This window comes from Chromobacterium subtsugae, assembly GCF_001676875.1.
Lineage (GTDB): Bacteria > Pseudomonadota > Gammaproteobacteria > Burkholderiales > Chromobacteriaceae > Chromobacterium > Chromobacterium subtsugae.
Genome location: NZ_JYKA01000004.1, coordinates 330,752 through 382,933 on the forward strand (window position 1 = coordinate 330,752; position 52,182 = coordinate 382,933).

Sequence of the window (52,182 nt, forward strand, 5' to 3'; positions counted from 1 at the left end):
CGGCCGCGCCGAAATCGTCGACTACATCGCCATCGCCCAGGCGGCGATGGAGGTGAAATTCGACGCCGCCGACCTCAACGGCTGGCAAACCGGCTACGCCTTCGACATCATCCGCCATGTCGACGGCGCCAGCCGCAACGATGCCGTGTCCCGCGCCGAATTCCTGCGCTCGGCCGGCAATTTCCGCCGCGACATCCAGGCGCTGCGCGCGATGCCGCTGGCCGCCGACCAGCGCAACCTGCTGGACGAGGTGCAGCAGGATTTCGACAGCTTCATGGCGCTGGATGCCCGCATCATCGCCATGTACCGCGGCGGCGCGCCCGCCACCCGCGACAAGGCGTCCAACCTGGTGATGGGCGAGGAAATCCAGATCTTCAACCACATCTCGCAGAACACCAACGCGCTGGCGGTATCCATCACGCTGGACCTGATGAAGAAAGTGGCGCAATCCAACTCCTACGGCATCGTCGCCCGCTGGATGATGCTGGTGATGTGGATCATCGCCAGCGCGATGGGCATTCTGCTGGTGCGGCTGCTGCACAAGTGGCTGGGCCAAATGCGCAGCCTGATGCAAAAGCTGGAATCGCTGGCCGGCACCGACGAACTGACCCAGCTGCCCAACCGCCGCACCTGGGACATCCAGATCGAAATGATGCTGGCCGCCGCCAAGCGCTACCGCCAGCCCATCGCGGTGGCGCTGTTCGATCTGGACCACTTCAAGCAGTTCAACGACAGCCACGGCCACCCGGAAGGCGACCGCCTGCTGCGGGAAGTGTCCATCCTGATCAAGTCGCGGATGCGGCAATCGGACCTGTTCGCCCGCTTCGGCGGCGAGGAGTTCGTGCTGGCGCTGATGGACTGCGACCTGCCGCAGGCGGTGACCCGCATCGACTCGCTGCGCCGCAACCTGCCGGACAACCAGACCTTCTCGGTGGGCGTCACGCTGTGGGCGGAGGGCGAGCGCATCCACAATACCCTGGCGCGGGCGGACAAGGCGCTGTACCAGGCCAAGGACGGCGGCCGCGACCGGGTGGTGGGGGTGGAGCCGCCCGGGGGCAGAATCGAAGGGCGCTAGGCGGCCAGCTAAACCAGCCCTTCGGCCAATTGCCCCAGCGCAAAGATGCCGCGCGCCGGCCGCGGCCTCTCCGCCGGCCAAGCGTGAAAGCCGCTCAGCCACACCGGCGCCATCCCCGCCCCTGCGGCGCCGATCACGTCATTGAGCGGATGGTCGCCGACATACCAGCACTCCGCCGGCGCCACCCCCAGCGCCTCGGCCGCCAGCCGGAAAATCGCCGCGTCCGGCTTGCCTACCCCTGCCGATTCGGAGCTGACCGTCAGCTCGATGGCCGATGCGAACGGCAGCCGCGCCACTTTCTCCAGCCGGGTGCGATGGCTGCCATTGGAAATCACCCCGATGCGGACGCCCCGCGCCAGAAGAGCGGCAACCGCCTCCGCCGCGCCCGGCATCGCCGCGGTGCAAACCGCGTTGTAGCGCTCCCAATGATCCAGCAGCGCCTCCTGCTCCACCGCTTGCCGCCAGACGATCTGCGTTTTCAAGCCATGGGAAACCGCCTGCTTGATCGAACCATGCGGCGAGCCGGCGGGCAAATAGCCGCCGTTGTCGCAACGCTTGATCACCTCTGCCACCCGCTCTGCCCCGCCGGAACCGATGGCGTGGCCGAAATCGCGCCAGAACTGAAGGGCGTAAAGATCGATGCTGTCGTTCCGGTGCACCAGGGTGTTGTCCAGATCGAAGAAAACGGCTTGGGGCAGCGTCATGCCACATCCTCCGCGCTCGCCAGGCCGCCGTACTCCGCCGAATACACATAGCGGCCATCCCGCGCGCCGGACACAAAATCGGCGAAGTACGCCTCGAATTGCCCCCACAACTCATCCATGTTCAACCTTTCCTTTCGCTATGCGGAAATTGTTCCGCGCCAAAGAAGACGGGGCAGCCATCAGCCTGCCCCGCGTCATCCAACCCGCTTTGCGCTCAGCCGGCAATCCGCCCCATCCGCTCCGCCAGCCGCAAATGGCAGGCGGAAGCCAGTTTGACCAAGTCGGTATTGTTCACCGGCATCCTGCCCGGTTCGGCGATCAACTCCGCCAAGCCTTCCAGCGTGGCGACGGAGCTGGTCAAGCCGATCAGCTTGCCATGCGGCCAGCGCTGCTTGTTGTGGCGCTCGTAATCCAGGGCCACCACCCAGCGCGAATGCTGCCACGGCCTGGGGCCGCGCAGCACCGCCTCCATCACCGCCCGCCCCACTTGCTGCGCCGCCTCGGCGGCCAAGGCCAGCGCCAGATGCAGACTCTCCGCCGTGGTGGCCGGCCCGCCCTCATGCAGCAAGGCCGGCCGGGTTTCCTCCTGCCACCAGCGTCGCAACCGCCGCGCGCCCGGTTTCTTGATCCTCCTGACCACCTCGTCCAGCTCGCCTTCGGACAAGCACAGCACCGGCTCGTCCTCGCCTGCCAGCAACAGCAAGCGGCCGGCGGGTTGTTCCAGCGTGTGTAGCAGGTCTTCCACCTCCTGTTTCATCGAGGCGGCGATTTCGGCGGCGACGAACCAGAAACCCTCCTCGCGGCGGAGGACGCGCAGCGGGAAATTTTTGGCGTAGTCGAGGCGGAGGGGGAGGTTTACGGAGAGGTCGAGGTGGTGGTTCATGGCTGGGCCTCCACAAGCTGATTGGCTACTCGGGAGCTAGCGGGAAGAGACAAGGAGTAACTGAGGACAAGCAGCGCCTCAGCAATACGATTGATCATGGCCATGATGGCCTCCTTATGCTTTGAGATGAGAAGTCCACCGTATCGGGGTGGGGGCGCTCTCAACGGCATAAGTCGTCCGGGTCCTTGCGGATACCCGACACCCCCCTTGATCTCTTGCGACGTGCGAACGCACGCCTAGAAAGAAGGCGTAATGATACCGCCAGAACTGGGCGGGTGCAGCTTATGCTTTGAGAGAACCTCCAAGCTAATCCGCCTTCAGCTTTATGTCAATGCGCTAAGTATTGCTGCGTAATCAATAGCTTTTTGCTGTGTTGTACTGCTCTTTGTGCGTGATTTGGTATGTAATTTTATTAGGTTGGTACTCTGTCAACGGGGTAGATAAAGGGCCATGCGAAACTTTATCGTTGTAAGAGTTCATGCTTTTTATGCATAGGCTAATGACGGTTGTTTGCTATAGTTGCAAGTACTATTTTGAACGGATTATATTGTAAATATTTTTAAATGGTTAGATATGGGAAATGTTCATAAATGCTTTTATTTCGATCATTTTTTGCTCTTTGAGCCCATCAGAGATGGGCTCACCTTCAACTTATTGCCGAGCAAATCTTTTGTATATATTCGGAAGCTCATTTTGGGCTAACTTCCGAACACTAGCACCTTCTCTAATATACAGTTCATCATTATATAGAGAAGGGTCTTCTTGAGCAGTTACTTCAAAGATAATGAGGGACTTTTCTTTGTAATTTATACATTTTATATTTCTGCAAATATGATCTTTTAATGTCTTATCAAGAGGTGACTGTCTGATTTTTTCAACTATATTTTGGTAATATTGATCAATTGTTTTATTGGTCTTTGTAGCTTCATGATCAATACCACTTATATAAAATCCATTTTGCTCATATGATTCAATTCCATGAATTGATCTTATTCTTTTAGTTGTTTCTTCAGAATCAGATATTCCTACTATTACATATCCTTTTGCATTGATATCAAGGTTAGCAATCCCAGCACAAGTTTTTAATATTTTTTCTAAAGATTTGACATCAAATTTGTAAGGAGATTCTAGTTCTAGGAATCCTTGTTTGAAATCGTAAGATGCTTGTTCTGTTTTGCTTTGTGTAAGTAAGTTATTTAGCTTACTTTCCCAGTGTGATTCTATAGGATCGCTTTCTTCATTGTGAATAAATTCTTTTATGATTAACTTTTTTAATCTTTCTACTTGATCTTTTCTGTGTTCTGCCCCCCATCTCCCACCTTCTTGTGGCTGTATTTTAGGGCCATGTTTTTTTAATTTCTCTATGAGCCCATCTATTGATTTAACTCGCATGTTGTTATTTATTATTATTTCGTATAGTGCAAGAAATACGATTTGAAAAACTCTGGGTGCTTTAGGTTGTGCATCTTGTCCGAAAAGTATAGTTGTCAATGCAAGTCCAGATTTTTTTGATGCCTCAATTATTGTGTCAATTATTTTTAAAAAATTATCATTTAAATTTTCGATCCCTATCTTTCTGGTTAAAAGGTTAACTTCATTGAATCTTTTTATAGATGCTTCTGTGTCACGTAAACCAAAGTAGTCGTCAAGATACTCACTTCTTGATCCCGGTTTTTCGTGGCTAATGACGTATGCTAATATATCAGCAATAATTTGCTCATCAAGGCTTTGTCGAACTTCCTCTTTGGAAAGAACTCCTTGTGATACCCAAAAAACAGAATCCACATCAATGCCATACCCTAAGTCTCTACTTGCGACACTAATTAACTTCATCTTATTTAAAGGTAAGATGTCGGAGTGAGAAGAATCTCCTCTAATACTTGCAGATATCTTTCTGGTTGCTGTTGAGAAATCATCAAGTGAGCCGGCGGCTCTTAATTCTTGTCTTGAGAGCTTCCTACCACCAGAGTTAATTCTCCTAAATACTTCATCTACATCAGTATCTGAACTGTATTCAAAAATTGACATCGGAACTTCATAAGCAGTTATTTTGACGCATTCTGCCCTGTCTAATTTAGGAAGGTTTTGTTTCAAAACCCCAGCGTCTAACAATTGCTTTGTTGATGCTATTGATTCAAGGTCGAAATATCTATTATCAAGTGTAATTTCACCTTCAATAAATGAAAAAATAGCATTTAGTCGCTGCATTCCATCGATTATTTCTATCGATTGGGATTTTATATTCTCGGCTAGAAGTATGATTGGAACTGGAAATTTTTTAGAAATTGAATCAATGAAAGCTTTTTTTCTTCTATTCCCCATACTAATTTTCTTTGATATCTACGATTGACTGTGTATTTGTCTTCTACATAATTAATATATAGTCTTTCAATTGTTTCACCTTTGACCGTAAGGTCTTGCTTTACTTTGTTTATAGATTTCATGATATAGGCTCACATCCGCTTGACAAAGAGTCAATATAACACACCAGTTGACACTGGCATGCCTGAGTGATTGAAAATCAGTCGCATGGTATGTGAATTGTCAAATGAAAAATATTTAAACAATAATTAATATCACTACATTTTATATTATTATGTATAATTTAAATACAGATTATTAGTGTAAAATTGGTTAATACACATATAGGATGATGTAAAGCCAATTAGATTTATTTGGTATGGCCTATGATGTACCGTTGGAGTACGAACTACTGGGCCCAATGTCCCCATCAGCGCAAGCCGGCTTCGAAGCCATTCCCAAGGTGGCTGTTCGACGCGGGGCGACGTTAACCCGGTAAGTTGGGCTCCATCGTAGGTTGGCGCTGAGCGCAGCGAAGCCCAACGTTCACCGAGGCCTACTCCTGCAACTGCACCACAACACCTTCCCCTGCCCAATCCGCAGGCAACCACCCCAACCTGACATAGCGATGGAAGCTGGAATACGGCCAATCCGCCACCCGCTCCGCATCGCCATGCTTGACCGGGTTGTAATGGATGTAATCCACATGCGCCTGCAAATCCGCCTCATCCCGGATCTGATGCTCCCAATACCGCCGCTGCCAGATGCCGCGCTCCCGCTTGCGCTCTCGACTCTCCCGGATGCGTTCGACTTTGGGCAGACTGCGCGAAAACGCCGCCTTGATCAGCGCCATTCTTGTCGCGTAATCCGCGTCGCCCTGCGGCAAGGCCCATACCGCATGGAAATGATCCGGCAACACCACCATGGCGACGATCTCAAATGGATGGCGGTCTCGCACTTGGCGAACAACCTGCCGCAAAACGTCGATATGGCGCGTCAGATAATCTTGTCGCCGATCCGCCAAATTGACGGTGAAAAACCATGTGCCGCCACCTGCTATTGAACGCCGGTATTGCATGGACTGCCTCCAGACTGTGCGCGGTAAACGTTGGGCTTCGCTACGCTCAGCACCAACCTACACGCCAACGAATCCCAGGCCATCTTGAACACAAAACCAAAGCGATGCGCCCCATCCCCCATCAGCGCAAGCCGTCTCCGAAGCCATTCCCAAGGTTTTAAGCCGCCGGTTGTTCGACGCGGGGCGACGTTAGCGCCCCGCTAGTTCCGGCGGCTCCTTGGGAATGGTTTTGGAGACGGGGTTTCGCCGCGCTGTTGGGGTCGCCTAGGGGTGTCGGGGAGCTGGCGAGACAGCTCCCTGACCTGTCCGGCGGGCAGCCCCGCCATGAAAATCATCGTCCGCGAAGCGGACACCAAACCACACACCGTGCGCGGTAAACGTTGGGCTTCGCTGCGCTCAGCACCAACCTACACTCCAACGAATCCTAGGCCATCTGAAACATAGAACCGCACCAGCTCGCCGACATCCCCCATCAGCGCAAGCCGGCTTCGAAACCATTCCCAAGGTTTTAAGCCGCCGGCTGTTCGACGCGGGGCGACGTTAGCGCCCCGCTAGTTCCGGCGGCTCCTTGGGAATGGGTTTGGAGACGGGGTTTCGCCGCGCTGTTGGGGCGGCCTGGGATTGCCAAGGGGCTGGCCGCACAGCCCCTGGCCCGTTCGCCGGGCGGAACCGGCACTAAAATCATCCGTCCGCGAAGCGGACACCAAACCACACTGTGCGCGGTAAACGTTGGGCTTCGCTGCGCTCAGCACCAACCTACACGCCAGCGAAATCCCAGGCCATCTTGAGCACAAAACCGAACCGACTCGCCACCATTCCCCATCAACCCGGTAAGTTGGGCTCCATCGTAGGTTGGCGCTGAGCGCAGCGAAGCCCAACGTTCACCGCGCCCTACTCCTGCAACTGCACCACAACACCTTCCCCTGCCCAATCCGCAGGCAACCACCCCAACCTGACATAGCGATGGAAGCTGGAATACGGCCAATCCGCCACCCGCTCCGCATGGCCATGCTTGACCGGGTTGTAATGGATGTAATCCACATGCGCCTGCAAATCCGCCTCATCCCGAATCTGATGCTCCCAATACCGCCGCTGCCAGATGCCGCGCTCCCGCTTGCGCTCTCGACTCTCCCGGATGCGTTCGACTTTGGGCAGACTGCGCGAAAACGCCGCCTTGATCAGCGCCATTCTTGTCGCGTAATCCGCGTCGCCCTGCGGCAAGGCCCATACCGCATGGAAATGATCCGGCAACACCACCATGGCGACGATCTCAAATGGATGGCGGTTCCGCACTTGGCGAACAACCTGCCGCAAAACGTCGATATGGCGAGTCAGATAATCTTGTCGCCGATCCGCCAAGTTGACGGTGAAGAACCATGTGCCGCCTTCTGCCATTGAACGACGATAACGCATGGATTGCCTCCAGCACACCCGCGGTAAACGTTGGGCTTCGCTGCGCTCAGCGCCAACCTACACGCCAACGAATCCCAGGTCATCTGAAACATAGAACCGCACCAACTCGCCGACATCCCCATCAGCGCAAGCCGGCTCCGAAGCCATTCCCATGGTTTTAAGCCGCCGGCTGTTCGACGCGGGGCGACGGTAGCGCCCTCGCGAAGCGGACACAAAACCTTCGACTGCACGCAAGCCATCTAGCGTCGCCCCTTCTCCCGCGAGGTAAAAGGGGCTTCGCAACCCGGAAGCGCTCTGCACTCAGCTACACGGCCAACCAGATACGACAGTATCCATCCGCTGCCGCATCGCCTCGTTATCCCCTCTTGCGCAAACGGCGGCGAATCACCAGCAAGCTAGAGGCCGCGACAACGGCTGTCGAGAAAATCACCATATGAAGCGGCTTGACCTGGAAAAGATAAGGCTGCAGGTAAGCCAGCCCGACGATGACTAGATACAAAATGGCAAGCGCGATGGCAATCGCCAGCCCCGCTGCCACTACATGATTACGCATGCCCACTCCTTTGAGATTCCACCCAGCGCTCGCCAGCGAAGCGGGGCTTGGCAAAGGCGGAATGCCCGCAATGCGGTCTTCCACCCTGAAAAATTCAATCATCATATCACTCAACCACAAAACAAAAAGGGCAAGCCCCAAGGCTTGCCCTTTCTCCATCTGATGGCGGTCAAACCGCCGATCCAACCTTACTTCTTGCGTTGCGGCGGCAGGTCCGTGCAGGTGCCGTGCGCCACTTCCGCGGCCATGCCGATGGACTCGCCCATGGTCGGGTGCGGGTGGATGGTCTTGCCGATGTCGGTCGCGTCGCAACCCATCTCGATCGCCAGGCACACCTCGCCGATCATGTCGCCGGCATGCGGGCCGACGATGCCGCCGCCGATGATCTGGTGGCTTTCGGCGTCGAAGATCAGCTTGGTGAAGCCTTCGTCGCGGCCGTTGGCGATGGCGCGGCCGGAGGCGGCCCACGGGAACACGCCCTTCTCGATCTTCAGGCCTTGCTTCTTGGCCTCGTCTTCGGTCACGCCCACCCAGGCCACTTCCGGATCGGTGTAGGCCACGCCCGGAATCACGCGGGCGTCGAAGTAGGCCTTCTGGCCGGCGCAGTTTTCCGCCGCCACGTGGCCTTCATGCACGCCCTTGTGCGCCAGCATCGGCTGGCCGACGATGTCGCCGATGGCGAAGATGTGCGGCACGTTGGTGCGCTGCTGCTTGTCCACCTGGATGAAGCCGCGGTCGGTCACCGCGATGCCGGCGTTTTCCGCGCCGATCAGCTTGCCGTTCGGCGCGCGGCCGGTGGCGTACAGCACCAGGTCGTAGCGTTGCGCTTCCTTCGGGGCTTGCTCGCCCTCGAAAGTCACCCATACGCCGTCTTCCTTCGGCTCCACGGCCACGGTCTTGGTATTCAGCATGATGTTGTCGAAGCGGTGCGCGTTCCACTTCTGCCATACCTTGACCAGGTCGCGGTCTGCGCCCTGCATCAGGCCGTCCAGCATTTCCACCACGTCCAGGCGCGCGCCCAGCGTGGAGTAGACAGTGCCCATTTCCAGGCCGATGATGCCGCCGCCGATGATCAGCATGCGTTTGGCGACGCCCTTCAGCTCCAGCGCGCCGGTGGAGTCCACCACGCGCGGGTCGTTCGGGATGAACGGCAGCTTCACCACGCGGGAGCCGGCGGCGATGATGGCGTTCTTGAACTTGACGATCTTCTTCTCGCCCGACTCTTCGCGGCCTTGGCCGGTGGTCAGCGAGACTTCGATGTGGTGCGGGTCGATGAAGTGGCCGTTGCCGCGCACGATTTCCACCTTGCGCGCCTTGGCCATGCCGCCCAGGCCGCCGGTCAGCTTGGCGATGACCTTTTCCTTGTAGCCGCGCAGCATGTCGATGTCCACTTCCGGCTTGCCGAACTTGATGCCGTTGGCGGCCAGGTGGCTCACTTCGTCGATCACCGCGGCGTTGTGCAGCAGCGCCTTGGACGGGATGCAGCCCACGTTCAGGCACACGCCGCCCAGGGTGGCGTAACGCTCGACGATGACCACTTTCAGGCCCAGGTCGGCCGCGCGGAAGGCGGCGGAGTAACCGCCGGGGCCGCCGCCCAACACCATCACGTCGCATTCCACGTCGGCGCCGCCGCTATGGGAGGCGGCGACCGGCGCGGCTTGCGGCGCGAAGCCGGCCTGGGTGGTGGCGGAGGCGACGCCGGTGGTTTCCACCGGTTTCACTTCGGCCGGAGCCGCGGCGGCTGCGCCGGCGGCTTCCAGGATGACGACCACGTCGCCCTCGGACACTTTGCCGCCCACGGCGACGCGCACTTCCTTGACGGTGCCGGCGGCTTCGGCCGGCACTTCCATGGTGGCTTTGTCGGTTTCCAGCGTGATCAGGCTGGCTTCTTTTTCAATCACGTCGCCCGGTTTGACGAACACTTCGATCACGTCCACGTTGTTGTGGCCGCCGATGTCCGGGACTTTCAATTCGATCAGATTGCTCATGGTTTTCCATCCGCAATGTTGGGAGGCCGGCGCAAAGCCGGCCGCCTCGAGTCTGGCTGATTCTGCAGGGTGGAACCTCCCCCCGCATCCTGCGACAAGAAGGCGGAACGCCCCGGCCAAGCCGAGGCTTCCGCCCCGCCGTTACAGGATCAGACGGCGCACGTCGGTCAGCAGCTTGCCCAGGTGCACGGTGAAGCGCGCGGCGGCCGCGCCGTCGATCACGCGGTGATCGAAGGACAGGCTCAGCGGGCACATCAGGCGCGGCGCGAATTCCTTGCCGTTCCACACCGGCTTGATCTGCGATTTGCAGACGCCGAGGATGGCCACTTCCGGCGCGTTCACGATAGGCGTGAAGCTGGTGCCGCCGATGCCGCCCAGCGACGAGATGGTGAAGGTCGCGCCTTGCATGTCGGTCGGCTTCAGCTTGCCTTCGCGGGCCAGCTTGGACAGGTCGGTCAGTTCCTGGGCGATCTGGCGCAGGCCCTTCTTGTCCGCGTCCTTGATCACCGGCACCACCAGGCCGTTAGGCGTGTCGGCGGCGAAGCCGATGTGGTAGTACTGCTTCAGCACCAGGTTGTCGCCGTCCAGCGAGGCGTTGAAGTTCGGGAAAGCCTTCAGCGCTTCGGCGGCGGCCTTGATGATGAAGGCCAGCGGGCTGATCTTCAGGCCGGACTTTTCCCATTCCTTGCCCACGGTCTTGCGGAAGTCTTCCAGCTCGGTGATGTCGCACTCGTCGTTGAACGTGACGTGCGGGATCATCACCCAGTTGCGCGACAGATTGGCGCCGGAAATCTTCTGGATGCGGGACAGCGGCTTGGTTTCGATCGGGCCGAACTTGGCGAAGTCCACCTTCGGCCACGGCAGCAGGTCCAGACCCACGCCGGAGCCCGCCGGCGCGGCGGCCGGGGCCAGAATAGCCGGGTTCTGCATCACGCCCTTGACGAAGGCCTTGACGTCGTCTTCGGTGACGCGGCCCTTGCGGCCGTTGCCCTTCACTTTGCCCAGGTCCACGCCCAGTTCGCGCGCCAGACGGCGCACGGACGGACCGGCGTGAGCCTTGGAGAAGGCGATTTCGTCGATGGCGGCGGCCACGGCGGCGGCTACCGGCGCCACGGCCGGCGCGGCGGCAGGCGCAGCTGCAAGCGGGGTCGGAGCGGCCGGGGCTGCTGCCGGAGCCGGCGCAGCGGCTGCCGGGGCGGACGCGGCGACAGCGCCTTCCACCACGACGATCAGGTCGCCTTCGCTGACCTTGTCGCCCACCTTGATTTTCACTTCCACCACACGGCCGGCGGCGGTGGCCGGCACTTCCATGGTGGCCTTGTCGGTTTCTAGCGTGATCAGGCTGTCGTCGACGGCGATTTCGTCGCCCACTTTGACCGTCACTTCGATCACGTCGACGCCGTTATGGCCGCCGATGTCCGGCACGCGGATTTCGCTGCGGCCGGATGCGGTGGGCGCTGCCGGCGCGTCGGCCGGAGCGGCGGCAACCGGAGCCGGGGCAGCGACCGGAGCGGCTGCAGGCGCCGGCGCGGCGGCTGCAGGCGCCGGAGCGGACGCGGTAGCGCCCACTTCGATGATGGCGATCACGTCGCCTTCGGAAATCTTGCCGCCCACGACGGCTTTCACTTCCTTGACCACGCCGGCGGCTTCCGCCGGCACTTCCATGGTGGCCTTGTCGGTTTCCAGGGTGATCAGGGAATCGTCCACGGACACGGTCTGGCCCGGGGCGATGAATACTTCGATGATGTCTACGTTGCTGTGACCGCCGATGTCGGGCACTTTCAGTTCGATCAGATTGCTCATGAGCTTTCCATTCGTAGGGCGGAAGCCCCTCTCGGGGCGTTCCGCCGGATATCCGCTACAGATTCGCTTGCCTTGCCAAAACGGAAGCTCCCGGCCTGGGCCGGGGCTTCCGTTCAGGAATCACACCTTCCAGCTCGGCAGCTTGTCAGTCTTGATGCCGTACTTGGCGATGGCTTCCGCCACCTTGGCGCCGTCGATCTTGCCGTCGCGGGCCAGGGCGGACAGGGCCGCCAGCGCCACGTGGTAGCGATCCACCTCGAAGAAGGAGCGCAGGTTGGCGCGGCTGTCCGAGCGGCCGAAGCCGTCGGTGCCCAGCACGACGTAGCGGCCCGGCACGTAGGCGCGGATCTGGTCGGCGTAGTTGCGGATGTAGTCGGTCGCGGCGATCACCGGGCCGTTGCGGCCGGCCAGCTGCTGTTCGACGTAGGAGGACTGGGCCTCGGCGGTCGGGTTCAGCAGGTTGTGGCGCTCGGCTTCCATGCCGTCGCGGCGCAGCTGGTTGAAGGAGGTCACGCTCCAGATGTCGGCGCCGATGCCGAAGTCGGCCTTCAGCAGGTCGGCCGCGGCCATCACTTCGCGCAGGATGGTGCCGGAGCCCATCAGCTGCACCTTGACCTTGGCGTCGCCGCCGTCCTGCAGCAGGTACATGCCCTTCAGGATGCCCTCTTCCGCGCCTGCCGGCATCGCCGGGTGAACGTAGTTTTCGTTCATCAGGGTCAGGTAGTAGAAGACGTCCTCTTGTTCCGCGTACATGCGGCGCATGCCGTCCTGCACGATCACGGCCAGCTCGTAGGCGAAGGTCGGGTCGTAGCTGATGCAGTTCGGGATCAGGCCGGCCTGGATGTGGCTGTGGCCGTCTTCGTGCTGCAGGCCTTCGCCGTTCAGCGTGGTGCGGCCGGCGGTGCCGCCCAGCAGGAAGCCGCGGGCGCGCATGTCGCCGGCAGCCCAGGCCAGGTCGCCGATGCGCTGGAAGCCGAACATCGAGTAGTAGATGTAGAACGGGATCATCGGCTGGCTGCTGTTGGCGTAGCTGGTCGCCGCGGCGATCCAGTCGGCCATCGCGCCCGGCTCGTTGATGCCTTCCTGCAGGATCTGGCCGTCCTTGGATTCCTTGTAGAACATCAGCTGGTCATGGTCCTGCGGCACGTAGTTCTGACCCTGGGTGGACCAGATGCCGTACTGGCGGAACATGCCTTCCATGCCGAAGGTGCGGGACTCGTCCGGCACGATCGGCACCACGCGCTTGCCGATGTTCTTGTCCTTCATGATGGTGCCCAGCATGCGGACGAAGGCCATCGTGGTGGAGAACTCGCGGTCGCCCGACGCTTGCAGCTGCGCGTCGAAGGCGGACAGTTCCGGCACCGCCAGCGGGTGGTTGACCGGATTGCGGGCCGGCAGGTAGCCGCCCAGCGCCGCGCGGCGTTCGCGCATGTACTTCATTTCCGGGCTGTCTTCGGCCGGCAGGTAATACGGCACATTCGGCAGGTCCTCGTCGGACACCGGGATGCCGAAGCGGTCGCGGAAGTTGCGCAGGCTTTCCAGGTCCATCTTCTTGGCCTGGTGGGCGATGTTCTTGGCTTCGCCGGACGCGCCCATGCCGTAACCCTTGATGGTCTTGGCCAGGATCACGGTCGGACGGCCGTTGGCGTTGTGGGTGGCTTCGTGGTAGGCCGCGTACACCTTGTGCGGATCATGGCCGCCGCGGTTGAGGTTCCACACCTCTTCGTCGGACATGTTGGCCACCATCTCGCGCAGCTCCGGGTACTTGCCGAAGAAGTGCTCGCGCACGTAGCCGCCGTCCTTGGACTTGAAGGTCTGGTAGTCGCCGTCCACGCACTCGTCCATGCGCTTCTTCAACAGGCCCTTGGTGTCCATGGCCAGCAGCGGGTCCCAACGGGAGCCCCAGATCACTTTCAGCACGTTCCAGCCGGAACCGCGGAAGTCGCCTTCCAGTTCCTGGATGATCTTGCCGTTGCCGCGCACCGGGCCGTCCAGGCGCTGCAGGTTGCAGTTGATCACGAACACCAGGTTGTCCAGGCCTTCGCGCGCGGCCATGGCGATGGCGCCCAGCGATTCCGGCTCGTCCATCTCGCCGTCGCCGCAGAAGCACCACACCTTGCGGCCCATGGTCTTGGCCAGGCCGCGGCTTTCCAGGTACTTCAGGAAGCGGGCTTGGTAGATGGCCATCAGCGGGCCCAGGCCCATCGATACGGTCGGGAACTGCCAGAAGTCCTTCATCAGCCACGGGTGCGGATAGGAGGACAGGCCCTTGCCGTCCACTTCCTGGCGGAAGTTGTCCATCTGCTCGGCGGAGAGGCGGCCTTCCATGAAGGCGCGGGCGTACACGCCTGGGGCGATGTGGCCCTGGAAGTAGATCAGGTCGCCGTCCTGGTTTTCATTCTGGGCGCGCCAGAAATGGTTGAAGCCGACGTCGTACAACGTGGCGGAGGATTGGTAGGAGGCGATGTGGCCGCCCAGCTCCAGATCCTTCTTGCCGGCGCGCAGCACCATGGCGGCGGCGTTCCAGCGATTGATCGAGCGGATGCGGTGTTCCATCTCGTGGTTGCCCGGCGACTTGGCTTCCTTGCCGACCGGGATGGTGTTCAGGTACGCGGTGGTCGCGTCAAACGGCAGGTGGGCACCACGGCGGCGGGTGCGCTCCACCAGCTTTTCCAACAGGTAATGCGCGCGTTCCGGGCCTTCGTTATCCAGCACCGACTCAAGCGCTTCAGTCCATTCCTGGGTTTCCAACGGATCGATATCGTCAGGGAAAGTTGCAGCCATCTCTGGTCCTCACAGCGGGTGACATCGGGGACCGCGTCGTTGCAAGCCGGCCCCGCGTTTATGCTATTGGCTCGGAATCGAGCCAAATATTTGATTTGAGATTATAAACGAACACATTCGCAAATAAAAATGTTCATTTGCGAATGTGTTCGCTACGACCCAGCCAGTGTACGTCCGGATGGATTCGCAAAGGAATAGCCGGAAGCGACTAAGACAGCGGGAAGTCGTGAAAAAAACCGATGCTGCGCCGCGTCATGTTGTTTTTTTGCGATAACACGGCGCGAACTTGAAACAATTGTTTCAATTCCGCGCAGCCTTGCGCTCGTCCTTGGCCAGTTTTTCCACCTCGCGCAGCCGCGCCTCCAGCATCGAGCGCAGGTAGAAGTCGTCGCCCTTGGCCTTGCTGGCCAGCTGGTACTGCTCCAGCGCCGACGAATAGCGCTGCTCGTAATAGAAAGCGTTGCCCAGCGCCTCGTGGTAGCGCAGCGGGTCGCGGTCGGCGTAGAGCTTGGCCTCGCGCCGGTACAGCGCCGGGTCGCCGCTGCGGTCGTTCAATTGCTGGCGCAGCAGCTTCTGCGCGCCGGCGCGGTCGCCGCTGTCCAGCGCCACGTCGATCTGCGCCAATTGCAGCGCCACGTTGCGCGGGAAGGCGGCCAGGCCGTCGCGGGCCGCCGCCGCCGCCGCGCTCCAGTCGCGGCCGTCGCGGGCGATCTCCACTTCCAGCCCGTGCAGCATCGGGTTGTCCAGCAGCTTGGCGCGCGCCTTGGCCAGCGCCTCCTCGGCGCCCTTGCGGTCGTGCTGCAGCAGCTTGGCGCGCGCCAGGCCGTACCAGCTGGCGCCTTCGTTCAGGTACAGGCCGCGCTGCAGCGTGCTGTTGTAGTAGAACAGCGCCTCTTCCGGCGTCATGGTCAGCGTGCGCAGCTTTTCGCGCACCAGCAGGTAGTCGATGCTGTCGGCGCGCATCCGCACCGGGTAGTCGAGCGCGCGGTTCTGCGCCTCGCTGATCCGCTCCACCGTCACCGGGTGGGTGCGCAGGAAGGCGTAGGCCATGGTGTCGCTGTAGCGGCCCGCCTGCTCCAGCCGCTGGAAGAAGGTGGCCATGTAGCGCACGTCGTAGCCGGCGTTGCTCATGAACTGCATGCCGACGCGGTCGGCCTCGCGCTCGAAATCGCGCGAGAACGCCAGCTGGCGCGAAATCGACAAGCCCATGCCGGCCGACACCGCGCCCATCGCGCCGTCGCCGCTGCCGGCTTTGGCCGCCAGCGCGGCGGCGATGATGGTGCCCAGCAGCAGCAGCGGGCTGGTGGCGCTGTTGGCCGCCTGCATCCGCGCGATGTGGCGCTGGGCGACGTGGGCGGTTTCGTGGCCCATCACCGCCGCCAGCTCGCCCTCGCTCTGGGTGGCCAGGATCAGGCCGATGTTGACGCCGATGTAGCCGCCGGGCATCGCGAAGGCGTTGATGCCGGTGTCGGCGACGCAAAAATAGGTGAAATGGATGCCGGGCAGCGTCACCGACGACGACAGCCTGCCGCCGATGTCGTTCAGGTAGGCGCTGATCTCGGCGTCGTCCAGCACGTCGCCGGCCTCGCGCATCGCGCGCAGCGCGTCGCGGCCGATGCGGGACTCGTCGGACAGGGACAGGGAGGCGTCGGAAATCTCGCCCAGGTCGGGCAGGTCGGCGCGGACGGTCAGCGGCTGCGCCAGCACCGAGGCCAGCAGCGCGCACAGCAGGCGGCGTTTCATCATGGGGCTTATGATAGCCGCGAAGCGATGAAAGTTGCATGCCCGCCAGCTTGATCAAAGCTAAACAATTGTTGCCCGTCCGCCGCGCTGTCATGACGGGCGGATTCCAGCTAGACTCGATCGCTGTCGAGGACTCCCGCACCCAAGCCATGCCCATCCTTCCCGCCGCCCCGCCCCGGCTGACCGCCGGCGGCCGCGCCGACTTCGGCGTCTATCAGGGCACCGTGTCCGACCTCAGCTGGGACGGCCTGGCCATGAGCCGCTGGCAGCGGCTGGGCCGCCGGCTGCGCCACAAACGCTGGCAGTACGCCGCCATCGCCGGCGAGCGCTTCTTCATCGCGATGGCGGTAGTGGACGTGGGCTGGAGCGGCACCGCCTTCGCCTACCTGTTCGACCGCCGCAGCGGCCGGGTGGTGGCCGCTGCCAGCGCCGACGCGCTGCCCGGCGCCGGCCCCCGCGTCGCCGATCGGGCCTTTGGTGACGCCCGCTTCCGCGCGCCCGGCAAGCGCTTCGAATTCACCCGCGACGGTGACGCGCTGCGGCTGCGGCTGGACAGCCGGGCGCTGCAGCTGGACGCGACGATCGCGCTGGCCGGCATGCCGCCGGTGCTGGCGGTGATCGCGCCAGCCAACTACATGGCCCACAGCACCCACAAAAGCGGCGGCCTGGCGGTGAGCGGCGAGGCGCGCTGCGCGGCCGGCCGCTATTCGCTGGACGGCGCAACCGCCTCGCTCGACTACTCCAACGGCCTCTTGGCGCGCGAAACCGGCTGGCGCTGGGCCAGCGCCCACTCGCGGCGCTTCGGCTTCAACCTGCAGCAAGGCTATATGGGCGACGCGGAAAACGCGGTGTGGCTGGACGGCCGGCTGTTCCGCGTCGGCGCCGCCGCCTTCGACTACCAGCCCGGCGATCCGCTGGCGCCGTGGCGCGTCGCCACCGCCGACGGCCTGCTCGACCTGGTCTTCACGCCGGAAGGCGCGCGGCGCGAGGACAAGAACCTGATCATCGCCGCCAGCCGCTACGTGCAGCCGATAGGCCGCTTCGACGGCGCGCTGACCGACCCGGACAGCGGCGAGCGCCACGCGGTGCGCGATCTCGTCGGCGTCACCGAGGACCATCTGTCGCGCTGGTAGACTCTTTTAAAGAAAGCAAAGCTTGCGATGCTGTTGTTGTTGAAACTGCTGCTGGTGCCGGCGCTGATCGGCTTGATCAGCCTGGCTGCGAAAAGATGGGGGCCGGGCGTGGCCGGCGCGCTGGCCGGCTTTCCGGTGATCACCGGCTCCATCCTGTTCATCCTGAGCCTGGAACAAGACGCCGCCTTCGTGCGCGAGGCGTCGCTGGCCGCCGCGCTGGGCACCAGCGCCAACCTGGTGTTCGGCATCGCCTACAGCTGGACCGCGCGCCAGGCGCGCTGGCCGGCGTGCCTGGCGGCGGGCCTGCTGGCCTACGCGCTGGCGGTGGCGCTGGGACACTGGGCACAGCCGTCCGGCTGGCAAAGCGCCGTTTTCGGCGTTCTTTTCCTGCCGGTGGCGGGCAAGCTGTTTCCCATGCCGCCGCAGACGCCGGATTCGCCGCCGCGCAGCGCCGGCATGGCGCCGCGGATGCTGGCCGGCGCCGCGCTGGTGCTGGCCATCACCAGCCTGTCGGCACGGTTGGGCCCCAGCCTCAGCGGCCTGCTAGCGGTATTCCCGGTGCTGGGCTCGGTGCTGGCGGTGTTCAGCCACCTCAGCGCCGGCCCGGCGACGACGATACGGCTGCTACGCGGCATGGTGCGCGGCTTCTACGCCTTCGTCGCCTTTTGCGTCGCGCTGGCCGCTGCGCTGAGCGCCTGGCCCGCGTCCGCCGCCTTCGGCGCCGCGCTGGGCTTGGCCATCGCGGTGCAAATCCTGATGATGTGGCTGGGACGCCGGCATCATTGAGATGGCAAAACGCCCCGCGGCCAAAGCCTGCGGGGCGTTGCGAAAGCCGCGGGCGGGACTCAGCGCGCGCCGATGGGCAGCACGGTTCGGCCGTACTGCTCGTTCAGCACCGTGGCCATCGCCAGGTAGATGGCGCTGGCGCCGCAGATAATGCCTTCGAAACCGGCGATCATGCCGATGACGGCGCTGCCGGTGAAATCGCGCGCCGCCAGCAGGAAGAACAGCACGGTCAGCGAGGCGAACACGAACTGCTTCGCGCGCGGATAGTTGACAGTGCCCAGCAGCATGAACAGCGTGAACACGCCCCACATCAGCAGATACCAGCCCATGTAGCCGACCGGCGTGGCGTCGGCCAGGCCGGTCTTGGGCAAGACGATCAGCAGCACCAGGCTCAGCCAGAACAGGCCGTAGGACAAAAAGGCGGTGACGCCGAAGGTGTTGCCGCGGCGGAATTCCATGATGCCGGCGACGATCTGCGCCAGGCCGCCGTAGCACAGGCCCATCGCCAGGATCATCGAGCTGATCGGGAAGAAGCCGGCGTTGTGGATATTGAGAAGTACAGTGGTCATGCCGAAGCCCATCAGGCCCAGCGGGGCCGGGTTGGCCAATTTTTCGTTCACGGAGCGCTCCAAAATAAGCAAGCAGTAATATTCAAGGAGGCGCGATTCTAGGCAAGCCGACGCGGCGCGGCAAGGAGATTCGTCAAACTCTGTATAATTAGAATAAGGACTTACCCCGCTTGCAATCGCCGGCATCGCCTCCATCTCCAGCGATTCGTCGGCCGCGAATTTTTGTCCGATTCCGCCGACTGGTGGTAGCATGCCGCCCGGAATAGAGTAAAACTTCCAGAGCGAATTCACCTGTGCGCCCGCTGGACGCACAGGTGAATCCGTCCCGATATCCGCACAGGAAACCGCACCCATGGACCGACTGCATACCCTGCTCGAACACAATCGCGCCTTCGTGGAAAACCGCGAATACGAGCAATACAAAACCGACAAGTTTCCCGGCAAGGGCCTGGCCATCCTGGCCTGCATGGACGCCCGCCTGGTGGAGCTGCTGCCCAAGGCGATGGGCCTGAAGAACGGCGACGCCAAGCTGATCAAGAACGCCGGCGCGCTGATCACCCACCAGTGGGGTTCGGTGATGCGCAGCCTGATCGTCGCCGTCTACGAGCTGCGCGCCGAGGAAATCTGCGTGGTGGCCCACCACGACTGCGGCATGCGCGCGATCGACCCGCACAAGATCCTCACCCATGCCCAGGAGCGCGGCGTCAGCGAAGACACCATCGCCACGCTGCGCGGCGCCGGCATCGACCTGGACAACTGGCTGAAAGGCTTCGACAACGTCGCCGACAGCGTGCGCCACTCGGTGAACACCATCCGCAACCACCCGCTGATGCCGAAAGACATCCCGGTGCACGGCATGGTGATCCACCCGTCCACCGGCCGCCTGGAAGTCGTGGTCAGCGGCTACGGCGAAGAGGGCGCGCCGGCCGCATGAGCCCGCGCATCGGGGTGTTCGGCGGCACCTTCGACCCCATCCACCAGGCCCACCTCCGGATGGCTGCCGCCTTCGCCGACGAACTGGCGCTGGAGCGGGTGCTGCTGATTCCCGCCGGCCAACCCTACCACCGCGCGCGCGGCGCGCGCGCCAGCCCCGAGCAAAGGCTGGAAATGGTGCGCCTGGCCATCGCCGGCGACCCCAGGCTGCAGGCGGACGACCGCGAAATCCGCCGCGGCCGCCCGGCCTATACCGTGGAGACGCTGCGCGAATTGCGCGGCGAGCTGGGCCAGGACGCCGAGCTGTGGTTCCTGATGGGCGGCGACTCGCTGGCCACGCTCGACAGCTGGAAGGACTGGACCCAGTTGTTCCAGCTGGCCAACCTGGCCGTCGCCATGCGCCCCGGCTTCGACTGGCAGACGCTGCCGGCCGAGGTGCGGCGCGAGTGGCAGGCCCGCCAAGTCCATGATTTTTCAAATCGAACGGCTTCCGGTACAATCCGCTCCCTGGCTCTGCCGCCGCTCGATCTGTCCGCCACCCGCCTGAGGGCCCGGCTGGCCTCCGGGCAAACGGCCGAGGGCCTGATCGACCCGGCCGTGCTGGCCTACATCCGCCAGCAGCGGCTATACCAATGAACGGGCGGCGGACAAGCCGCCCTCGCTCTTTTGTGGTACCTCTTGCCGGCTCCTGCGCCTGCTACGTACCGGCACAGGAAAAGGAATCATGGAAATTCAAGCAATCAGCAAACTGGCCGTCGAGGCCCTGGAAGACATCAAGGGCAAGGACATCATCGAGCTGGACACCAGCAAGCTCACCTCGCTGTTCCAGCGCATGATCGTCGCCACCGGCGACTCCAACCGCCAGGTGAAGGCTCTGGCCAACAATGTTCAGGTCACCCTGAAGGAAGCCGGCGTGGACATCGTCGGCAGCGAAGGCCACGAGAGCGGCGAGTGGGTGCTGGTGGACGCCGGCGACGTGGTGATCCACGTGATGCTGCCGGCCGTGCGCGACTACTACGACATCGAGGCGCTGTGGGGCGGCCAGAAGCCCAGCTTCGCCGCCGGCGCCGCCAAGCCGTGGTCGGCGGTCTGACACGCTGACCCGACAAGGGCGGGCATCAGGCCCGCCCTTTGTTTTTCCATCCGCACAAGCCCCTTCCCGATGAAAATCACCATACTCGCCGTCGGCACCAAGATGCCGCGCTGGGTGGACGAAGCCTATTCCGACTACGCCAAGCGCTTCGGCCGCGACATCACGCTGGAACTGAAAGAGATCAAGCCGGAAAAACGCGGCGGCGGCGTCACCGCCGAAAAGGGCATCGCCGCCGAGCACGAACGGCTGATCGCCGCCATCCCGCCGCGCGCGCGGCTGGTGGTGATGGACGAGCGCGGCAAGAACTGGACCTCGGTCAAGCTGGCCGAAGGCCTGAAAGAATGGATGGCCGGCGGCGACGACGTGGTCTTCATCATCGGCGGCGCCGACGGCCTGTCGGCTGAGCTGAAGCAGCGCGCCGACGTGCTGCTGCAGTTGTCGGCGATGACGCTGCCGCACGGCATGGTGCGGGTGATGCTGGCCGAGCAGATCTACCGCGCCTACTCGATACTCAACAACCACCCCTACCACCGCGAATGACAAAGCCGCGCCCAAGCGCGGCTGGATTGCGCGCCGCTTCGCCGCGCGCTACTGCGGATGCTTGCGCAGCCCGGCGCTCAAGCGGCGCCTGCTGTACGGCCACAGCAAGCTGACGCCCGCCAGCACCGCCAGACCGTTGGCGGCGACGCCGGCCACGTGCAGATAGCTCCAATGGCTGAGCAAACCGCCCTGCAGATGGTTGATCCCCAGCAGCAGCGACAACCCGCACAGCAGCGCCATCAAGCGGTGCGCGGACTGCGGCTCCTCATGCAGCCTGCACAGCAGATAAGTCGCCAGCACCAGATCGAAGATAGCGATCTCGCACTGCCAGCCGCTGGATAGGCCCCAGGCCGTGCCGGCCGCCATGAACTGCGGCGCCAGCAAGTGGCCGATCGCGCTGGCGATGGCGGCAAACGCCCAAATCCTGACATACCAAGTGCTCATCATGCCCCCTTTTTTCGCTATTGAACGTGTATCGATACGCTGCGCCGGCACGCCGGCGCCCATTTTTAGCACGCGAACCGCATCGTCTTTCCGCCTGGGCTCCGCCGCTGGGCGGAGCTGACAGGCGCGCGCATCTTTTATCCACAACAAACCACGAAATCCGGTTTTATCCACAAGCTCCCGGTTCAAGCCGCCCGCCAGACGCGCGAGGGTCGGTTGATCAACAGGACCAGTCCCGCGGCCAACAGGCATAGCCCCCCCGAAATCATCGTCGCCGCCGTATAGCTGCCCAGGCTGTTGCGCAGCATGCCGGCGCCCAGCGCCGCGAACGCCGCGCCCAGCTGGTGGCCGGCGACGATCCAGCCGAACACCACCGGCGCCTCCTGGCTGCCGAAACTGCCGGCGGTCAGCTTCACCGTCGGCGGCACCGTGGCCACCCAATCCAGGCCGTAGAACATCGCGAACAGCGGCAGGCCGAGGAAATACTCCAGCCCGAAAGCGTAAGGCAGGTATATCAGCGCCAAACCGCGCAGGCCGTAATAGCAAAATAGCAGGATTTGCGGCGCAAAGCGGTCGGATAGCCAGCCCGACAGCGTGGTGCCCAAGAGATCGAACATGCCCATCGCCGCCAGCAGGCTGGCGCCGCGCACCGGCGTCAACCCGTAATCGCCGCACATCGCGATGAAATGGGTGCCGATATAGCCGTTGGTGCTGGCGCCGCAGACGAAGAAAGTGGCGAACAACAGCCAGAAATCGCGCGAACGGGCGGCGCGGGCCAGCGCGTCGAAGGCGATGCGGATCGGGTTGTGGCCAAGGACCGGCGGCGGCGGCGCGTCGTCCGCTTCGCCCAGCGCGCGCAAGCCTATGCTGGACGGCCGCTCCGGCAACAGCAGCGCCACCAGCGGCATCGCGCAGGCGGCGGCGATGGCCAGCAGCCAGACCGTGCTGCGCCAGCCATGCCATTCGGTGAGGTAGGCCATCAACGGCAGGAAGGCCAGCTGGCCGGTGGCGGAGCTGGCGGTGAGGATGCCCATCGCCAGCCCGCGGTGGCGCACGAACCAGCGGCTGACCACCGACGCGCCCAGCGTCATCGCGGTGGCGCCGGTGGCGCAGCCCACCATCAGCCCCCACAGCAACTGCAGCTGCCAGTTGCTGCGCATCAGGCTGGACAAGCCCACGCAAACCGCCAGCAAGGCCAGCGCCGCCAGCACCGTGCGCCGCAGGCCGAAGCGCAGCATCGCCGCCGCGGCGAACGGCCCCATCAGGCCGAACAGCGCCAGGTTGATCGCCAGCGCGGTGGAAATCGCGGAGCGGCTCCAGCCGAACTCATGCTCCAGCGGCACCATCATCACGCCCGGAGCGGAACGGATGGCGGCGGTGACCAGCATCACCAGGAAGGTGACGGCGACGGCGATCCAGGCATAGTGGAAACGCCCCCGGCTCCAGCCGCTCAGAAGGGTCATGCGCCACCTCGTCGCTTACGAAAACGCTTTTCTCAGACTAGCAACAAATCCCGCCGGCGTCGGCTGCCGCCCCGCTTATCCACAGCGATGGCTGACTTTTCAAGTTACCCACAGCCCGTCGGCGCGCGCCATGCCATCGCGCTGAGCCGCGGCCGCACCTTGAATCCCAGCCGCTCGAAAAACGGCTCGCGGCCGGCCAGCGCCTCGCAATAGACCACCTCCGCGCCGCAGCGGAGCATGAATGCCCGCGCCAATGCCGTGCCCAGCCCCAAGCCGATGCAATCACGATGAACGACAATCTCGGCCAGCCAGCCCGCTTGCCAACCATCGCTGAAACCCCGCGCAAACCCCAGCACTCGCCCGTTGTCCAACGCGCATACGCCGAAACAGGCGCGGAACGCCCGCTCCATCGCCTGCAGATCGAAAGCTTTCTCCTCTCCCCAACCTTGGCTGGCATATAACTCCGCCACCGCTGGCAAGCAATGCGCTGGCAAATCCGCCAGCTTTATCCACTGGCAGGTCTCCTCAATGGACGCTCTGGGCTCGATCTGGTCAGCCATACTCCGCCTCCCCCGCCATCTGACGCATGAAATCCACGAACGCCGCCATCCGGGCCGACAGCCCCCGCGACGATGGCCACAGCAGCCGCAACGGCACCCGCTCGCCGCTGTCGCTGTTCAATAAAGGCCGCAAGCGGCCGTCGTCCAGCTCGCGGCGGATGGAAATGTCCGGCAGACAGGCGATGCCCTGTCCCTGCAACGCGAATTCCAGCCGCGCATGCATGCTATTGCAGACCAACGCGGCCGATAGCGATGTGTCGGCCAGCGGCCAATCCTCCAGCTTGCCGCTATTGGGCGAGCGGTAATGGATCAAGCGGTGGTCCGCCAAGCCCGCCGGACTCCGCGGACTGCCATGCCGGGCCAGGTAGTCCGGCGCGGCGACGATCAGGCGGCGGAATCCCGGCAAGGCCAGGCTGCGCAGCTTGCCGTCATCCCCCTCGCCCACCCGGATGGCGGCGTCGAAACCTTCCTCGATGATGTCGACGTTGCGCTCGCTGTAATCCAGCTCCAGCGACACCTCGGGAAAGCGCTGCTGGAAAGCCGACAGCTCCGCCATCATCACGCCGCCTATCGGGGGCAGGCTCAACCGCAGCAGGCCGCCTGGCAGCTTGCCCGCCTGCTCCAGCTCCGCCGCCATCGCGGAGGCTTCTTCCAACATGCGCCGGCCCCGGCCCAACACCGCGTCGCCCTCCGCCGTCAAGGCCAATGACCGGGTGCTGCGTTGCAGCAGCCGCACGCCCAGTTCCGCCTCCAGCCGGCTGATCCGCTTGCCCACCGCCGACGCCGACACCCCCAGCAGCCGCCCGGCGCCGACAAAGCTGCCCTGCTCTGCCACGGTGATGAACACCGCCAGATCGCTCAATGAAGCCAGCACATGCTCTCCTTTTCCAAGCGGCAAGTGTAGCGTCATTCATGCCAAATGGTTCCGCAAAGTGCGGAGCGCCGCCTGGCTGTTTCCCGCCCCCGCCGGCGCTTAGGCTGACGCTTTGCTTCCACATCGAGATCGCCATGTCCTCTTCCCGTCTGCTGAGCCCCGCGCTATTGACGCTGGCGGTGGCCGCCTTCGCCATCGGCACCGCTGAATTCATCATCATGGGCTTGCTGCCCCTGATCGCCGCCGACCTGCGCGTCGGTTTGCCGCGCGCCGCATATCTGGTGTCAGGCTATGCGCTGGGCGTGGTGGCCGGCGGCCCGCTGCTGGCCGGCCTGATCGCCCGCCTGGACGAAAAGCGCGCGCTAAGCGGGCTGATGCTGATTTTCATCGCAGGCAATCTCGCCTGCCTGCTGGCGCCCGGCCTATGGCCGCTGCTGCTGGCGCGGATGTTCACCGCCTTCTGCCACGCCAGCTTCATTGGCGTGGCGGCGGTGATGGCGGCGCGGATGGCTCCGCCCGGCATGGCCGGCCGGGCGATGGCGCTGATGTTCAGCGGCATGACGCTGGCCAATGTGCTGGGGGTGCCGGCCGGCACGCTGATCGGCCAGTGGGCGGGCTGGCGCGCCAGCTTCGCCGCGGTGGCGGCGCTGGGCTTCCTTACCTTATTGCTGATCCGCTGGCAGCTGCCGACGCACATCGGAAACCATACCAGCGGCGAAACGCAGGCGCGCTTGCCTGGACGCGTCTGGCCGGCGCTGCTCGCCAGCGTCCTGGCCGCAGCCAGCATGTTCGCCTTCTTCACCTACCTAGTGCCGACGCTTAGCCAGGTCAGCGGCTTGGCGGCGAAGCACGCCAGCGCGGCCTTGTTGCTATGCGGCGCGGGATTGGTGATCGGCGGCTGGCTCGGCGGCCGCTTGGCGGACGGAAACCTGGACCAGGCCCTGTCGCGATGCCTGATCCTGCTATGCGCCACGCTGGCGACGTTCTACTTGCTGGCAGCGCGCCTGCCTTTCGCGCTGGCGCTGATGGCGCTATGGGGCGGCCTGGCTTTCGCCCTATGCATGCTGCTGCAAACGCTGGCCATTCGCCAGGCGGGAGAGGCCGCCGCGCAGGCATCCGCCCTCAATGTCGGCGCCTTTAACCTGGGCAATGCCTTGGGAGCGTGGCTGGCTGGAAGACTGCTCGACCATGGCGGAACCTTGGCGCAAACCAGCCTGTTGGCCGCGGCGCTGGCGGGGCTGACCTGGCTGCTGGCGCGGTTCATTTCACGCGTGGAAACCGCCCGGCGCGTCGCACTGGCGCGGGCATGAAAAAACGGGCCGCGCAGCGGCCCGTCCCAAGAGGAGGCGAAAATCAGGCGGCCAGCAGGGTCGCCAGCGCCCGCATGGTCTGCCAGGGCTCGCCCGGCTCCACGCCCTTGATCTGGCGATCGATGCGCGCGCACTCGGACAACGCCTGCATCAGCTTGCGCGGGCCGATGCGGCGCAGCGCCGGCTCGGCCAGCCGCTGCTTGTCGCCCCACAGCCGCAGTTCGCGCGCCATGTCGCGCAGCTGGCGGCCGTCCTTCAGGCCCTGGCGCAGCCTGAGCAGCATGCGCACGTCCTCGGACAGCGACCACAACACCAGCACCGGCGCCTCGCCTTCGGCCATCAGCCCGTCCAGCATCCGCATCAGCCGCGGCGCGTCGCCGGCCAGCCAGGATTCCGACAACTGGAACACGTCGAAACGGGCGACATTGGCCACCGCCGCCTGCAGGTCCGCTAGGCTGAGTTCGCCCTTGGGATACAGCAGCGCCAGCTTGTCGACCTCCTGGCGCGCGGCCAGCAGGTTGCCCTCCACCCGCTCGACGAAGAACGCCAGCGCCTCGCTGCCCAGTTGCTGACCCTGCGCCTTCAGCCGCCGCGAAATCCAGCCCGGCAGTTCGGCGCGGCCCACCGGGCGCGCCTCCACCGCCAGCCCGGCCTTTTCCAGCGCGGCGAACCACTTGCCCTGCTGCTGGGTCTTGTCCAGCTTGGGCAGCGTGATCAGGGTGAGGGTGTCGGCCGGCGGGTTGGCCGCCAGCCGCTGCAGCGCCTCGCTGCCCTCGGTGCCCGGCTTGCCGCCGGGAATGCGGATTTCCAGCAGCTTCAGCGAGGCGAACAGCGACACGCTGCTCATCGCGTCGAACAGCTGCGACCAATCGAAACCCGCCTCCACCGTCAGCACTTCGCGCTCCAGGTAACCGGCCGCGCGCGCCGCCGCGCGCACGGCGTCGGCGGCCTCCAGCGCCAGCAGCGCCTCTTCCCCGTGCACCAGGTACAACGGCGCCAGCCCCTTGGCCAGCGCCGCGGTCAACGCGTCAGGGCTGAGTGACGGCATTGGCCGGCTTCAAGCTTTGCGGACCGGCCGGCGAGACAGCCGGCACTTTCAGGTAGGCCAGACGGCGCACGATCTGCTCGGCGGCGTCGCGGCGGGCATCGGCCCACAGCAGGCCCTCTTCCTGCTCTTTGCCCAGCACCGCGCTATCCGAGTAATTCATGCTGCGGCGCACGCTCACCTCCATGTCCGGCTCGATCGGCACGCCGCCCAGCACCACCCGCACGGTGGCGGTGTAGGTCAGCTGGTACTCGCTGATCTTGCCGCTGGCGTTGATGGTGAGGATGTCCTTGGACTGGTTCTCGTTGAGCACGGTAACCACCGCCTGCGCCTGCTTGGCAGCCGGCAGCAGCGTCAGCTTCGAATTGCGCGCCAGCACCGTGCGCAGGTCCGCTTCGATGCCGGTATTGGCCGCCTCCAGATACATGGTTGAGAACGGCAGCTCCTTGACGCTGCCCCCCAGGCCGCGCAGGTGGAAGCCACAAGCGCTCAGCAGCAGGACCAAGCCGGCCAACAGCAGGCAGTTCAGGCTTTGTTTCATATCACTCCCCAGATGGCGGATGCTCCGCCGGCAAAAACGGCGCGGGACAGCCCCGCCGCCCCGCGCCGCGTCTTCGCTCGAATCAAACGACGATGTTCACCAGGCGGCCCGGCACCACGATGATCTTCTTGGCCGGTTTGCCTTCCATGAACTTGATCACGTTCTCGTGCGCCAGCGCGGCGGCCTCGATCGCGTCCTTGGCGGCGTCGGCAGCCACGGTGACGCTGCCGCGCAGCTTGCCGCACACTTGCACCATCAGTTCGATCTCGCTCTTCACCAGCGCGGCCTCATCCACCTTGGGCCAGGACTGGGCCAGCAGCTCGGTGCCCGGCTTCAGCTGGCTCCAGATGCCGTCGCAGACGTGCGGCACGATCGGCGACAGCAGCAGGGTGGCGGCTTCCAGCACTTCCTGCGCCACCGCGCGGCCGGTGTCGCCACTGGTGTCGGCCTTGTCGTAGGCGTTGAGCAGCTCCATCACCGCGGCGATGGCGGTGTTGAACTGCTGGCGGCGGCCGTAGTCGTCGGCCACTTTCTGGATGGTGCCGTGCAGCTTGAAGCGCAGCTCCTTCTGGCTGGCGTTCAGCTCGCCCGCGCTATACGGAGCGACCACGCCGGCCTCGACGTGCTCGCGCGCGCTCTTCCACAGGCGCTTCAGGAAGCGGAACGCGCCTTCCACGCCGGCGTCGGACCACTCCAGGCTCTGCTCCGGCGGCGCGGCGAACATCATGAACAGGCGCGCGGTGTCGGCGCCGTATTTCTCGATGAACTCCTGCGGGTCCACGCCGTTGTTCTTGGACTTGGACATCTTCTCGATGCCGCCCACCACCACCGGCTGGCCGTCCACGCGGTGCGTGGCCGCCACAATCTTGCCCTTGGCGTCGCGCTCGAGGATCACGTCCTGCGGCGCGATCCAGTCCTTGGAGCCATTGGGCAGGTCGCGGTAGAAGGTTTCGCAGATCACCATGCCCTGGGTCAGCAGGCTCTTGAACGGCTCGTCCGACGATACCAGGCCTTCGTCGCGCATCAGCTTGTGGAAGAAGCGCGCGTACAGCAGGTGCAGAATGGCGTGTTCGATGCCGCCCACGTATTGGTCGACCTGCAGCCAGTAATCGGCGGCCTGCTTGTCCACCATCGCGGTGTCGCACTTGGGCGAGGCGTAGCGGGCGTAGTACCAGCTGGACTCGACGAAAGTATCCATGGTGTCGGTTTCGCGCTTGGCCGCGCCGCCGCACTTCGGGCAGGCGGTTTCGTAGAATTCCGGCATCTTGGCCAGCGGGCTGCCGGCGCCGTCCGGAATGACATTTTCCGGCAGCGTCACCGGCAGGTCTTTTTCCGGCACCGGCACGTCGCCGCAGCTGGCGCAGTGGATGATCGGGATCGGGCAGCCCCAGTAGCGCTGACGGCTGATGCCCCAGTCGCGCAGCCGGTATTGGGTCTTCTTCTGGCCTAAACCCTTATCTTGCAACTTAGAGCAAATTTTCTCGAAAGCTTCAGAAGAAGTCAGTCCATTAAATTCGTCTGATTGGATTAATTTGCCATGCTCAGCAAAAGAAGGCTGCCATTCATCCCAAGAAATTCTGTGTTCCACTACTAGGTTATTCGCTCTGCGAATAACTGGGAATCTAAACGGGACACCATTTTCACCATTAGACGCCCCACCAACCTCTGCATAACTGACGTTTACATCATCAACATTTTTCTCATTCAGAACTACCGGCTTAATCGGCAACCTGTATTTCTTAGCAAATTCGAAGTCGCGCTCGTCGTGCGCCGGCACGGCCATCACCGCGCCTTCGCCGTAGCCCCACAGCACATAGTTGGCCACCCATACCGGCAAGCGTTCGCCGGTCAGCGGGTGGGTCACGAACAGGCCGGTCGGCATGCCCTTCTTTTCCATCTTGGCCACGTCGGCCTCGGCCACGGAGCCGGACTTGCATTCCGCGATGAAGGCCTGCAGTTCGGCGTTGCCGGCCGCGGCCTGGGTAGCCAGCGGATGCTCGGCGGCGACGGCGACATAGGTGGCGCCCATCAGCGTGTCCGGACGGGTGGTGTAGACCTTCAGCTCGCCCTTATGGCCGATGCTGGCCTCGTCGTACGGGAACACCACGTCGGAGCCGTAGCTCTTGCCTATCCAGTTGCGCTGCATGGTCTTGACCTGCTCCGGCCAGCCGTCCAGCTGGTCCAGGTCCGCCAGCAGCTGCTCGGCGTAGTCGGTGATGCGGAAGTAGTACATCGGGATTTCGCGCTTTTCCACCAGCGCGCCGGAGCGCCAGCCGCGGCCGTCGACCACTTGCTCGTTGGCCAGCACGGTCTGGTCCACCGGGTCCCAGTTGACCACGCCGTTCTTCTTATAGATCACGCCCTTCTCGAACAGGCGGGTGAACAGCCACTGCTCCCAGCGGTAGTAGTCCGGCTTGCAGGTGGCCAGCTCGCGCTCCCAATCCAGCGCGAAGCCCAAGCTGTCCAGCTGGGTCTTCATGTATTCGATGTTGGAGTAGGTCCACGCCGCCGGCGCGCCGCCGTTCTTCATCGCCGCGTTCTCGGCCGGCAGGCCGAAGGCGTCCCAGCCCATCGGTTGCAGCACGTTGAAGCCCTGCAGGCGCTTGAAGCGGGCCAGCACGTCGGTGATGGTGTAGTTGCGCACGTGGCCCATGTGCAGCTTGCCGGACGGATACGGGAACATCGACAGCGCGTAGTACTTGGGGCGGGAAGCGTCTTCAACCGCCTTGAAGGCGGCGGTTTTCTGCCATTTCTGCTGCGCGGCGCTTTCCAGCTCGCGCGGGGAGTAGTGTTCTTGCATGTCCGGAGTCTTTTTATTCAGTGGAATTCGAGTCGAATGGATCGATTATATCGGCAAAAGCGGCAAAAAGGGGATGCCGCGGAGCGGACAGGCTGTCCGATTTCCGTACAAAAACAAGGCGTTCATAGCAGCCGGAGCAGCATCTCGCTGGCCATCGCCGCCATCAGCAAGGCAAACGCCTTTTTCAGCCTGGCCACCGGCAGCCGGTGCGCGGCCCGCGCGCCCAGCGGCGCGCACAGCACCGTCATCAGCATCAAGGCCAGCATCGCCGGCAAATAAACAAAGCCGACGCTGCCCCAGGGCAGGCCTTGCGCGCGCCAGCCGCTGGCCAGATAGCCCAGCGCGCCGGAAACGGCGATCGGCCAGCCCAGCGCGGCGCTGGTCCCTATCGCCGTATGCACCGGCACATTGCACCAGCTCATCAACGGCACGCTCATCGAGCCGCCGCCGATTCCCACCCAGCTGGAAATCATGCCGATGGCGCCGCCCGCCGCGCCCTGGCCGGCGCGGCCCGGCATCTCGCGCCCGGCCCTGGGCTGCTTGCCTATCAGCATTTGCGCCGCCACCGCGTAGGCGTAGACCACGAAAAACCAGGCCAGCGCGCGGCCGGGAATCCAGCCCGCCAGCAGGCTGCCGGCCAGCGTGCCCAGCACCATCGCCGGCGCCATGCCGCGCACGATGCGCCAGTCCACCGCGCCTTTCTTGTGGTGGGCGCGCACGCTGGAAGCGCTGGTGAACACCATCACCGCCAGCGAAGTGCCCACCGCCAGATGCTGCGCGTGCTCGCCGCCCAGATGCGCGGCCGCCAACACCGCCAGCACCACCGGCACGATGATCAGCCCGCCGCCGACGCCCAGCAGGCCGGCCAGGAAGCCGGCCACCGCGCCGCAGCCCAGCAAGGCAACCAGCAAGGGCGGCGCCAGCATCACAACACCTCGCGCGTGAGATAGTCCCACTCTTCCGCCGTCACCGGCGTGATCGACAAGCGGTTGCCGCGCTTGAGCACCGTCATGCCCTCCAGCGGCGGATGGCCGCGCAGCTCGGCCGGCGACACCAGCCGGGTCTTGCTGACGAAGCGCACGTCCACGCACTGCCAGCGCGGCTGGGCCGGGTCGGACTTAGGATCGTGATAGGGGCTGTCAGGATCGAACTGGCTGGAGTCGGGATGCGCCGGCGCGGCCACTTCGGCGATGCCGGCGATGCCGGGCTCGGGACAAGACGAATGCCAGAACAGCAGCAGGTCGCCGGGACGCATGTCGTCGCGCATGAAATTGCGCGCCTGGTAGTTGCGCACGCCGGTCCACTCGAACAGGCGCGCCGGTTCGGCGGCCAGGTGGTCGATCGAGGTTTCGTCCGGTTCGGACTTCATCAGCCAATAGCGCATGGGCAATATCTGTTAATCGCTGAGGGGAAAGGGAAAGACTTGCTCAATCTTACTGGAAAGATTGCCTCGTATGCTGGTTTCAACAGGACAGGTTTTTTGCCATGCCTGCCGTTCCAGGAGAATACCGATGAAAACGTGGATACTCGCCGTAATCGCGATAGGCAGCCTAAGCGGCTGCGTGGTGGAACCGCCGCGAGTGGGCATCGCACCGGTAGTGGTGCGGCCGGCGGTGGTGGTGGCGCCGGCTTACTACTACGGCCCGCGCTACTACGGCTGGCGTTGAAGCCACCACCATGCCAGCGGCGGCGCCAGATTGGCCAGCGCCGCCAGCCAATAGATCAGCAGGAAAGGCTGCTTGCGGGTCTTGTGGCGGAACCAGCGCTGCGCGAGAAACGCGGCCGGCCAGCCGCCGGCCAGGTGCAGCAGCTGCAGCCTGGCCTCCGGAATGCGCCAGGCGCCGCGCAGGGCGGCGCGCTTGTCCAGCCAATACGCCAGCAGCGTCGGCAAGGCCAGCGCGGCGTAAGGCAGCCACCAGCCCCAGCCCAGCCGCCCCAGCAGGCAGGCAGCCAGCAAGGGCAGCAACAGCAGCAGAATCATGCTTCCGCCTCCCGCAGCGGCAGCCGCCGCAGGCCGGACTCGGTCAGCAGGCAGTCCAGCCGCACATCCCAGGCCTCGCGCGGCACCGCGTCCACCAGCTGGCAATCGAAAGCCACGCCGACCAGCAGCGGCCCGCCGGCGGCGACGCGGCGGCGGAAGGCCAGCGTGCTGTCGTAGAAACCGCCGCCCTGCCCCATCCGGTAACCCTCGCGGTCTACGCCCAGCAAGGGCACGAACACCACGTCCAGCCGCTCGGCGCGCAGCCGGGCGCCGGCGTATTCCAGGATGCGGTAGCGCGGGTGCAGATACCAGCGGTCGGCGGCCGCCAGCCGGGTGAACCACAGCCGGCGGCCGCGGCGCGGAATCTGCGGCAGATAGACGCGCGCGCCGCGCCACAGCGCGGCGTTGAGCAGCATGGCCAGGTCCAGCTCGGAGCCGGCGGCCAGATAGCCTCCCACGCGCTTGCCGCGCTTCAACAGGCGCGAAGCATGGCGGGCGATGGCCTGCGCCGCGGCGGCGCGATAAGCCGGCGGCAAAGCCATGCGGGCGCGGCGCAGCTGGCGGCGCAGCGTCGGTTTGTCTGTAATGGGGAGAATATCGGTCATGGGAGGGGGAGACCCCCGCGAGTGCCGTTCGGGCTAAATTCGCTTGTACCCTGTTTCCAGGATGGGCCGCCTGCCAGACATTTCGGGCGCGTTCTCAAATGGAACGCGGCACGCCCATGTCTCACGCTGGCAGCCAGAAGCGAACGCATTGGTACAAAGGAATTGTGTGCCGTCACGAGCACCGCAGGGGATAAACTGACCTGTAGTGCGAGCCTGGAACCGGCTGTCAGAACAGCGGTTGCTGGCTCTGGCGAAGCGCGTTGTCGGCCGCTTCGCCCATGTCGCGTATCTTACGCTGAAACGCCGCCATCTCCAAGCCCTCGCCCACTTTTGTTTTCAGCAGATCGTGGGCGATGTTGAGCGCGGCCATGATGGCGATCTTGTCGGCGTCCATCACCTTGCCGTGCTGCTGAATGGTGGAAATCTTGCCTTCCAGCAGGCGCACCGCCTCCAGCAGGGTTTCCTGCTCGCCCTGCGGGGTGCCGATGGTGAAATGACGGCCCAACAGTTCGATCTCGACCTGAACCACGTCGCTCATTGCTCATCCTCCGGCGCGCCCGGCAGGCGCGCCACCAGGGCCGCCACCCGGCTGCGGGTTTCGTTCACGCGGAAATTCAGCTCGGCATTCTCCTTCAGCGCTTCGGACAGCGCCTCGGCAAAGCGGCCGTTCTGGGTTTCCAACTCCCGGATGCGGGCGATCAGCGCCGCGACGCGGGATTCCAGATATTCCAGTTCATTGTCCATGCCGGCGAGGATAACGGGCGGCTAGTTGGGCGTCAAACCCAGCCGCTGGCGCGCCATGTCCAGCCGCTCGCACAGCGCCGCCGCGCCCTCGACCAGGCGCGGGCCGGGAATGCTGATGTCGTCACCCGGCAGCGCGAACAGCGCGGCATGCGACACCGCCGGCACGCCGCGCCAGCGCCGCCACATCGCCAGCGTCGCCTCGTCGGACGCCACTATCGCCTGTGGCTGCGCCGCCACGACCGAGGCGGTGGATACCTGCGGCGCCGGCAGCGGCAGGTCGGCGAACACATTGACCCCGCCGCAAGTGCGGATCAGCGAATCGATATAGCTTTTGCCGCTGATGGTGAAGATCGGCGCCTGGCTCAGCTGGTAGAACACCCGCACCGGCGCGCGGCCGCCGTAGCGCTGCTGCAGCGCCGCCATTTGCCGCCGGTATTGCGCGGCGGCGCGGTTGGCCGCCGCCTCGCTGCCGGCCAGCCGGCCCAGCTTGCCGATTTCCAGCGCCACGTCGCCCGGCTGCAGCGGATGGCTGATGAACACCGGCACGCCCAGGCTGCGCAGACGCGCCAGTTCGCGCGGGGTGCCGCCATCCTTCCAGGCCACCACCAGGTCGGGCCGCTGGCGCAGCACCGCCTCCAGGCTGAAGCCGGTGAAGCTGCCGACCCGCGGCAGCTTCTTCGCCGCCGGCGGATGGTCGCTGTATTCGACGGTGGCCACCACCTTGTCGCCGGCGCCGGCGGCGAACAAGAGCTCGGTGGCGTGCGGCACCAGGCTGACGATGCGCTGCGCCGGCTGCCGCAGCGCCACTTCCTGGCCATCGCCGTCCGTCACACGGATATCGGCCTGCGCGGCGCCGGCCAGCAACAGGGCGGCCAAGACCCATGCGCGCCTCATGCCGGACCCCCTTTCAAAACCAGCGGCAAACCGCAGGCCACCAGCGTCACCCGCTGGCAGCGCGCCGCCGCCAGCTGGTTGAGCCGCCCCAGTTCGTCGACGAAGCGCCGGGTTTCGGCATCTCCAGCCACCACGCCCCAGCCCACCTCGTTGCTGACCAGCAGGATTTCGCCACGCGCGCCGTCCAAGGCCGCCAGCAGGGCGTCGCGCTCGACGGCGTAGCCGGCTTCGTCAAAGCCTGGTTCACCGAAAAAGCGCATCAGCCACATGCCCAGGCAGTCCACCAGCACCAGCCCGCCCGGGCAGTCAGCGGCGGCGATGGCGGCGGCCAGGCCGCGGCCGGCTTCCGCCACCCGCCAATGCGCCGGCCGCTGCGCGCGGTGGCGCTCCACCCGGCGCGCGAACTCGGCGTCGCGCACTTCGGCGGTGGCGAGATAACACACCGGGCCGGCATGGCGGCGGGCCAGGTCTTCTGCATGGGCGCTCTTGCCGCTGCGGGCGCCGCCGCTGATCAGATGGGGCATGGTTTAGAACGTGTAAGTCACGGCGGCTTGGTAATTCCGCGCGTTGGCCGGGTACAAATCATAAGCCGTAGGCGAGGTGTAAGCATCCGTCCCGCCATAGGTCGCATAATGCCTGTTGAACAAGTTGTTCACGCTGAAAGTGGCGCTCACATGCTTGCCGAATGCCTGGCTGAACTTGGCGTCGACAACCGTGTAAGCCGGCAACTTGCGGCCAAAGGCGTTGCTCTGGTCATTATCGAAATACTGCTGAGAAACATATTGCGCCGCCACCGACACCTTGCTGGCGTCGCTGATGCTCCAATTCACTGCGGTATTCGCCATCAGCTTCGGCACCATCGGAATAGTGTTGCCGGCCAAGCCGGCGCCTGAGCGGTAGGTCGCCTGAGTCCAGGTCAGATTGGCGTTCACGCCCACCCGCTGCGACAGCTTGGCGCCGCCCTCCAGCTCGACACCCTGATGGCGCGTCTCCGGCAAGTTGGCATTGGCGCCAAACAGCCCGACGAAGGGGTTGTAAGCGATTTCATTGGTCAGATCATTGCGGAACAGCGCCAGCTTGGCATGCGCCGCATCGTTCGCCCATTGCGCCCCCACTTCCCTATCATGCGACTGCTGCGGCTGCAGCGGCAGGCCGTTGGTATAAGTCACCTCATCGGCATTGCCCAGGCGGAAGCTCTGGCCGGATCTGGCATACACGCTCCAACCCGCGCGCAAATCCTGCTTCAGGCCCAAGGACCAGGCATGCAGGCTGGTATGGATGGTCGACAGATTGGCCCCGCCGCTCATGGCGTTGACCTTGTCGTCCACCAGTTGCTGGCGGCCTCCGGCCGACAGCGTCGCGCCCTGCCACAGCTTGAACTGGCCGTCGACGAAATAGCCGACGCGCTTTTGCGAGGTCTGCTTATTGCCCAGCGAGTTGTATACGCTCATCGAACTGTCGAGCCAGTCGCTGCCGAAAGACAGGGTGTGCTTGCCGATAGGCAGCTCGTAACGGGCGCTGGCGGCGTTTTCGCCCAGATTGCGCTGGTCCCGCGAGCATCCGGCGATGCCGGCATACTGGACGCAGGAGTCCGCATCCTTGACGCGGCGCGACCAGTCGGCATACAGCGTCCCGGCCCCCAAGTCCTGGCTCAAAGAAACGCCGCCGCTGCTGGTGCCGGTGGAGGAGTGACTGTTCGGCGTCGCCGTGCCGGTCGGATTGTTGAGCAAGGGGTTCTGGCCGTTGGCCGGATCCATGACGATGGATCCCGGCAGGCGCAAGCCCTGGCTCGCCGTTTTGGCGAACAGCTTGATGTCGCCGCCGTCATGCTTGAAAGTCAAGGTGGCGCCGGCGTTGTCGTCGCGCTCGGCATTGTTCTGGCGGTAATTGTCGGTCTTCAACGACTGGACATAGCCATCCAGCGCCACATACTGGTTCCCCGCGTGCAGATTGGCATCCAGCTGGCGCAGATCGTAACTGCCGCCGGTCAGCATGACGCTGCCGTTCACCCCGTTGGCCGCGCCGGACTTGGTAATGATGTTGATCACCCCGCCGGTCGCGCCGCCGCCGTAGGCGACGCCGCCGATGCCGCGCACCACCTCGATGTGGTCGATGCTCGCCAGCGTGACCGCCCCCAGGTTAGGCGCGCTCAAATCATTGGTGTTTTGCCGTACGCCATCGACCAGGATCAGCGTGTTGCTCATGCCCGTCACGCCGAAACCTCGCAAGTCCACCATCGCCGTGCTGGCGGAGCCGGAACTGTTCGACACATGCACGCCGGCGTAGCTAGACAGCACATCCTGCACCGTCGTCGCCGTGCTGTTGGCAATGTCCTCGGCGGTGATGACGGTGACGTTCGCCGGCAGCGACGAGACTTTCTGCGGCACCCGGCTGGCGGTGACGATCACCGGGTCGCCGGCGAACTCGGGAAGATCGGCGGCCTGAACCACGCCGGCGGCGGTCAGCGCCGCGAACAGCGCGCAGGATTGAAACTTGAACATGAAACACACTCCACGACAGGGTCAACGTTGAGTGCGAAGAGGACAACAGCAGCAAAGGACGGCACGGCAAAACCGGAACGCCTGTCGGATCGCCTCCCCGCGATTCGTCAGCAATCTGCCCGGCTTCCGGCCGAGGCGCGCAGGCCGGTCTCCGGGCTGGGCCATGCCGGCGCCGCGCCTTCCCGTCCAAAGGACAGTGGCTATCTGCGTCGCCTGGGCGCTTGCGCGCCGGGCCTTACCGTTGCGGGGGCAGCGCCGGCTTGTCCACCGGCTTCCCGTTTCACCCGCGCGCCGGAATTCGGCGGCCGCGGGCACCTGCAAGCGGCGGATTATACCTCGCCGGGCTTATGGCGGCATCGTCCAAGCGGTAATATGCTTAGAGTCCGACCGGCCGCGCGCCGGCGGCAGGCTTTTTCTCGATCACCCGGGCATCGCGCCCCGCACTCCGGCAGGCTCAACCATGAACAGCAGCAAACCCCTGGATCTCTCCGCCCGCAACGCCGCCCGCGCCCGCCAGGCCGTGCTCACCAAGCCGCCCGGCAGCCTGGGCCAGCTGGAGGAACTGGCTTGCCGCTTCGCCGCCTGGCAGGGACGGGCCTGCCCCGAGGAATTGAAACCGGCGATCACCGTGTTCGCCGGCGACCACGGCGTCACCGTCGAAGGCGTGTCGGCCTTCCCGGCCGAGGTCACCACCGAAATGGTGCGCAACTTCAGCGCCGGCGGCGCGGCCATCTGCGTGCTGGCGCGCGCGCTGGACGCCCGGCTGGAGGTCGTCGACGTCGGCGTGGCGGGCGATGTGTCGGCGCTGCCCATCATCCACGCCAAGGTGCGCGCCGGCAGCCACAATCTGGCCAAACAGTCGGCGATGAGCGCCGAGGAAACCGCCGCCGCGCTGGAAACCGGCCGCGCCGCCGCGCGCCGCGCGGTGGATGCCGGCGCCAATCTGCTGATCGCCGGCGACATGGGCATAGGCAACACCACCGCCTCCGCCGCGCTGATCTGCCGCCTCACCGGCGCGGCGCCGGAGCTGGTGGTCGGGCGCGGCACCGGCATCGACGACAGCGGCCTCTCCAACAAGCGCCGGGTGGTGAAAACCGCGCTGGCGCGGGTGGCCTGGGAAAACCTCAGCGGCGAGGACACGCTGGCCGAATTGGGCGGGCTGGAAATCGCCGCGATCGCCGGTTTCTTCCTGGAAGGCGCGCGCCTGGGCGTGCCTTCGCTGGTGGACGGCTTCATCGCCAGCGCGGCCGCGCTGTGCGCCAAAGCGATAGACCCGACGCTGCACGACTGGCTGCTGGCCAGCCACCGCTCCGCCGAATCCGGCCACGACCTGGCGTTGGCGGCGCTGCAGCTGCACCCGCTGGTGGACCTGGGGCTGCGCCTCGGCGAAGGCTCCGGCGCGGCGCTGTGCGTGCCGATGCTGCAGATGGCGGTGAAGCTGCACAACGAGATGGCCACTTTCGCCGAAGCCGGCGTCAGCGGCAAATCGGCATGAATCCCTACACGCTCACCCTGCTGCGCCACGGCGAAATCGACCACGACGGCCGGCTGATCGGCCTGACCGACCTGCCGCTGACCGAGCACGGCCACCATCAGCTCGGTCGCAGCTGGCAGCGCATCAGCAGCCTGGCGCCGGTCACCGCCATCGCCAGCTCGCCGCTGCAGCGCTGCCGCGAATTCGCGGTCAAGCAGGCGCTGTCCGGCTCGCTGACGCTGAAAGTGGACCCGCGCTTCGCCGAGATGGACTTCGGCGGCTGGGACGGCCAGCCGGTGGCCGACCTGGAGCGCGTCCACCCCGGCTGGGGCGAAGCGCTGGCCGACGGCAGGCTGAGCCCGCCCGGCGGCGAAAGCTTCGAAGCGTTCCGCACCCGGGTGCTGGCCGGCCTGGCCGACTGGATGACCGAGGCGCGCGGCAGCCACCGGCTGCTGGTGACGCACGGCGGCGTGATCACTGTGCTGATGGCGGAATTGCTCGGCACCGATTTTTCCGTCGCCAAGCTGATGACGGTGCAGCGCGGCGGCTTCGTCCAGCTGTCGATGCTGGAAGGCCACCCGGCCTACCTGCTGCGCCTGGAGTCTGCATGCGCGGACTGATCCTGGCGGTGCAGTTTCTCACCCGGCTGCCGACGCCGCAGTTGGCGGAATTCAAGCCGGAATGGCTGGCCGCCAGCGCGCGCTGGTTTCCCGCCGTCGGCGCGCTGGTCGGCGCGCTGCTGCTGGGCGCGCTGCAAGTGGGCCAGCCGGTCGACCCCTGGCTGGCGGCGCTGCTGGCGCTGCTGGTCTGGACCGGTGTCACCGGCGGCCTGCACCTGGATGGCCTGGCCGACCTCGCCGACGCGCTGGGCGCGTCCCACCGCTCGCGCGAACGCTTCTTCGAGGTATTGAAAGACCCGCATCTGGGCAGCTTCGGCGTGCTCTCGCTGATCCTGGCGGTGGTTTGCAAGCTGGTGCTGCTGATGCTGCTCGCGCGCCAGAGCGGGCCGGTCTGGGGACTGCTGCTGGCGCCGGCCTGGGCGCGCGGCTTCGCCATCGCTTGGTCTGCGACGCTGCCGGCCATCGCGCCGGGCAGCGGCGAACGCTTCGCCTGGCGCCGCGACTGGGCCGGCATGGGGCTGAACCTGGCCGCGCTGCTGGCGCTGTCGGCCTGGCTGGCGCCGGCGCTGCTGCTGGCCCCCTTGGCCGGCCTGGCCTGGTGGGCCTTCCTGAAGCGCCGCCTGGGCGGCATGACCGGCGACTGCCTGGGCGCGGGGGTTGAGCTTTGCGAGATCGCGCTGCTCGCCGCGCTGTTGATTCTGCCGACGTATTTTCCTGTGTTGAAGTGAGGCCGGCTTACGGCAAACGCGGCGTCAAAACGCCTGGGTGCTGGCGCACCAATGCCCACGGCAACAGGCTCCAGGCCGGGTTGTCGCAATCCTTCCGCGCGCGCGCGAAGAAGGCGCCGATCTGCATGCCTTTCGGCGTCAGATACCAATTGAACGCATTCCAGGCCTCGGGACCGCGGTAATCGCAACCCCCGCCTTCGCCACCAGCCATCTCCCGCGGATACAACTTGCCGAAGACGCTAGCGAGCCAAGGCTGCAGCACCTTGCTTTCATACCCGGCATCTCGCAGCAGGCCATCCTCGCCCCGCGCATCCTGTGGTTCGCCCCTCCCCAGCCACAATACATCCTCCAGATGCAAAACGCGCCCGCTGGCCACCTCCATATTCAACGGCGCGTCGCCGGAGTCCGGATGGGCGCCGCCGCAAAACGCGCTGGTTTCAATGCTGATGCTCACCACGCGCGGCGTCAGCAAGCGCGGGGTCACCGCCTGCTGATACCTGCCTAAAGTCGAACCCTGCGCGGCCGCCACGCACTCGAAGGCATCCACCACCGCGCGCCATTGCCGCCTCTCAAAAATCCGGTTCAGACGGGCCATGGCGTCCGCAGAATAGCCGCTTTCCAACCGGAACCAGCGGATCCGGCTGACCGGCTCCTCCCACCAGCTCAGCCGATGGCCGAGGAAAACCTGTTCGCCCACCCGCCGCAACCGCAGGTCAGCCAATCTGGCCCGGTTGTAGTCGTCGATCCAATCCGCTTCGTCCGTACCCTCCTCGCTCGACATGGCCAACGGCGTCAGCGTGACCGGCAACGCGCGCTTCGTCTTCGGTTCGCGCCACTCACCCACCCAACCGGTTCCGGATGGGCGCAACGCGAGATCGGCCCGCGCCTCGCCATGGCCCAGGCTCTCGCTCAAGCGCAACGCGCCCTGCGCATCCCGCTTGCCCGTCAGCGCGATGTCATTATGGAATTTGCGATAGAAATAACGGCCGTCGACCTCGCCCTCGTTATCGACGCTCCACTCCATCACAACCGGCGCGCCGCCCAACTCGCCCTGCCAGACATCGGCGTGAACCGGCGCCGCCAAAGCCCAGCTAACCCACAAACCAACCGCTTTTCGTACGTCCATGCCGCCCCTTTGCATGAAAAAGCCCGCCCAAACTCAGGGACTGGTGCCGCTCTCCAAGCGAGAGTGCGTCACAACCACACAAGCACTTTTCCATAATGACAATTTCATAGCCCGTCACCCATCTTTCACAGCCGACGGCTCAAGGCTGCCGCGCCCCGTGGCGCGGAAACCCGCAGCGCGCCGGGATGAGGGAAGTCGTTCAAGTCCGGCGCAAAGCGCCGGCGCGCGCCCTGGCCGCCGTCAAGCCGATCCGCCACCAGCGCCAGCGCAGCCTGACGTCGTACCAGGCGGGCCTGAGACCCAGCAGGAACAGGAACAAGGCCAGCGGCAGCGTGAAGCCGAAACCCAGGTGCTTGAAGCCCAGCGCGCCGACCACGCCGCCGGCGAAGAAGGACAACAGGATCAGGCTGTAGACGCGGAATTTGTTGCGGTTGGATCGCACCGCCTGGATCCGTGGCCCCTGCTGGCGGTTGTAGTAGCTCATCTTGGCCAGCTCGATGCCGATGTCGGTGGCGATGCCGGTCATGTGGGTGCTGCGCAGCAGGCCGCCGGACAGCTTGGTGACGATGGTGTTGTGCATGCCCATGATGAAGCACAACAACATCACCGTCGGCGGCGTGAACAGGCCCTTGTGCAACGACAAGCCGGCGCCCAGCAAGCCGAACACCAGCAGCAGCAGCGCCTCCTCCATCATCGACACGCCGTAGCCGCCGCGCAGCCGTTGCCGGCGCGCCCACAGGATCAGCCAGGTGCTGTGCATGGCGCCGCCGATGAAGCAGCACAGCATCACCAGCAGCGAAAGCGCCAGCCGCACCTCACCGGTGCCCCAGGCGTCGGCCATGCCGGACACGATGCCGGAGACGTGCGAGGTATAGCGGTGCACCGCCAGGAAGCCGCCGGCGTTGATGGCGCCGGCGATGAAGGCCATCGCCCAGCCCAGCTGGCGCAATACCTTGTCGTTGAAGCGGCCGCGGTCCAGCAGCCTGGTAATGTGGAAGTGTCGGGCCATGGCAATCCGGCAAGCAAAACGGCGACCCATCGTCGCCGTTTTTCATATTGCGCCGCAGCATGCCCGCTTGGCAAGCCGTCGGATCAAATGCCGTCCAATCAGCAGCCTTTCAGCGCGATGCCCGGCGTCAACCGCTTCTGCAGCGCCTTCAGATGCTCGGCCTGCGCCGCGTCCAGGTCTTTGAAGGACAGCGTGGTCACCTTGGCCGCTTCGTTCTTGGACTTGACCACCGCCTTGTCGTAGCCGGCCGCCTTCAGGCGCGCCGCCAGCGTCTTGGCCGCGTCTTCGCGGCCGAACAGGCCCAGCGACAGATTGCCCTTGAACTCGTCGCCGCTGACGAGGTAGTTGTCGAAACCCTTGTCCTTCAGCTCGGCCGACAGCGTCTTGGTCTCGGCCTGGGTGGCCAGCGGCGGGTAGTACACCCAGAAGCGGCTCGAGCCCTTGCTTTCTTCCTTGCTGTCTTCCTGCAATTGGCCAGCCTTCAGCTTCAGCAACGGCACGCCGCCCTTCACCCGGGCCAGCAGGCTGTCGCTGAGGCCGGCCCAGCGGTAGCAGGCCTTGGCGGCCGGCGGCGCGGCTTCCGCGGACTTGGCCGCGGCCGGTTTGGACGCCTCTTGCTTGGCCGCCGGCTTCGCCTGCGCCTTGGCCGATTTGGCCTGTTCCTGCGGCGCGCTCGCCGCGGGCTTGGCATGTTTGTCCGTCTTGGCTGCCGCCAGCGGCGCCGACGCCGCCTTGGCGGCGGACGCGGGAGCGCTCGCCGCCGCATGCGGCGCGCTGGCCTGCCCGGCCGACGCGTCCGGCGTCCAGCCTGTCGGCAACAGTTTCACCTGGCCGGGACTCACTTCCTGCGCATGCACATCCATCGGCGGCCGCTGCTTGAAGGAGCCATACATGGCCACCACCAGATTCAGCACCACCACCAGCGCCACAAGCCACTTGATCACGCGTTCGCCACCTTGAGTAAACCCATCAACACCAGATTATCCACGATCTCCAGCGGAGCGGCGAGCCAAGGCGCGATGCGGCCGGCGTCGCCCCCGGTCAGGATCACCGTGGCAGGCTGGCGGCCGGTGCGTTCGGCCAGCTTGCGCCGTTGCCCTTCGATGGCGCCCACCAGCGCCGCCATCACGCCGCTGGCCAACGCATCCTGCGTACCTTGCGGGAAATCCACCACCGCGCCGGCGGCGCGATCGAGATTGGCCGTGCCCTGGGCCAGGCTTTGCAGCATCAGGCCATAGCCGGGCAAGATCAGCCCACCCAGATAATCGCCGTCGGCGGTCAGCGTTTCCACCGTCAACGCCGTGCCGGCGCAGGCGACGATGACGTCGCCGCCGCACAGTTCGCGCGCGGCCAACACCGCCAGCCAGCGGTCGGCGCCCTGCTCGGCGGTGTTGCGATAATGGTTACACACCGCGCCGAAGCGGCTCTGGGCATGCACCCGGTGCAAGGGGCAGGCCAGCGCCGCCGCCAGCGCGTCGGCCACTTCCTTCCGCGCCACCGACGACATCCAGGCGCCCTGCAGCGGCAGTTGGCTCCAGACCGGCGCCAGGCTGGCCAGCTCGCCATGTTCGGCGGCGCCTTTGGCCACGCATTCCGCGCCGCGGTAGGCGGCCCATTTCACCCGGCTGTTGCCGGCGTCTATCAATAACTTCATTGGCGTTCCCTGAGACTGACCTCTCCGACATGGAAGGTCCGCATCCCCTGCGCGGTCTCCACCCGCAGGGCGCCGTTGTCGGCGACGCCGCAGGCGATGCCGTCCACCGGCTCGCCGTGGGAAAAACTAAGCCGCACCGGCGCCTGCTGATGCGCGGACAACGCGCACCACTCGTCGCGCAGCGGCGCGAAGCCGTCGCGATCGAACGCCGACAGCACCGTTTGCAATTCATTGAGCAGCGCGGCCAACAGGCTGTTGCGGTCGGCCGCCACGCCGGCCTGGCGCAAGGTCGCCACCGGCTGGTCCACTTCGCCCGGATCGGCCACGTTCAAGCCTATGCCTATCACCACCGCCGCCGGCCCCAGCGCGTCGCCGGACAGCTCGATCAGGATGCCGGCCAGCTTGCTGCCGTCCAGCAGCACATCGTTGGGCCACTTCAGCCGCACCGGCGCGCCCAGGCCGCGCAGCGCGCGCGCCAGCGCCACGCCCACCGCCAGCGACAAGCCGGCCAACTCGGACACGCCGCGTTCGAAGCGCCACAGCAGCGAGAACGTCAGCCCCGATCCCAAGCGCGCCTGCCAGCGCCTGCCCAGTCGGCCGCGGCCGGCGGTCTGCAATTCGCAGGCCAGCACCAGGCCATGCAGTCCGCCGTTGCCGGCGCGCGCCATCAGCTGGCTGTTGGTGGAGTCGGTGCGTTCGGCCACCGCCAAGGTATAGACCTCGGCCGCGGCTTCGGACAGGCCGGCGCGCACGCCGGCGACATCCAGCCAGGCGAACGGCTGCGCCAGCTTGTAGCCCTGGCCGCGCACGCTGAACACGGTGAGGCCCAAATCCGCCTCTATCGCATGCACCGCCTGCCACACCAGCGTGCGCGAACAGCCCAGCGCCTGGGCGATGTCCTCGCCGGAATGGAAGCGCCCATCCGACAGGTGGTGCAGCACCGCGAACGCGTGTTCGTTCACGCCTTGCCCTCGCCGGCGCGGATCTTATTCAAGGTCTGGGTGGTGGAGGTATCGAACAGGAAGGGGATGGAATGCACCTGGCCGCCGCGCGCCAGCGTCTCGGCGCTGCCGACGATCTTGTCCACCGTCCAGTCGCCGCCCTTCACCAGCACCTCCGGCCGCACCTGCTCGATCAGCTGGGCCGGGGTGTCGGCGTCGAACCAGGTGACCAGGCTGACGCTCTCCAGCGCCGCCAGCACCGCGGCGCGGTTATGCTCGTTGTTGATCGGCCTGTCCTCGCCCTTGCCCTGGCGCTTCACCGAAGCATCGGTATTCAGGCCCAGCACCAGGCTGGCACCCAGCGCCCGGGCTTGCGCCAGGTAGGTGACATGGCCGCGATGCAGGATGTCGAAGCAGCCGTTGGTGAACACCAACGGGCGCGGCAGCGCGGCCAGACGCTCCGCCAGCTGTTCCGGCGGGCAGATCTTGTCTTCAAACGACGGCATCGGGTAAGTCATGCGGTTCCTTGCGCGAATCATGCGGCGCAGGCGGCAGACAAGGCCGCGGCCGCAAATGGGACGAGTCGCGAAGCATACCACCGTCGCCCGCGCCTGCCCAACTCCCGCGCTCAGGGACAGCTCAGGCTGGCGCCGCTCAGCGTGGCGCCGGCGCTGGCGGCCGACTGGGCATAACCGGTGCTCTGCAGATTGAACGACAGGGCGACGGCGGCGCCGCGGCTGTCGCAGATGCGGAAGTCGCCGGTCTGCGCCACCGCGACATAGGGCGGGCGCGGATTGAAGCTGACGCTGGCGATGGTGCCGCTGGCGGTGCCCGCCGCCAGCGTGCCTATGGTGGGGGAACCGGAAACCAGCGGCTGCGATTTCAGCAACACCGCGCTGCCGGACTGTTGCTCGCTTATCACCCAGCCGGCGCTCCAGCTGCTGCCGCACGCCGTGCTGGAAGCCGCGCTGTACGGACAGATGGTGACGACGCTGTCGTCGTTCACCGCCGACGCCCTGGCCTGGCTCATCGCGCTGAGCAGATTGTCGCGGGTGCTGATCAGCCGCTGGTTCTGCATCAGCGTCTGCCAGGCCGGCATCGCCACCGTCAGCAATATCACCATCACCGCCAGGGTGACCATCATCTCCAGCAAGGTGAAGCCGCGGCTGTTGCCCGACATGCGATTCCCCAGTCAATGCGGCCAGCAGGTGCTGCTGGTATCGCTGCCCTGCGCGTTGGCCGCGCTGCGCAAGCCGCTGTTGCTGACATTGAAGCTGCTGCAGGTGGTGTCGGCCGCCTGCAGTCCGCCGGCGGCCGGCGTGGCGGTCAGCACATAGCCGCTGGCCGTGGTGGCGGAAGACACCTGCACCTGGTAATAGCCGCCAGGCGAGCTGGCCGACACCGTGCAGGCGGCGTTGTTGTAAGCGAAATACTGGGCGTAGCACTGCTCCATCTGCGACTGCGCGGCGGTCAGCGCCTGCCAGGCGTCGCCGCGCCGCGATTGCTGCACATGGCTGGTGTACAGCGGGTAGGCGATCGACGCCAGAATCGCGACCACCGCCAGCGTCACCATCATTTCAACCAAGGTGATGCCGCGCATCCCCGCCGGCCCGCTCCGCCCCCGCTTCACATGATCTGCCACCAGCCGCTCCAGGAATAGTATTGCTGCAACGGGCTGCTGCTGGTGCAGCTCAGCTTGCCGTTGGCGCAATTATTGTTGCTGTTGCCATTGCCCCCGCCCACCAGGATGCTGGCGCTGTAGCCGCCCTGATTCGAGGTGACGAAGGCCGGCGTCGATGCGAAGAAGCTGCCCAGCTGCACCCCGGACACCGGCAATTGGTTATAGACATCCTGGCTATTGACCACCCCGTTGCCATTGGCGTCGAGGAAGGGCTGCGTCGGCGGCCCGCCGGTGGCGTAGCTCGACGCCATCAGGAACGACAGGCCGCCGCTGGTGCAAGGCGTGGAGGGCGGCGCGAAGGTGGTGTACACCACATTGCCGGCGAAGACCTGCGGATTGGTCAGCACCCGGGTGCCGCTGCCGGCGAAGCTCAGCGTGTAGTACCAGCCGTACAGGGTCGGGCAAGTGCGCCCCACCACGCAGCTGAGCGGCGGGTTGGGGCTTTGCCAGTTGTAGGTGGTCGAAGTCACCGTGGTGTTGGTGAAGCCCGACTGCGCCGAGGTGACCAGCGACTCGGTCTGCTGCACCAGGTTGGACGGCGTCAGGCCGCTGATGCTCAGATTGTCGTAAACGGCGTAGAAGGCCTGGGTATTGGTATTGGTCAGATCGGATTGGGCCAGCAGCTGGCCGGTGCCGAAATAGACCATCGTGCCCTTCTGCTTGGGGAAGTTGGCGTTCAGCGTGGCCGCAGGCGCGGCGGTGATCGGCTGGTGGTTGCCGCTGCTGTCGGTGGCGGTGAACAGCAGGCGCACGCTCCAACTGGCCGGATTGCTGCTGCCGATGTTGATCGCCCAGACATTGCCCTGCAGATCGCCGGCGTAAACCATGTCCACCGCCGCGCCGGCATTGCCGCTGCTGTTGATCGCCACTACCTCGGACAAGCCTTGCGGCGCGCTGCTGTTGCAGGCCGCCGGCACCGAGCTGCACAGATCTATCTTGGCCAGCGTGGCGCCGGTCTGCGGATTCACCGCATAGAAGATGGCGTGGTTGCCGCTGCTGGCGTAGCCGTTGCCGAACATCACCGCGAATCCCGGCGTGGCGTTGACCCGGGCGATGGAGGGCCGACCATAGGTATAGCCCAGGCCGCTGTCGCTGAATTCCCACAGCGCGGCATTGGCCAGCGCCGTCTCGCTGGTGAAATTGGACGGCGTGGTCACGTCCAGCGCGTAAATGGTGGAGCCTCCGCCGCCCAGGCCGCCGACCAGCAGCGAATGCCAGACGCCGTTGGCGAACATCACGTCGCCGGCCTGCGGCGAGCCGTCGACGAAATAGATGTGGTTGTTGTTGTACGAGGCGCTGGTCAGCTGGTACAGGTTGGAAAACACGCCGTTGGGGATGAAGGCGAAAGCCTCGTTGCCGGTGCTGGCGTTGAATGCGTGCAGCATACCGTCGTTGCCGCCGACATAGAGCAGCGGCGTGCGGTTGGCGTTGGCGTTGATGAAGCTCAGGTAGCTGGCGTCGCTGTACGGGCCATCCGGTTTGGCCACATACACCGGGCCGCTGTCTATGATGTCGCCCAGCAGGTGGCTGCGGTTGCGGAAGCCGCCGCCGTTCTGCACCTCCTGCGACTTGTCGCCGCGCAGGTAGTTGAGCCGCAGGCTGCCCTTGGTGTCCGATGGCTGCAGCCAGCCCTGCTGGGTGCTGTTGATGCCGGTGACGCCGGAAGCCGGCCATTCGAACGGCACGCCCTTGCTGTTGACCGCGTCCCAGGTGGCGATCAAGCGCGTGTTTTGCCAGGCGTTGCTGCTGGAGAAGGTGTCCACCTGAGTCTGCGCCTGCCAGTTGGCGCTGGTGCCGACGTTCAGCCCGCTGCTGGTGGACAACGAATAGGCCGACAGATTGCCGGTCCAGTCGTTGTACGGGCTGTCGCTGGGATTGAAGCTGGCGAGGAAAGCCTGCGAATTGGTGCTCAGCGTGGTGCTGTTGAGCGCCACCGACGCCTGGTCGTAACTGCCTTTCTGGATCTGCACCAGGATGGAGCTGAGCGCGTTGCTGAACGCGGTGGCGCTGACTGCCGGGTAATAGGAGCCGGTATTGCCCGCCACCGCCATCGCGGTCAGCGTCTGCGCCGCCGTAGGATTGGTAGCCGGCGCCACCCCGGCGCCCAGGCCTATCACATATGTCTTGATGCCGCTGTTGGCCAGCGACTGGATCTGGCTGATGGTGTCCAGCAACGCCTGATCGTTGGTGGCGCCGGTGTTGAGCGAGCCGTCGGCGTTGAAGCTGGCGGTCACGCCATAGCCGCTGGCGGCGGCGCTGCCCGCCGGCGGCCAGAAGTTGCCGCTCTTGTCCTGGGTTGGCAGGCCGTCGGTGATCAGCACCACGTATTTTTGCGGCGAGCAGCCGCTGCTGGACGACGTGCTGGTGAACGAGGTTTGCGCGGTCTTCAGCAGCGCGTAGATCGGCGACTGCCCGGCCGCCGACTTGATTTCGCTGGTGCTGGTGGAATTGGTTTCCGGCTGCAGGAACGGCGAGAAGCTGTTGTAGGCGCTGGTGAGCTGGCTGGCCGACGGGCTGCCCAGATTGGTCATCGTCACATTGGTGGTGGCGCCGGAGTACGACTGCGAGCCGCCATAGCCCCAGCCGCGCTGCACATACATCACCTGCGGCGAGTAAGGCACGTAGCCGGCATTGGTCGGACTGGTGGCCCAGTTGGTGCGCCCGCCCGGTGCCATCGTGCTGTAGGACACCGACACCGAGCCGGACTTGTAGCTGCTCAGCGAGTAATAGGTGTAGGGATTGCTGGGGCTGACCGTGCCGTAGGTCATGAACACCGGGTTGAGCGACGAGGAATACAGCACGTCGTTGATGTTGGCGTCGTCGCTGGTGGCCGCCACCGTCATGTACTGGCTGCCGCTGACCGACGACCCGCTGAGGCCCAGCGACAGCGCGATCGACGCGCAATTGCTGGCCACGGTGGTCGACGACGAGGTCAGGTAGTTGTAGCAGGGGTTGTAGACCGTGTCGGTGCTGCTGGTGGCGGTGGGCGTATTGGTGAAGGCGAAGCCGCCGGTCGGCGCCATGTAATACACCCAGGTGGTGTACATCCTGGTGTTGCTCATCTGGTAGGACAACAGGGCGAAATCCGTCGTCGCCAGATAGGTGTTGAGGATCGACAGGATGCCGGCCTTGGCGACATTGAGCCGCGACGGGCTGTTGTCGGCCAGTTGGCCGCCGGACAGCGTCGAGGTGTACGGCACCAGGCTGCCGGCCGCGCCGCCCGACACCGGAGGCGTGAAGCTGGCCGGCACCGGGTAGTTGATCGGCGAGGACGAGCCGGTCAGTCCGCTCACCGCGCCGGCGCCGGTCAGCAAAGCGCCGCCGCGGCCGGTATAGCTGGTGGAAAAGCCATTGCTGCAGTTGGCGCCGGAATTGCCGGTGCCGTTGCAATAAGTGATGGTGCTGCCGTCCATCGATTCGGAATTGGTGACGGCGATCACCACCTGCGGCCGCGCCGGGGTGGTGATGGTCAGCGGCACCTGCGAGATCGCCAGCGTGGCGGTGGAGCCGCCGCCGGCCACCTTCCGGGCCGCCAGCAGAATGCATGCCAGCAGCAGGATGCCGACCACGATGCGCACCGCCGGTTTCCAGTCAGCCATATCCGCCTCACTGCGTGAAGATTGCCTGGACCACCACCGGGCTCGCGCCGTTGCTGGTGACCACCCGGGCGGTCACCCGGTAGTTGTTGCCGCCGGCCGCCTGCCCATAGATCCCGCGGTTGCCGCAGCTGGTTCCCGCCCGGCAGGCCGCCGGCATGTTTTCCACCACATAGCTGCTGGTGACGGCCGAATTGGGCGGCGTGCCGGTATAGCCGGGAATCGTCATCGCGCTATTGGTCCAGAACGAAGGTGTGTATAAATTCTGCTGCCACGCCGGCACGGTGTTGGCGTTGAACTGGTAGTAGCCGTTGTTGCCCGCCACCGTGTAGGTCTGGCTGGCGAACACGCCCTGCAGCATGGCCGAGTACGCCTGGCGCAGCGTGCCCTCCGCCAGCTCCAGATTGCTCTGGTACTGCACGTTGTTGCTGGCCATGTGCAGCTGGCTCAGCGATTGGGTGCTGCCGGCCAGCCCCAGGATCATGATCACCAGCATGAAGATAAGGGCGATGATCAATACCACGCCGCGCTCCGAGCCGGCTTTGCGCAATGGTTTCATAGGCCCGCGTTCCTCAACGATACCGTCATGGTGTAGACATGGCGCAGCCGGGTGTCGCAAGGCACATTGACCGTATTGCTCAGCACCGTCCACTGCGTCCGGTTGAGGCAATTGCCGGCCTTGCTGAGCGGCGCGGTGCCTTGCGGCCCTTCCAGCAGCACCGCGATGCGCAGGCTGTTCACCTGGCTCCAGCTGCTGATCTGGTTGGCCGGCAAATATTCGGTGGTGACGCCTGGCGCGCTGCCTATGCCGTACCACACCTGCATGGTGTCCACCCCGGGCACGATAGGGGTCACCTGCCAGCCTCCGCCGGTGCCGTCATACACCGCCTGGTACAACGCGCTTTGCGTTCCCGAGGCCTGGCCGACGAAGTAAGCTGTCTGCGACAGCAACGCCGCCACCGAGCCCACCGGAAAATCGCTGTCCAGCGCCTGGTTGAGATTGATGACGCTGCCGCCGCTGGCGCTGCCCACCCCGCTGACCTGCATGATGGACGAGTGCGCGCAATTGGAGACCGACAGCAGATTGTTGGCCGCCACGCCCGATGCCGACAGCGTCTGCAACGAAGTCGCGCCGGTCGAGGCGTAAACGCTCACCCACACCGGCACCGTGCCGTTGCTCTGGCCGCTGAAGACCACCACGTCGCTGCCGGGCTGCACCTTGCCCTGCAGGCTGCTGTCCAGCGCCGGGCTCCAGTCGGTCAGCGCGCTGTCGTTGGCGCCGTTCAGGCTGGACAAGGTCAGCGTGGACGACGCCACCACCGCGTCATAGCCGGTGACCGGCGCGCTGAAATTCCCCAGCAGGCCATTGGCGCTCACCAGCGCGTTGGAAGTAGTCGCCCCGGAACAGCCGAAGAAACCGGCGCTGCGCGCCGTCTGCGAAATCAGGCTGGAAACGGTGGCGCCGGCGTTCTGCAGCTGGCCCTGACCGGCGTCGGTCGAATAATCCTTGCGCCCCGCCACCATCACACCCACCAGCGCGGTCAGCAGCAGCAGGCCGATGGTGACCGCCACCATCAGCTCCACCAGCGAAAAACCTGTCTGCGCGCGCGTCGGCCTCACATGATGGTCCTCACGATTTCGGTGAGCACCGCACCGCCGCTCGCCGCGTTGCCATCCGTCCACCACACCTGCACCACCCGCTCGGTGGTGGCGCCGCTGGCCGGCTGATAAATGCTGCCAGTGCCGTTCGGCAGATTGTTCTGCAAGTCGGTCAGCCACTGGTATTTGTCGAAAGTGGCCATGGTGGCGGCAGTGCAGGCCGTGGCCACGCAATTGCTTTGAAAAGTGGACGCGCTGACGCCGGAGGCGACGTCATAGGCGCCGGCGGCCACCTGCGCGGAATTCGCCCGCATCCGGTCCACCATATCGTAGGCATACTGATTCGCCATCTGGCGCAGATAGCCGGAGCCGCTGGCGCGCTCCGCGTTGAGCATCACCGCGATGGCGGCCAACACCCCCATGGCCAGCACCAGCAGCGCGATCAGCACTTCCAGCATCGTGAAGCCCATTGCCGCCCGCCAACCTCTCATTGCCCGGACTCCCGTCTATGGTCACAAGGAAAGCCGCTTTGCCTCATTGCAAGCATAGGAGACGCGTCGCTCCAGCCGAAAAGGCCTGCCGACGGAAGTAAGCGCCGTGGCGACGGACGGTC

The 52,182-nt window shown here is 64.8% G+C and carries 52 protein-coding genes, 1 other RNA gene and 1 riboswitch (1 of these 54 running past the window's edge); of the genes, 12 read left to right on the forward strand and 41 right to left on the reverse strand.

Translation table 11 applies throughout. The features are described from left to right. Nucleotides 1–1,075, forward strand: partial view of a GGDEF domain-containing protein gene (locus tag MY55_RS07380; RefSeq protein WP_065202174.1) — the 3' portion only. It extends 119 nt beyond the left edge of the window; the window shows 1,075 of its 1,194 coding nt (coding positions 120–1,194); the start codon falls outside the window, past its left edge; its stop codon occupies nt 1,073–1,075. A gap of 8 nt (nt 1,076–1,083) precedes the next feature. On the opposite strand, the gene MY55_RS07385 is transcribed toward MY55_RS07380, so the two are convergent. From MY55_RS07385 to MY55_RS07425, 11 genes are all read right to left on the reverse strand, one after another. Next, on the reverse strand, nt 1,084–1,779 hold the full coding sequence (locus MY55_RS07385; protein ID WP_065202175.1) for an HAD family hydrolase: 696 nt from the start codon (nt 1,777–1,779) through the stop codon (nt 1,084–1,086). Further along, complete coding sequence (locus MY55_RS24430; protein WP_279625436.1) at nt 1,776–1,898, reverse strand: hypothetical protein; 123 nt, start codon at nt 1,896–1,898, stop codon at nt 1,776–1,778. Before MY55_RS24430 ends, MY55_RS07385 begins: the two co-directional genes overlap by 4 nt. Nucleotides 1,899–1,993: 95 nt before the next feature. Beyond that, a complete protein-coding gene (locus tag MY55_RS07390) occupies nt 1,994–2,662 on the reverse strand; it encodes a BRO-N domain-containing protein (RefSeq protein WP_065202176.1) in 669 nt (222 codons plus the stop codon). Between the two features lie 651 nt (nt 2,663–3,313). Beyond that, nucleotides 3,314–4,984: a DUF262 domain-containing protein gene (locus MY55_RS22600; RefSeq protein WP_081284641.1), complete on the reverse strand. Its 1,671-nt coding sequence runs from the start codon at nt 4,982–4,984 to the stop codon at nt 3,314–3,316. A 535-nt stretch (nt 4,985–5,519) separates the two neighbouring features. Next, nucleotides 5,520–6,041 carry an REP-associated tyrosine transposase gene (locus MY55_RS07395; protein ID WP_065202177.1) on the reverse strand — a complete coding sequence of 174 codons (522 nt, stop codon included), beginning with the start codon at nt 6,039–6,041 and terminating at the stop codon, nt 5,520–5,522. Nucleotides 6,042–6,932: 891 nt separating this feature from the next. Further along, complete coding sequence (locus tag MY55_RS07400) at nt 6,933–7,454, reverse strand: REP-associated tyrosine transposase (protein WP_065202178.1); 522 nt, start codon at nt 7,452–7,454, stop codon at nt 6,933–6,935. 355 nt (nt 7,455–7,809) lie between these two features. Then, entirely contained in the window at nt 7,810–8,166 is a 357-nt protein-coding gene (locus tag MY55_RS07405) for a hypothetical protein (RefSeq protein WP_157889273.1), read from the reverse strand. A gap of 29 nt (nt 8,167–8,195) precedes the next feature. Further along, the gene (lpdA, locus tag MY55_RS07410) at nt 8,196–9,995 is read right to left on the reverse strand and encodes a dihydrolipoyl dehydrogenase (RefSeq protein WP_043578966.1); all 1,800 of its coding nucleotides are present in this window, start codon (nt 9,993–9,995) and stop codon (nt 8,196–8,198) included. A 141-nt stretch (nt 9,996–10,136) separates the two neighbouring features. Then, nucleotides 10,137–11,798, reverse strand: a complete 1,662-nt coding sequence (gene aceF, locus MY55_RS07415; protein WP_065202180.1) for a dihydrolipoyllysine-residue acetyltransferase — start codon at nt 11,796–11,798, stop codon at nt 10,137–10,139. A gap of 120 nt (nt 11,799–11,918) precedes the next feature. Next, entirely contained in the window at nt 11,919–14,582 is a 2,664-nt protein-coding gene (aceE, locus tag MY55_RS07420) for a pyruvate dehydrogenase (acetyl-transferring), homodimeric type (RefSeq protein WP_043578958.1), read from the reverse strand. Nucleotides 14,583–14,882: 300 nt separating this feature from the next. Then, complete coding sequence (locus tag MY55_RS07425; protein ID WP_244270667.1) at nt 14,883–16,328, reverse strand: M48 family metalloprotease; 1,446 nt, start codon at nt 16,326–16,328, stop codon at nt 14,883–14,885. A gap of 146 nt (nt 16,329–16,474) precedes the next feature. Between MY55_RS07425 and MY55_RS07430 the strand changes: the two genes are divergently transcribed. Together MY55_RS07430 and MY55_RS07435 are read left to right on the forward strand one after the other, a co-directional pair. Then, nucleotides 16,475–17,458, forward strand: a complete 984-nt coding sequence (locus MY55_RS07430) for a DUF2804 domain-containing protein (protein WP_065202193.1) — start codon at nt 16,475–16,477, stop codon at nt 17,456–17,458. 27 nt (nt 17,459–17,485) lie between these two features. Beyond that, nucleotides 17,486–18,244 carry a hypothetical protein gene (locus tag MY55_RS07435; RefSeq protein WP_081284642.1) on the forward strand — a complete coding sequence of 253 codons (759 nt, stop codon included), beginning with the start codon at nt 17,486–17,488 and terminating at the stop codon, nt 18,242–18,244. Between the two features lie 59 nt (nt 18,245–18,303). On the opposite strand, the gene MY55_RS07440 is transcribed toward MY55_RS07435, so the two are convergent. Then, a complete protein-coding gene (locus tag MY55_RS07440) occupies nt 18,304–18,864 on the reverse strand; it encodes an acetate uptake transporter (protein WP_043578996.1) in 561 nt (186 codons plus the stop codon). Between the two features lie 301 nt (nt 18,865–19,165). On the opposite strand from MY55_RS07440, the gene MY55_RS07445 reads away from it, so the two are divergent. The 4 genes from MY55_RS07445 (at nt 19,166) to rlmH (ending at nt 21,379) form a co-directional block, all read left to right on the forward strand. Further along, on the forward strand, nt 19,166–19,747 hold the full coding sequence (locus MY55_RS07445; RefSeq protein ID WP_043578955.1) for a beta-class carbonic anhydrase: 582 nt from the start codon (nt 19,166–19,168) through the stop codon (nt 19,745–19,747). Further along, the gene (gene nadD, locus MY55_RS07450) at nt 19,744–20,382 is read left to right on the forward strand and encodes a nicotinate-nucleotide adenylyltransferase (protein WP_043578952.1); all 639 of its coding nucleotides are present in this window, start codon (nt 19,744–19,746) and stop codon (nt 20,380–20,382) included. The genes MY55_RS07445 and nadD overlap by 4 nt, the downstream gene beginning before the upstream one ends. A gap of 88 nt (nt 20,383–20,470) precedes the next feature. After that, complete coding sequence (rsfS, locus tag MY55_RS07455; protein ID WP_043578948.1) at nt 20,471–20,839, forward strand: ribosome silencing factor; 369 nt, start codon at nt 20,471–20,473, stop codon at nt 20,837–20,839. A gap of 69 nt (nt 20,840–20,908) precedes the next feature. Next, nucleotides 20,909–21,379, forward strand: a complete 471-nt coding sequence (gene rlmH, locus MY55_RS07460) for a 23S rRNA (pseudouridine(1915)-N(3))-methyltransferase RlmH (RefSeq protein ID WP_043578945.1) — start codon at nt 20,909–20,911, stop codon at nt 21,377–21,379. Between the two features lie 48 nt (nt 21,380–21,427). Here rlmH and MY55_RS07465 read toward each other — a convergent pair whose 3' ends face one another. The 4 genes from MY55_RS07465 to MY55_RS07480 form a co-directional block, all read right to left on the reverse strand. Beyond that, nucleotides 21,428–21,826 carry a hypothetical protein gene (locus tag MY55_RS07465; RefSeq protein ID WP_047236986.1) on the reverse strand — a complete coding sequence of 133 codons (399 nt, stop codon included), beginning with the start codon at nt 21,824–21,826 and terminating at the stop codon, nt 21,428–21,430. Between the two features lie 182 nt (nt 21,827–22,008). Further along, nucleotides 22,009–23,286, reverse strand: coding sequence for an MFS transporter (locus MY55_RS07470; protein ID WP_043578939.1), 1,278 nt, complete (start codon nt 23,284–23,286; stop codon nt 22,009–22,011). A 104-nt stretch (nt 23,287–23,390) separates the two neighbouring features. Then, a complete protein-coding gene (locus MY55_RS07475) occupies nt 23,391–23,846 on the reverse strand; it encodes a GNAT family N-acetyltransferase (RefSeq protein ID WP_053006700.1) in 456 nt (151 codons plus the stop codon). Beyond that, entirely contained in the window at nt 23,839–24,720 is an 882-nt protein-coding gene (locus MY55_RS07480; RefSeq protein ID WP_197465948.1) for a LysR family transcriptional regulator, read from the reverse strand. Before MY55_RS07480 ends, MY55_RS07475 begins: the two co-directional genes overlap by 8 nt. 134 nt (nt 24,721–24,854) lie before the next feature. Between MY55_RS07480 and MY55_RS07485 the strand changes: the two genes are divergently transcribed. Continuing rightward, complete coding sequence (locus MY55_RS07485) at nt 24,855–26,030, forward strand: MFS transporter (RefSeq protein WP_043578936.1); 1,176 nt, start codon at nt 24,855–24,857, stop codon at nt 26,028–26,030. A gap of 43 nt (nt 26,031–26,073) precedes the next feature. On the opposite strand, the gene holA is transcribed toward MY55_RS07485, so the two are convergent. The 5 genes from holA to MY55_RS07510 all read right to left on the reverse strand — a co-directional run bounded on the left by holA (nt 26,074) and on the right by MY55_RS07510 (nt 31,800). Beyond that, nucleotides 26,074–27,078 (reverse strand): DNA polymerase III subunit delta, encoded by a 1,005-nt coding sequence (gene holA, locus MY55_RS07490; protein ID WP_043578933.1) that lies wholly within the window; start codon nt 27,076–27,078, stop codon nt 26,074–26,076. Further along, nucleotides 27,059–27,616: an LPS-assembly lipoprotein LptE gene (locus tag MY55_RS07495; protein WP_080509356.1), complete on the reverse strand. Its 558-nt coding sequence runs from the start codon at nt 27,614–27,616 to the stop codon at nt 27,059–27,061. The genes holA and MY55_RS07495 overlap by 20 nt, the downstream gene beginning before the upstream one ends. An 82-nt stretch (nt 27,617–27,698) precedes the next feature. Further along, nucleotides 27,699–30,416 (reverse strand): leucine--tRNA ligase, encoded by a 2,718-nt coding sequence (gene leuS, locus MY55_RS07500; protein ID WP_065202181.1) that lies wholly within the window; start codon nt 30,414–30,416, stop codon nt 27,699–27,701. A 122-nt stretch (nt 30,417–30,538) separates the two neighbouring features. Beyond that, nucleotides 30,539–31,342 carry a sulfite exporter TauE/SafE family protein gene (locus MY55_RS07505; RefSeq protein ID WP_043578927.1) on the reverse strand — a complete coding sequence of 268 codons (804 nt, stop codon included), beginning with the start codon at nt 31,340–31,342 and terminating at the stop codon, nt 30,539–30,541. Next, nucleotides 31,342–31,800: an EVE domain-containing protein gene (locus tag MY55_RS07510; RefSeq protein ID WP_043578924.1), complete on the reverse strand. Its 459-nt coding sequence runs from the start codon at nt 31,798–31,800 to the stop codon at nt 31,342–31,344. The genes MY55_RS07505 and MY55_RS07510 overlap by 1 nt, the downstream gene beginning before the upstream one ends. 127 nt (nt 31,801–31,927) lie before the next feature. Between MY55_RS07510 and MY55_RS23040 the strand changes: the two genes are divergently transcribed. After that, complete coding sequence (locus MY55_RS23040) at nt 31,928–32,083, forward strand: vir-repressed protein (RefSeq protein WP_099049614.1); 156 nt, start codon at nt 31,928–31,930, stop codon at nt 32,081–32,083. Here the strand turns inward: MY55_RS23040 and MY55_RS07515 are convergent. From MY55_RS07515 to MY55_RS07550, 8 genes are all read right to left on the reverse strand, one after another. After that, a complete protein-coding gene (locus MY55_RS07515; RefSeq protein WP_043578921.1) occupies nt 32,068–32,397 on the reverse strand; it encodes a DUF1294 domain-containing protein in 330 nt (109 codons plus the stop codon). The two genes, MY55_RS23040 and MY55_RS07515, sit on opposite strands and share 16 nt — an antisense overlap. Continuing rightward, nucleotides 32,394–33,002: a 5-formyltetrahydrofolate cyclo-ligase gene (locus MY55_RS07520; RefSeq protein WP_065202182.1), complete on the reverse strand. Its 609-nt coding sequence runs from the start codon at nt 33,000–33,002 to the stop codon at nt 32,394–32,396. Before MY55_RS07520 ends, MY55_RS07515 begins: the two co-directional genes overlap by 4 nt. Nucleotides 33,003–33,010: 8 nt before the next feature. After that, nucleotides 33,011–33,195: non-coding RNA, 6S RNA (ssrS, locus tag MY55_RS07525), on the reverse strand. A 33-nt stretch (nt 33,196–33,228) separates the two neighbouring features. Next, nucleotides 33,229–33,540 carry a cell division protein ZapA gene (locus tag MY55_RS07530; protein WP_043578914.1) on the reverse strand — a complete coding sequence of 104 codons (312 nt, stop codon included), beginning with the start codon at nt 33,538–33,540 and terminating at the stop codon, nt 33,229–33,231. Further along, nucleotides 33,537–33,746, reverse strand: coding sequence for a hypothetical protein (locus MY55_RS07535; protein WP_043578911.1), 210 nt, complete (start codon nt 33,744–33,746; stop codon nt 33,537–33,539). Before MY55_RS07535 ends, MY55_RS07530 begins: the two co-directional genes overlap by 4 nt. Before the next feature lie 21 nt (nt 33,747–33,767). After that, nucleotides 33,768–34,640 (reverse strand): cobalamin-binding protein, encoded by an 873-nt coding sequence (locus tag MY55_RS07540; RefSeq protein ID WP_043578908.1) that lies wholly within the window; start codon nt 34,638–34,640, stop codon nt 33,768–33,770. Beyond that, nucleotides 34,637–35,164: a bifunctional adenosylcobinamide kinase/adenosylcobinamide-phosphate guanylyltransferase gene (gene cobU / locus MY55_RS07545; RefSeq protein WP_043578905.1), complete on the reverse strand. Its 528-nt coding sequence runs from the start codon at nt 35,162–35,164 to the stop codon at nt 34,637–34,639. Before cobU ends, MY55_RS07540 begins: the two co-directional genes overlap by 4 nt. Nucleotides 35,165–35,167: 3 nt before the next feature. Next, a complete protein-coding gene (locus MY55_RS07550; RefSeq protein ID WP_052258251.1) occupies nt 35,168–37,141 on the reverse strand; it encodes a TonB-dependent receptor in 1,974 nt (657 codons plus the stop codon). Between the two features lie 125 nt (nt 37,142–37,266). After that, a riboswitch (cobalamin riboswitch) is annotated at nt 37,267–37,475 on the reverse strand. A 126-nt stretch (nt 37,476–37,601) separates the two neighbouring features. On the opposite strand from MY55_RS07550, the gene cobT reads away from it, so the two are divergent. Genes cobT through cobS form a run of 3 tightly spaced genes read left to right on the forward strand, consistent with a single transcriptional unit; the run spans nt 37,602 to nt 39,963 of the window. Continuing rightward, nucleotides 37,602–38,636, forward strand: a complete 1,035-nt coding sequence (gene cobT / locus MY55_RS07555; protein WP_043578902.1) for a nicotinate-nucleotide--dimethylbenzimidazole phosphoribosyltransferase — start codon at nt 37,602–37,604, stop codon at nt 38,634–38,636. Then, on the forward strand, nt 38,633–39,235 hold the full coding sequence (locus tag MY55_RS07560; protein ID WP_043578899.1) for a histidine phosphatase family protein: 603 nt from the start codon (nt 38,633–38,635) through the stop codon (nt 39,233–39,235). Before cobT ends, MY55_RS07560 begins: the two co-directional genes overlap by 4 nt. Beyond that, complete coding sequence (gene cobS, locus MY55_RS07565; protein ID WP_043578896.1) at nt 39,223–39,963, forward strand: adenosylcobinamide-GDP ribazoletransferase; 741 nt, start codon at nt 39,223–39,225, stop codon at nt 39,961–39,963. Before MY55_RS07560 ends, cobS begins: the two co-directional genes overlap by 13 nt. Before the next feature lie 7 nt (nt 39,964–39,970). On the opposite strand, the gene MY55_RS07570 is transcribed toward cobS, so the two are convergent. The 12 genes from MY55_RS07570 to pilV all read right to left on the reverse strand — a co-directional run bounded on the left by MY55_RS07570 (nt 39,971) and on the right by pilV (nt 52,060). Continuing rightward, a complete protein-coding gene (locus tag MY55_RS07570; RefSeq protein ID WP_047236988.1) occupies nt 39,971–41,089 on the reverse strand; it encodes a hypothetical protein in 1,119 nt (372 codons plus the stop codon). A gap of 199 nt (nt 41,090–41,288) precedes the next feature. Next, nucleotides 41,289–42,098, reverse strand: a complete 810-nt coding sequence (locus tag MY55_RS07575) for a YoaK family protein (RefSeq protein ID WP_043578890.1) — start codon at nt 42,096–42,098, stop codon at nt 41,289–41,291. Nucleotides 42,099–42,196: 98 nt separating this feature from the next. Continuing rightward, entirely contained in the window at nt 42,197–43,042 is an 846-nt protein-coding gene (locus MY55_RS07580; protein ID WP_244270668.1) for an SPOR domain-containing protein, read from the reverse strand. After that, nucleotides 43,039–43,752, reverse strand: a complete 714-nt coding sequence (locus MY55_RS07585) for a type III pantothenate kinase (protein ID WP_065202184.1) — start codon at nt 43,750–43,752, stop codon at nt 43,039–43,041. The genes MY55_RS07580 and MY55_RS07585 overlap by 4 nt, the downstream gene beginning before the upstream one ends. Beyond that, nucleotides 43,749–44,714 carry a biotin--[acetyl-CoA-carboxylase] ligase gene (locus tag MY55_RS07590; protein WP_043578884.1) on the reverse strand — a complete coding sequence of 322 codons (966 nt, stop codon included), beginning with the start codon at nt 44,712–44,714 and terminating at the stop codon, nt 43,749–43,751. Before MY55_RS07590 ends, MY55_RS07585 begins: the two co-directional genes overlap by 4 nt. After that, nucleotides 44,711–45,211: a D-glycero-beta-D-manno-heptose 1-phosphate adenylyltransferase gene (gene rfaE2, locus MY55_RS07595; RefSeq protein WP_043578882.1), complete on the reverse strand. Its 501-nt coding sequence runs from the start codon at nt 45,209–45,211 to the stop codon at nt 44,711–44,713. Before rfaE2 ends, MY55_RS07590 begins: the two co-directional genes overlap by 4 nt. Nucleotides 45,212–45,321: 110 nt before the next feature. Next, nucleotides 45,322–45,873 (reverse strand): GspH/FimT family pseudopilin, encoded by a 552-nt coding sequence (locus MY55_RS07600; protein WP_043578879.1) that lies wholly within the window; start codon nt 45,871–45,873, stop codon nt 45,322–45,324. 12 nt (nt 45,874–45,885) lie between these two features. Continuing rightward, the gene (locus MY55_RS07605) at nt 45,886–46,335 is read right to left on the reverse strand and encodes a type IV pilin protein (RefSeq protein WP_146008393.1); all 450 of its coding nucleotides are present in this window, start codon (nt 46,333–46,335) and stop codon (nt 45,886–45,888) included. Beyond that, nucleotides 46,320–49,973, reverse strand: coding sequence for a pilus assembly protein (locus tag MY55_RS07610; RefSeq protein ID WP_052941631.1), 3,654 nt, complete (start codon nt 49,971–49,973; stop codon nt 46,320–46,322). The genes MY55_RS07605 and MY55_RS07610 overlap by 16 nt, the downstream gene beginning before the upstream one ends. Before the next feature lie 7 nt (nt 49,974–49,980). Further along, entirely contained in the window at nt 49,981–50,529 is a 549-nt protein-coding gene (locus tag MY55_RS07615) for a pilus assembly PilX family protein (protein WP_080509355.1), read from the reverse strand. Then, nucleotides 50,526–51,590, reverse strand: coding sequence for a PilW family protein (locus MY55_RS07620; RefSeq protein WP_047238828.1), 1,065 nt, complete (start codon nt 51,588–51,590; stop codon nt 50,526–50,528). Before MY55_RS07620 ends, MY55_RS07615 begins: the two co-directional genes overlap by 4 nt. Next, nucleotides 51,587–52,060: a type IV pilus modification protein PilV gene (gene pilV / locus MY55_RS07625; protein ID WP_080509354.1), complete on the reverse strand. Its 474-nt coding sequence runs from the start codon at nt 52,058–52,060 to the stop codon at nt 51,587–51,589. The genes MY55_RS07620 and pilV overlap by 4 nt, the downstream gene beginning before the upstream one ends. Nucleotides 52,061–52,182: the final 122 nt, after the last annotated feature.

Bases quoted from the DNA above. Each gene is read 5' to 3' on its own strand.
- MY55_RS07385 (WP_065202175.1), bottom strand. From the start codon at position 1,779: ATGACGCTGCCCCAAGCCGTTTTCTTCGATCTGGACAACACCCTGGTG.
- MY55_RS24430 (WP_279625436.1), bottom strand. From the start codon at position 1,898: ATGGATGAGTTGTGGGGGCAATTCGAGGCGTACTTCGCCGATTTTGTG.
- MY55_RS07390 (WP_065202176.1), bottom strand. From the start codon at position 2,662: ATGAACCACCACCTCGACCTCTCCGTAAACCTCCCCCTCCGCCTCGAC.
- MY55_RS22600 (WP_081284641.1), bottom strand. From the start codon at position 4,984: ATGGGGAATAGAAGAAAAAAAGCTTTCATTGATTCAATTTCTAAAAAA.
- MY55_RS07395 (WP_065202177.1), bottom strand. From the start codon at position 6,041: ATGCAATACCGGCGTTCAATAGCAGGTGGCGGCACATGGTTTTTCACC.
- MY55_RS07400 (WP_065202178.1), bottom strand. From the start codon at position 7,454: ATGCGTTATCGTCGTTCAATGGCAGAAGGCGGCACATGGTTCTTCACC.
- MY55_RS07405 (WP_157889273.1), bottom strand. From the start codon at position 8,166: ATGGAGAAAGGGCAAGCCTTGGGGCTTGCCCTTTTTGTTTTGTGGTTG.
- lpdA (WP_043578966.1), bottom strand. From the start codon at position 9,995: ATGAGCAATCTGATCGAATTGAAAGTCCCGGACATCGGCGGCCACAAC.
- aceF (WP_065202180.1), bottom strand. From the start codon at position 11,798: ATGAGCAATCTGATCGAACTGAAAGTGCCCGACATCGGCGGTCACAGC.
- aceE (WP_043578958.1), bottom strand. From the start codon at position 14,582: ATGGCTGCAACTTTCCCTGACGATATCGATCCGTTGGAAACCCAGGAA.
- MY55_RS07425 (WP_244270667.1), bottom strand. From the start codon at position 16,328: ATGATGAAACGCCGCCTGCTGTGCGCGCTGCTGGCCTCGGTGCTGGCG.
- MY55_RS07430 (WP_065202193.1), top strand. From the start codon at position 16,475: ATGCCCATCCTTCCCGCCGCCCCGCCCCGGCTGACCGCCGGCGGCCGC.
- MY55_RS07435 (WP_081284642.1), top strand. From the start codon at position 17,486: ATGCTGTTGTTGTTGAAACTGCTGCTGGTGCCGGCGCTGATCGGCTTG.
- MY55_RS07445 (WP_043578955.1), top strand. From the start codon at position 19,166: ATGGACCGACTGCATACCCTGCTCGAACACAATCGCGCCTTCGTGGAA.
- nadD (WP_043578952.1), top strand. From the start codon at position 19,744: ATGAGCCCGCGCATCGGGGTGTTCGGCGGCACCTTCGACCCCATCCAC.
- rsfS (WP_043578948.1), top strand. From the start codon at position 20,471: ATGGAAATTCAAGCAATCAGCAAACTGGCCGTCGAGGCCCTGGAAGAC.
- rlmH (WP_043578945.1), top strand. From the start codon at position 20,909: ATGAAAATCACCATACTCGCCGTCGGCACCAAGATGCCGCGCTGGGTG.
- MY55_RS07465 (WP_047236986.1), bottom strand. From the start codon at position 21,826: ATGATGAGCACTTGGTATGTCAGGATTTGGGCGTTTGCCGCCATCGCC.
- MY55_RS07470 (WP_043578939.1), bottom strand. From the start codon at position 23,286: ATGACCCTTCTGAGCGGCTGGAGCCGGGGGCGTTTCCACTATGCCTGG.
- MY55_RS07475 (WP_053006700.1), bottom strand. From the start codon at position 23,846: ATGGCTGACCAGATCGAGCCCAGAGCGTCCATTGAGGAGACCTGCCAG.
- MY55_RS07485 (WP_043578936.1), top strand. From the start codon at position 24,855: ATGTCCTCTTCCCGTCTGCTGAGCCCCGCGCTATTGACGCTGGCGGTG.
- holA (WP_043578933.1), bottom strand. From the start codon at position 27,078: ATGCCGTCACTCAGCCCTGACGCGTTGACCGCGGCGCTGGCCAAGGGG.
- MY55_RS07495 (WP_080509356.1), bottom strand. From the start codon at position 27,616: ATGAAACAAAGCCTGAACTGCCTGCTGTTGGCCGGCTTGGTCCTGCTG.
- leuS (WP_065202181.1), bottom strand. From the start codon at position 30,416: ATGCAAGAACACTACTCCCCGCGCGAGCTGGAAAGCGCCGCGCAGCAG.
- MY55_RS07505 (WP_043578927.1), bottom strand. From the start codon at position 31,342: ATGCTGGCGCCGCCCTTGCTGGTTGCCTTGCTGGGCTGCGGCGCGGTG.
- MY55_RS07510 (WP_043578924.1), bottom strand. From the start codon at position 31,800: ATGCGCTATTGGCTGATGAAGTCCGAACCGGACGAAACCTCGATCGAC.
- MY55_RS23040 (WP_099049614.1), top strand. From the start codon at position 31,928: ATGAAAACGTGGATACTCGCCGTAATCGCGATAGGCAGCCTAAGCGGC.
- MY55_RS07515 (WP_043578921.1), bottom strand. From the start codon at position 32,397: ATGATTCTGCTGCTGTTGCTGCCCTTGCTGGCTGCCTGCCTGCTGGGG.
- MY55_RS07520 (WP_065202182.1), bottom strand. From the start codon at position 33,002: ATGACCGATATTCTCCCCATTACAGACAAACCGACGCTGCGCCGCCAG.
- MY55_RS07530 (WP_043578914.1), bottom strand. From the start codon at position 33,540: ATGAGCGACGTGGTTCAGGTCGAGATCGAACTGTTGGGCCGTCATTTC.
- MY55_RS07535 (WP_043578911.1), bottom strand. From the start codon at position 33,746: ATGGACAATGAACTGGAATATCTGGAATCCCGCGTCGCGGCGCTGATC.
- MY55_RS07540 (WP_043578908.1), bottom strand. From the start codon at position 34,640: ATGAGGCGCGCATGGGTCTTGGCCGCCCTGTTGCTGGCCGGCGCCGCG.
- cobU (WP_043578905.1), bottom strand. From the start codon at position 35,164: ATGCCCCATCTGATCAGCGGCGGCGCCCGCAGCGGCAAGAGCGCCCAT.
- MY55_RS07550 (WP_052258251.1), bottom strand. From the start codon at position 37,141: ATGTTCAAGTTTCAATCCTGCGCGCTGTTCGCGGCGCTGACCGCCGCC.
- cobT (WP_043578902.1), top strand. From the start codon at position 37,602: ATGAACAGCAGCAAACCCCTGGATCTCTCCGCCCGCAACGCCGCCCGC.
- MY55_RS07560 (WP_043578899.1), top strand. From the start codon at position 38,633: ATGAATCCCTACACGCTCACCCTGCTGCGCCACGGCGAAATCGACCAC.
- cobS (WP_043578896.1), top strand. From the start codon at position 39,223: ATGCGCGGACTGATCCTGGCGGTGCAGTTTCTCACCCGGCTGCCGACG.
- MY55_RS07570 (WP_047236988.1), bottom strand. From the start codon at position 41,089: ATGGACGTACGAAAAGCGGTTGGTTTGTGGGTTAGCTGGGCTTTGGCG.
- MY55_RS07575 (WP_043578890.1), bottom strand. From the start codon at position 42,098: ATGGCCCGACACTTCCACATTACCAGGCTGCTGGACCGCGGCCGCTTC.
- MY55_RS07585 (WP_065202184.1), bottom strand. From the start codon at position 43,752: ATGAAGTTATTGATAGACGCCGGCAACAGCCGGGTGAAATGGGCCGCC.
- rfaE2 (WP_043578882.1), bottom strand. From the start codon at position 45,211: ATGACTTACCCGATGCCGTCGTTTGAAGACAAGATCTGCCCGCCGGAA.
- MY55_RS07600 (WP_043578879.1), bottom strand. From the start codon at position 45,873: ATGTCGGGCAACAGCCGCGGCTTCACCTTGCTGGAGATGATGGTCACC.
- MY55_RS07610 (WP_052941631.1), bottom strand. From the start codon at position 49,973: ATGGCTGACTGGAAACCGGCGGTGCGCATCGTGGTCGGCATCCTGCTG.
- MY55_RS07615 (WP_080509355.1), bottom strand. From the start codon at position 50,529: ATGAAACCATTGCGCAAAGCCGGCTCGGAGCGCGGCGTGGTATTGATC.
- pilV (WP_080509354.1), bottom strand. From the start codon at position 52,060: ATGAGAGGTTGGCGGGCGGCAATGGGCTTCACGATGCTGGAAGTGCTG.